The following is a 55,613-nucleotide window of genomic DNA, read 5'->3' on the forward strand; positions in this document are numbered from 1 at the left end:
CCTGTACACCGTGCCGTGCGCGGTCCGTCCACGACTCGGTGTCGGGCTCGTCGACCAACGGGGCCGACGAGAGCGACGCTTCGGCCGACGAGAGCGACGCTTCGGCCGACGTACGTGACGTCTCGGTCGACGGGCCTGACGCTTCGGCCGACGTACGTGACGCCTCGGCACGGAGGGCGCTGTGGGGGTCGGCGGTGGTCGGCGGGCTGAGCTGGGCGTCGGGGGTGGCGCTGACGGCGCTGGCGGGGTGGCTGATCATCAAGGCCTCCTACCACCCGGTGATCATGACGCTGGTGGCGGCGATGGTGGGGGTGCGTACGTTCGGGATCGCGCGGCCGGTGCTGCGCTACCTGGAGCGGTTGTGGTCCCACGACAGTGCCCTGCGGCTGCTCGCCAGGCGGCGGGTGGAGATCTACGACGCGCTGGTGCCGCTCGTGCCCGGCGCACTTCCGGGTCGCCGCGGAGACGTGCTGGCGAGCGTCGTGGACGACGTCGACGCGGTGCTCGACGAGGAGCTGCGGGTGCGACTTCCGATCCGGGAGTACGCGGTGGTGGCGCTGCTCGCGGTCCTCGCGACCGCGCTCATCGACCCGGGCGCCGCAGCCTTCACCGCGGCCTCGGTGGTGGCGGCGGGCGTCGCCTTCGGGATCGCGTACGCAGGAGCAGCACGCGCCGAGAACATCTCGGTCACGGTGCGGGCCAGAGTGTCCGAGCAGGTGGTCGAGGCGACCCAGACGGCGACCGAGCGCCGGATGTGGCAGGCGGGCGAGCCGGTGCTGGACACGCTCGACGACCTGGCCCGGACCGCCACCCGCGCGACCACGACCGCAGCGGCCGCTGCCTCCGTGGCCAAGGCGCTCGTGCTGCTCACCGCCGGTGCCGCCGTCGCCGCGACCGCCGCCTTCACCACCGTCGGCGACGGCCCGATGCTCGCGCTCCTCACCCTGGTCCCGCTGGCACTGGCCGAGCCGGCCGCGACCCTCGCGGACGCCGGTGCCGCCAGGGCCCGCACCCGGGCCGCCCAGCGGCGCCTCGACGACCTCACCACCCGCCGCCCGGCTGTCACCGTCCCGGAAAACCCTCAGCAGCCCACTGATGACACCACCATCACCCTCACAGGAGTCACCGCCCGACCCGGCGGCCCGACGACCGACCAGAGCGTCGACCTCCCCGACCTGCACGTCGAGCCCGGCGCGAGGATCGGCATCGTCGGACCCTCCGGCTCCGGCAAGAGCACTCTCGCCGCGCTGCTGCTGCGCTTCCTCGACCCGGACACCGGCACGATCACGCTCGGCGGCCGCCCGGCGAGCGAACTCGACCCCGGGGACGTACGGAAGATCGTCGGGCTCGTCGACGACGATCCGCACGTCTTCTCCTCCAACCTCGTCGAGAACGTCCGTCTGGCGCGGCCCGAAGCCACCGACGAGGAGGTCGAGCACGCGCTCCGGCGCGCCCATCTCGGTGACTGGCTCGATGCTCTCCCCGACGGGATGCACACCAGGCTCGGCGACGGTGCGGCCCAGGTCTCCGGCGGAGAGCGGGCGAGGCTCGCGGTGGCGAGGTCGCTGCTGGCCGGGCACAAGGTCCTGGTTCTGGATGAACCTTTGGCTCATCTGGACACCTCGACCGCCGCGTCGCTGGCGCGCGAGGTGCTCGCGCGGGAGGATGGCTCGACAGCTGACACAGAGCCCGGCGGAGAACACGGCGGAGAGCCTGGTCCGCATGGCGGCACGAAAACCGTACTGTGGATGACTCACACATCGACCGGACTGGGGTTGACCGATACCGTGGTCTCCCTTCAACGAATGGGGGAAGTGAGACGGTGTTGACCGAGACAAGGACGATCCGGGTCTACCTGCTCGACGACCACGAGGTCGTGCGTCAGGGGTTGACGACGCTGCTCGACAGTCATGACGACATCGCTGTCGTCGGCCAGGGCGGCACCACCGCCCAGGCGCGCGAGGACATCGACCGTCTCCAGCCGGACGTGTGCGTGCTCGACGCCCGCCTTCCCGACGGTTCGGGGATCGAGGTCTGCCGCGAGGTCCGGGCGGCCTACCCGGACATGCTCGCGCTCATCCTGACCTCCTATGACGACGACGAGGCGCTCTTCTCGGCGATCATGGCCGGCGCCAAGGGTTATGTCCTCAAGGACATCCGCGGCAACGACCTGGTCGAGGCGATCCGCACCGTCTCCGGTGGCGGCTCGCTGCTCGACCCGCTGATGACCGCGAAGGTCATGGAGAAGATGCGCAACCCCGACGGCGACTCGCCGCAGATGCAGGCGCTCACGCCTCAGGAGAAGCGCCTGCTCGCGCTCATCGGCGAGGGCCTGACCAACCGTGAGATCGCCGGCCGGATGTTCCTGGCCGAGAAGACGGTCAAGAACTACGTCTCCAGCATCCTCGCCAAGCTCGGCGTGCAGCGGCGCACCCAGGCGGCGCTGATGGCCAAGGAGCTCCTCCACCCCCGCAAGGGAAGCTGAAGTCAGACCCCAGCGGTGATCGGCACCTGCCAGACGAGCTCGGTGCCGCTGGGGGAGCGCGGGCCGATCTCGAGCTGACCGCCGAGTTGGACCGCGCGGCATCGGGCGTTCTTCAGCCCGCTCTCCTCGGCCTCCTCCGGGACGCCGCTGCCGTCGTCGCGTACGACCAGCCTGATCTCGTCGTCCTGGAGGGTGAGCTCGATCTGGGCGCTGTGGGCCTGGGCGTGCCGGGCGAGGTTGGAGACCGCCTCCCGCAGGACCGGCAGCAGGTGGTTGCGGACCGCATCGGGCACCGCGGTGTCGACCGGCCCGGTGATCTTGATCTCCGGAGTGAAGTCCATGACGCCTGCGTACTCCCGGACCACCTCGCGCACCTGCGCCCGCAGCGAGGAGGCGTCGTGGTTGCTGAGGTCGAAGATGGAGCCGCGTACGTCCTTGATGGTCTGGTCCAGCGAGTCGACCTGCTCCGAGAGCCGCTTGGGCAGGTCCTCGACCCGCTCCGGGTTGCGGCCGAGCGTCTCGAGCTGGAGCCCGATAGCGAAGAGACGCTGGATGACCACGTCGTGCAGATCGCGGGCGATCCGGTCGCGGTCGGTGATGACGGCGAGATCGGCCCGGTCCTCGACGGCGCGGAGACGGTCGAGGGCGAGAGCGGCCTGGCCGGCGAAGCCGAAGAAGAGCTCGCGCTCGTGCTCGTCGTGGGCGGCGCGGGCCTTGTCGTAGATGGCCAGCAACGCACCGCGGCCGGCGAGCGAGGAGCGCACCGGAGCGACGACGACGTAGAGCCCGTCGACCTCGAGGTCCAGCGGCTCGACGATGCGGCGGTCGATCAGGAGCGGAACCTTCTCGGTCACCGCACGGACCCGCTCCTCCTGCCCCGGCACCGCCGCGACCCCGGAGACGAGACCGTGCTCGATGCGGGTGCCGGCGCCGACGCCGATCGCGCGCATGAGCGGCAGCGCGGTCTCGCACATCCGCTCGAGGGCGACGGTGTGGTCCAGCGGCGGGGTCAGGGCACGGCTGAGCTCGGCGCTCGCCTCGAGCCACTTGCGGCGCTGCTCGCTGAGCTCGAGCTCGCGTACCTTGTCGATCTGGGCGCCCGCGGCACGGGCCAGGGCGACGACGAGCTGCTCGTCGTGACTGGTGAAGTCGGCGCCGCCGACCTTCTCGGACAGGAGCAGGTGGCCGAAGTCGTGGTCCTTGATCCGCAGCGGCACCTCGATGAACCTGCGCTTGCCGGGATCGCCCGTACGCAGCGCGTGGCTGCCGCCCTCGGCAGCGCGAGAACCGACCAGGAGCAGCGGTTCGGGAGCGGTGATCCCCCGGGGCCGGGTCGTCGACGCCGGCTCGTCGTCATCATCCGCTCCATCATCGGCATAGGCGTCGGCATACGCATCGGCGTCGGCATCGAGCCGCGCACGACGGCCGCGGCTCTTGCCCACGACCTGCAGTGTCGGCTCCTGCTGGTGGCCGTAGGTGATCAGGTCCTGCAGGTTGCCGTCGAGGTCGAGCACGCCGAGCGCGCCGTAGCCGGCTCCGGTCAGCTCGCAGGCGGAGCGGGTGATCCGCTCGAGCATGGCACTCAGGTCGAGCTCGCTCGACATCGCGATGACCGCGTCCAGGAGCGAGCGCGCCGATGGCTCGAGACCGGTCAGGTCCTCGGTCGCGTCGGTGGTCACTTGTCAGAGTCTGTCGTGTCGGACCCGGTTGCGTCCACATAACGGCAACAGTTTCTCCACTGTCTGCCTCAAACTCACGCGAATGTGTGCGTTTGGATCATTCATCCGCTACTTCGCCGTCGACATAGAGCCACCGTCCGGCACGCACCTCGAACCGGCTGCGCTCGGCGAGCACGCCGTCGCCCGACGGAGCCCGGTAGGACGCCCGGAACGCCACCCAGCCGTGGGTGTCGTCATCGAGTCCCGAGCCCTCGATCTCCAGGCCCGTCCACCTCAGCTGCTGGTCATCTCCGGCCACGCCCAGGTCGTCCGGGCGGCTCCGCGGATGCCACGTCCGGAAGATGTAGTCCCAGTCCCCGAGGGCGTACGCCGCATAGCGGCTGCGCATCAGCTCCTCCGGTGTCTGGGCCAGGGCGTCCCCACGGTGCAGCCGGCGGCAGCACTGCTCATAGCGGCGCCCGCTGCCGCACGGGCAGTCCTGGGGCAGGGGTGATCCGGTGGTCGTGCGGCCGAACGGAGACATGGGCCCAGTGTGTATCAGACGGGTCTCTTTTCCTTCCTAGAGCAAGAAGGTCACGCACTATTGTTAAGGCCAGGCTCAACTCAGGAAGGCGGGGATACGTCGGTGACGGATGTGAGCATCTGTCTTCTCGGGCCGCTGCGTGTCACCCGCGCAGGGGAGCCCATCGAGGTCCCGGGGCGACGTCCGCGCACCCTGCTGGCGTTGCTCGCCATGGAGGCCGGCACTCCCGTCTCCGCCGATGTTCTCGCCGACCGGATCTGGGGCGAGGAGCTCCCCGACAACCCGCGCGGCAGCCTGCACACCTACATCGGGCGGCTGCGTCGCGTGCTCGGCAAGGAGGTCGTACGCCGCGCCGCCGGTGGCTACATCCTCGATCTGCCCCGCTCCTCGGTGGACGCGCTCGCCTTCATCGACCTGCTCGACGCGGCGCAGGGTCCGGAGGCCTATGCGCGGCTCGAGGAGGCCATCGAGCTGTGGCGCGCCGAGCCGTTCGAGGAGTCGGCCGGCGGGTCGCTGGCCGAACGCACCCGGCCGTGGCTGGTCGACCGCTACCTCGCCGCGCTGGAGCGGCGCGCCGAGCTCGACATCGCCGCCGCCCGGGCGACCAAGGCGGTCGCCGACGTGCGCCGCGTGGTCGGCGACCACCCGCTGCGGGAGTCCCTGTGGGTGGTGATGCTGGACGCGCTGGGTGCCGCGGGACGTACGGCCGAGGCGCTGGAGGCCTACGAGGAGGTCCGCTCCCGGCTGGCCGACGAGCTCGGCACCGACCCCGGTGCGGAGCTGCGCGCGACGTTCACCCGGCTGCTGGTCGGCTCCTCGCCGGCTGCCCCCGAGGCGGAGGCCGCGCCGGGGCAGGCGACGGTGCCCGCGCAGCGGATCTCCGAGGAGGACCTGATCCCGAGGCAGCTCCCGGCCGACATCCCCAGCTTCTCCGGGCGCGAGGCCGAGCTGCGGCTGCTGGACGCGGTCACCATCTCCCACGACGCCGGCTGGCCGAGCGTGGTCGCCGTGCACGGCATCGGGGCGGTGGGCAAGACCGCGTTCGCGGTGCACTGGGCGCGCACCCGGACCGAGCACTTCCCCGACGGCCAGCTCTTCATCGACCTGCGCGGCTTCGGGCCGGGCGAGCCGCTCTCGCACGCCCAGGCGCTCACGACCCTGCTGATCGGGCTCGGCGTCGACGTCGCCTCGGTGCCGGCCGAGGTGGACGCGGCATCCGCCCTGCTGCGTACGACCCTCGCGCAGCGGCGCATGCTCCTCGTGCTCGACAACGCTCGCGACTCCGCGCACGTGCGGCCGCTGCTGCCGGGTGGTGACTCGCTGGTGCTGGTGACCAGCCGGAGCCAGCTGCGCGGCCTGGCCACCCGGGAGGGGGCCCGGCGGCTCGCGCTGGACACGCTCGCCCCGGAGGAGTCGGTGGCCTTCCTCCGGCAGCGGCTGATCGACCGGCCTGCGGACGAGGAGGACGTACGCGCCCTCGCGGAGCGGTGCGGACACCTGCCGCTCGCGCTCGCCGTCGCGGCCGAGCGGTGCAGTCGCTACCCGGATCTGCCGCTGACCGACCTGCTGGCCGAGCTCGACGGCGAGACCAGCCGGCTGGCCGCGCTCGAGGCGCCGCTCGATCCCATCTCCGACCTGCGCGCGGTCTTCTCCTGGTCCTACGACTCCCTCGACGAGGAGTCGCGGCGCTCCTTCCGGCTCCTCGGCCTCCGTCCGGGCCACGAGATCGGGATGCCCGCGATGGCGGCGCTCTTCGGCGTCGACATCGCCGCGGCCCGGCGTCTGGTCGACAAGCTGGTCGACGCCAACCTGGTCCGGGAGCACCGGCCGGGGCGCTTCGTGCTCCACGACCTGATCCGCGACTACGCCCTGGAGATGGGCTCCGAGGAGGAGTCCGGAGAGGCGCTGCTGCGGCTGGTGAGCTGGTACACCCACTCCCTGGTCGCGGCCTCCGAGGCCGGCGGCCGGTCCTTCCGGCTGATGAGCCTCGACCCCGTGGTCGCCGGGGTCACGCCGCTGAGCTTCGCCACCGCGCAGCAGGCCCGCGCCTGGGGCGACCGGGAGTGGCTGACCATGGGCAGTGCCGTACGCCTGGCTGTGCGCGCCGGACTGCTGGGCCCGGCCTATCAGCTGGTCAACAAGATGTTCACCCTCTCGATGCGGCACCCACCCGCCGAGACGCTGCCGCTCCAGGAGCTCTGCCTCGACGCCGCCCTGCGCGCGGGCGAGCATGTCGACGCGGCCTACATCCGCAACCAGGCCGGGATCAGCCGTGCGCGGGCAGGCGACCTGACCCGGGCGATCTCGGAGTTCCGGGGCGCGGCCGAGGTGTTCCGCGAGGCGGGGACCGCGGCCGGCCTGGAGATGTCGCTGTCGAACTGCGGCCAGGCACTCAGCATGATCGGCTCCCTCGACGAGGCCGTCGCCGTCCTGGAGGAGGCCTACGCCGTCGCGGACGCCGCCGGGATGGACGACCGTGCCCGAGCGAGCCTGATCGGGCTGGCCGAGGTCTATGTCCGGATGGAGCGCTACGAGGACGCCGTGCGGCTGGTCGAGGAGGAGATCGGTTACGCGTCCGTCGACGTCGACTCCACCGCCTCGCCGAGGATGACGCTGATCGATGCCCTCATCGGACTGGGCCACCACGCGGAGGCCGAGACCCACCTGCGCATCGAGCTCGCCCATCACCTCGAGGAGCGCAACCGGTGGGCCGAGGCCAACGTCCTCGTACGCCGCGCCCTGATCGAGCGCGAGACCGACCGCGTCGCCCAGGCCCGGGTGACGCTGCACGAGGTCCTCACGATCCTGGACGAGGTCGGAGAGCTCGACCGCACCGCGCTGACCCGGGAACGGGTCGAGGAGCTCCTCGCCGGCGTCGGATCCGCGGTATCCGCGGGTCGGGACGTCGACGCGACGGCCACCCCGGGGTTGGGCGGCGGCGTAGCGTTGCGTCCGTGACTGCCGCACCCACGATCAGCACCCTCGGCCAGCTTCGCGCGAGTGGCCATGTGTTCAAGTCGCTCCGCGAGGAGATCCGCGACAACCTGCTGGCCAAGCTGGCAGCCGGAGAGGACCCCTGGCCCGGGCTGCACGGGCTCGAGGACACCGTCATCCCCCAGCTCGAGCGTGCCCTGATCGCCGGCCACGACGTCGTCCTGCTGGGCGAGCGCGGCCAGGGCAAGACCAGGCTGCTGCGTACGTTGGTGGGGTTGCTCGACGAGTGGACCCCGGTCATCGACGGCTCCGAGCTCGGCGAGCATCCCTATGAGCCGGTCTCGGTGGGTTCCCTGCGGGCGGCTGCGGAGCAGGGTGACGCGCTGCCGGTCGCGTGGAAGCACCGCTCCGAGCGCTACTCGGAGAAGCTGGCCACGCCCGACACCTCGGTCGCTGACCTGATCGGTGACGTCGACCCGATGAAGGTCGCCGAGGGGCGCTCACTGGGTGACCCGGAGACGATCCACTTCGGGCTGATCCCGCGCTCCCACCGCGGCATCGTCGCGATCAACGAGCTGCCCGATCTGGCCGAGCGGATCCAGGTGGCGATGCTCAATGTGATGGAGGAGCGCGACATCCAGATCCGCGGCTACGTGCTGCGGCTGCCGTTGGATCTCCTCGTGGTGGCCTCCGCCAACCCGGAGGACTACACCAACCGCGGTCGGATCATCACCCCGCTCAAGGACCGCTTCGGCGCCGAGATCCGCACCCACTACCCGCGCGAGCTCGCCGCGGAGATGGCGGTCATCCGGCAGGAGGCCGCCCTGGTCGCCGACGTGCCGGACCACCTTCTCGAGATCCTCGCCGTCTTCACCCGGCACCTGCGCGCATCCTCTGCGGTCGACCAGCGTTCCGGGGTCTCGGCGCGCTTCTCGATCGCCGGCGCCGAGACCGTCGCCGCGGCAGCGCTGCACCGGGCCACCGTGGCCGGGGAGCCCGATGCGGTCGCTCGTCTCGTCGACATCGAGACCGCCGTGGAGGTGCTCTCCGGCAAGATCGAGTTCGAGTCGGGCGAGGAGGGCCGCGAGGCCGACATCCTCACCCATCTGTTGCGTACTGCCGTCGCCGAGACCGTCCGCAAGTCCTTCCGCGGCCTCGACTTCGCGCTGCTCATCGACGCCATCGAGGACGGCCGCATGGTCACCACCGGCACCAAGGTCTCCGCCCGCGCGTTCCTGGAGGGCCTCCCGGTCCTGGGCGAGTCGGACCTCTACGACCAGATCGGCGACCGCGTCTACGAGGCCACCGGCGGCCCCCAGAACGACGGCCAGCTGGCCAGCGCCATCGAGCTGGCCCTGGAGGGTCTCTTCCTGGCCAGAAAGATCGGCAAGGACACCGAGGGCGGCGAGACGATCTATGGCTGATTCGGCGGGCGGCAGGCCATGAGCCGCTACAAGAAGTACGCCGGGGGCGACCCGCTCGCCCCGCCGGTCGACATCGCCGAGGCGCTGGACGCCATCGGCGAGGACGTGATGTCCGGCTACTCGCCCGAGCGCGCGATGCGGGAGTTCCTGCGGCGCGGGGGACAGGATCAGCGCGGCCTCGACGACCTCGCCCGGCAGGTCGCCGAGAGGCGCCGGGAGCTGCTGCAGCGCCACAACCTCGACGGCACGCTCGAGCAGGTGCGCGAACTGCTGGACAAGGCCGTCCTGGAGGAGCGCAAGCAGCTGGCCCGCGACGTCACCATGGACGACGGCGACCGGGCGTTCCGGGAGATGCAGATCGACAACCTCTCGCCGAACACCGCCGCCGCGGTGAGCGAGCTCTCCTCCTACGACTGGACCTCACGTGAGGCCCGCGAGGCCTACGAGGAGATCAAGGACCTGCTCGGCCGCGAGATCCTCGACCAGCGGTTCGCCGGGATGAAGCAGGCGCTCGAGGGGGCCACCGACGAGGACCGCGAGGCGATCGCGGAGATGCTGCGAGACCTCAACCAGCTGCTCGACAAGCACAACCGCGGCGAGGACACCGACGCGGACTTCGACGAGTTCATGGCCAAGCACGGGCAGTACTTCCCGGAGAACCCGCAGAACATCGACGAGCTCCTCGACACCCTCGCGCAGCGCTCCGCGGCCGCCCAGCGGATGCTCAACTCGATGTCGGCAGAGCAGCGACGCGAGCTGATGGAGCTCTCGGCGCAGGCGTTCGGCTCGCCCGCGCTGATGGAGCAGATGGCGCAGCTCGACGCCAACCTGCAGGCGGCGCGGCCGGGCGAGGACTGGTACGGCTCCGAGGAGTTCGGCGGCGGTGAGGGACTCGGCCTCGGCGACGGCACCGGCGTGCTGCAGGACATCGCCGAGCTCGACCAGCTCTCCGAGCAGCTCCAGCAGTCCTACGCCGGCAGCAGGCTCGACGACATCGACCTCGACGCCCTCTCCCGGCAGCTCGGCGACCAGGCCGCGGTCGACGCGCGCACGCTGCAGGAGCTCGAGCAGGCGCTGCGCGACTCCGGCCAGCTCGAGCGCGGCTCCGACGGCGACCTCAGGCTGACCCCGAAGGCGATGCGCCAGCTCGGCAAGGCCCTGCTGCGCGACGTCGCGCAGCGGCTCTCCGGCCGCCATGGCGAACGCGACCTGCAGCGCGCGGGTGCGGCGGGCGATCTGTCCGGCTCCTCGCGGCCGTGGGCCTTCGGCGACACGGAACCATGGGACGTACCTCGCACGATCACGAACGCCGTCATCCGTGAGGTCGGAGAGGGCCGCCGTGGCCCTGGAGTCCGGCTGAGTGTCGACGACATCGAGGTGCAGGAGACCGAGGCACGTACGCAGGCAGCGGTCGCCCTCCTGGTCGACACCAGCTTCTCGATGGCGATGGACGGCCGTTGGGTGCCGATGAAGCGCACCGCGCTGGCCCTGCACACCCTGATCAGGAGCCGTTTCCGCAACGACGACCTGCAGCTGATCTCGTTCGGGCGCTATGCCCAGACGATGGAGATCGAGAAACTGACCGCGCTCGACGCGATCTGGGACAAGGGCACCAACCTGCACCACGCGCTGCTGCTGGCCAACCGGCACTTCCGCAAGCACCCCGGTGCCCAGCCGGTGCTCCTGATCGTGACCGACGGCGAGCCCACCGCCCACCTGGAGCCCGGCGGCGATGTCTGGTTCTCCTACCCGCCGCACCCGGTGACGATCGCGCGGTCCGTCGAGGAGCTGGAGAACTCCCGTCGCCTCGGCGCCCAGACCACCTTCTTCCGCCTCGGCGAGGATCCCGGCCTGGCCCGTTTCATCGACTCCATGGCCCGCCGCGTCGAGGGGCGCGTCGTCGCGCCCGAGCTGGACGACCTCGGCGCCGCCGTTGTCGGGTCGTATCTCGGGGACAGGACGGCGCGGCGTACGTCGAACAGCTACGGCGGCTACCCGGATGCCTTCGGCGACCGCGGCTGGTGGGCCGGCTGAAACCGAGTTGACTCGGTGAGCATCGAGCCGCGTAGCCTGCGCTCGTGACCGAGGAGACGCTGAACGTACTTGCCCTCCTCGCTCTCGCGGCGCTGGCTGCCGGCTACGTGGACGCGGTGGTCGGGGGCGGTGGCCTGATCCAGCTGCCGGCGCTGTTGCTGTTCCTGCCCGGCGCGGCCCCGGTGCAGATCCTGGCGACGAACAAGCTGGCCTCGGTATTCGGCACGTCGGTCAGCGCCGCGACCTACTACCGGCGTGTCGGCCCTGATCCGAAGACCTTCGTGCCCCTGATGATCCTTGCGTTCATCGGCTCGGCCATGGGCGCGGGAGTCGCCTCGTACCTTCCGGAGGAGGTCTTCGAGCCGATCGTCCTGGCGGCCCTCGTCCTGGTCGGCGCGTGGGTGGTCTTCAAGCCGCAGCTCGGCGCGGCGACCAAGCTGAAATTCCAAGACCACCGGCACGTGATCGGAGCGATGGTCGTCGGGTTCGCGGTCGGGTTCTACGACGGTGCGCTCGGCCCCGGGACCGGAAGCTTCCTGGTGATCGGCCTCGTCGGCCTGCTCGGCTACTCGTTCCTGGAGGCGAGCGCGAAGGCGAAGATGGCCAACGTGGCCACCAACCTCGCCGCCCTCGCCGTCTTCATCCCGCAGGGCGCGGTCATGTGGAAGATCGGCCTGATGATGGGCGTGTGCAACCTGATCGGCGGCTACCTCGGGGCGCGGACCGCGGTGGCGAAGGGTGCCGGGTTCGTACGCGTCTTCTTCATCGTCGTGGTCGCCGGGTTCATCATCCGCATCGGCGGCAGCGTCCTGGGGATCTGGTGAGCCCGTGCACTACCTGACGATCGGTCGCGACGGCGCCGCCGAGATCGAGGAGAAGCGGTCACGGTTCCTGTGCACGCTTGTCCGGGGCGAGAGCGAGGGCCAGGCCCGGGAGGTGGTCGAGCGGCTGCGCAAACAGCACTGGGACGCGCGGCACACCTGCTCGACCTTCAGGATCGGCCCGCCACCGCAGCCCGTCGAGCGCTCCAACGACGACGGTGAGCCGGCCGGCACTGCGGGCGCCCCGATGCTCGAGGTGCTCCGTGGCGCCGGGGTGTCCGACACGGTCGCCGTGGTGACCCGCTGGTTCGGCGGGACGCTGCTCGGTGCGGGCGGTCTTGTCCGGGCCTACTCCGACGCCGTCCGCGCCGCGCTGGACGAGGTCGGGACGCTGCGGCGAGAGCTCGTTCGGGAGTATTCGATCGAGGTCCCGTACGACGCCGCCGGCCGCCTCGAGACCGACCTCCGATCCTCCGGTGTGGCGGTCCTCGACACCGCCTACGGGGCCGCGGTGATCCTGCGGATCGGGGCTCCTCCTGCCGAGGAGAAACGCCTCCAGGCACTGGTCGCAGAGCTCACCGCAGGTGCGTCTGTGCTGGTCCCGGCCGCGGACCAGTGGGTCGACCTTCCCTGACGTTTGGGAGAATGGCCGGGTGAGCGACCATAGCGAGACGCCCGTGGAACTCCCTACCGGATGGACGACGAAGGTCCCCGACCTCGACGATCTACCCGCACTTCTGAGGCTCCGAGCAGCCGACAAGACACCCTTCGAGGGGTCCGGAAAGGTCGACGCCGACGCCATCACCGGCGAGATCGCCGGCCCCGCCTCCTGGACCCGCCAGCAGCTCGTCGCGATCGACCCCGAGGGGGACATCCGCGCCTGGGCCATCGCCCATGACCGCGCTGCCGGACGCACCCTCGTCTACCTCTACGTCGACCGCACCATCGCCCTGGCCGCCGAGGTCGCGGCCGGGCTCTACGCCTGGCTCGAGGACCAGGCCCGGTCGATGGCCGAGCTGCGTGGCATCACCGAGTCCCACCTCGATGCCAGCCCGTTCGCCGACGACACCGTGCAGCGCGAGTGGCTGGCGGCGGCGGAGTTCACCAACAAGCGCACCTGGCTGCACATGAGCCGGCCGGTGCTGCCCGACGAGACCGTGCCTCCGCTCCGTGAGGGCGTGACGATCCGGCCGGTCGAGACCCACGAGAACGGCATGCCCGTCGCAGCCGATCTGCAGACCGTCCATCAGACCCTGGAGGAGTCCTTCCAGGACCACTTCAACTCCTATCGGGAGAGCTTTCCCGAGTTCGTACAGCGCCTCCGCGAGGACCCCGGCCACCGCTGGGACCACTGGTGGCTCGCCTACGTCGACACGCCTGAGGGCGAGCTGCCCGCCGGCTCGCTGGTCGCCTCGGTGCTGCCCGCCAACGCGGCCGGGGTCGAGGGGACGTACGTCGAGTACATCGGTGTCAACCGCAACGCCCGCGGCCGCGGGGTGGCCAAGGGGCTGCTTCACGCCGTCATCGGCGACGCGATCGAGCGCGGCCGCGACCGGGTCTCGCTCGAGGTCGACGCCGACAGCCCGACCGGGGCCGACGGGCTCTACAAGTCGATGGGCTGGGTGACCGACTACGTCACCGAGTCGTGGCACAAGGACGTCACCGTCTGACGGTCCGACTGTCTGACGATCAGGCGCCGACGTCGGGGAGCTTGAGGTCCAGCGTCGGCGCCTCGGTGCCACCGTCGACCTCGAGCAGCTTCCCGGTCACGAACTGCCCGGCCCGCGAGGTGAGGTAGACCGCCGCGGCGGCGATGTCCTCGGCCTCGCCGATCCGTCCGAGCGGGGTCTTCGTCTCTATCTCGCCACGCATGGTCTCGTCGCCCGCCACGAACTCGAGCGCGCTGGTCAGGACCGACCCGACGAAGATCCCGTTCACCCGGATCCTCGGCGCCAGGTCGGTCGCGGCCAGCCTGGTCCAGTGCGCCAGCGCCGCCTTCGCGGTCCCGTAGGCCAGATAGCCGCGCCCGGCGGTCCGTCCCATCATCGAGCTGATCGACACCACCGACTGCTGCCCGTCCGGGCTCTTCACCATGTAGGGCACCGCCGCCCGTGTCAGCGCGTGCGCCGTGGTCACGTTGAAGTGGAAGGCCTCTTCCAGGTAGCTCTCGTCGGTGTCGAGGAACGTGTTCGGGATCGTCCCGCCGACGTTGTTGACCACGATGTCGAGTCGGCCGAACTCCTCGTACGCCCGCTCCGCCAGCCCCGCCGTCACAGCCGTGTCAGCAAGATCCGCCGGCACCACCAGCGCCCGCCGCCCCGCCGCCTCGATCTTCTCTGCGACCTCCCGGAGCTGCCGCTCCGTCCTTGAGGCGATCACCACGTCCGCCCCGGCCTCCGCCAGCGCCACCGCCGTAGCCGCCCCGATCCCGCGCCCCGCCCCCGTCACGACCGCCACGTGGTCGGTCAGTCTGAACCGTTCGAGAATGCTCATCTGTTTCCTCCATGTCGAGACGTCCGGCCGGTCGGCCGAGACGTCGCTTGCGCTGGCCGAGGCGTCACGTACGTCGGCCGAGGCGTCGCTCCGGTTGGGCGAGGCGTCGCTTGCGTCGGCCGAGATGGCGTACGTGACGTGTCGATCGACGTACGTGACGCTTCGGCCATCGCGAGTGACGTCTCGGCCAACGCGGCTGACGCCTCGCCCGACGTAGGTGACGTGTCGCCCGACGTAGGTGACGTGTCGCCCGACGTACGTGACGCCTCGGCCGACCGGAGTGACGTCTCGCTCATCGGCTGACGAGGCCGCGGCCGGTGATCAGGGGGAGGTCGAGAGGGGAGACCAGGCCGGGGGAGGCGGCGACGACGGCGGGGATGGCGTTGACCAGGCGCTGGGCGGTGACGATCATCCCGGAGACGTTGTGGTCGCCGTGCTCGCCGTGGTGGCTGAACTCGACGGTCATCGACGGCTCGCCGGTGATCTCGATGCGGTAGCAGCCGTCGCCGGTCGCCGGGACCGGCCAGTCGGGGTCGGACCCGGCGTCGGTGCGGGTGACGTGCTCGAGGGTGATGCGGGGGATCCCGTCGACGTTGCCGGTGACGGTGAAACGTACGGACCCCTGGGTACCCTCGGCGATGTCGACCGACACGGTCTTGGTGTCCTTGACGGCCGGGCGGCGCTCGACGTGCTCGACGAGCGGCTCGTCGAGGGTCACCCCGAGTCCTGCGGCGAGCACCCGGACGACGGGTCCCCAGGCGGTGCTCAGCACGCCCGGCTCCCAGAGGAACGGCTTGTCCTCCAGCGAGCCCCCGAACCCGAAGAGGTCCTTCATCACCACGGGCTGGAAGTACGTCGAGTAGTCCGCGATCTCCGACACTCGGAGGTGGTCGATCCGCTGCGACAGCGAGGTCATCGCGAGCGGCAGGACGTCGTTGGCGAAGCCGGGGTCGATGCCGTTGACGTGCAGCGACGCGCCGCCCTCGCGGCCGGCCTCGTCGATGCCGGCGATCATCTCGTCCGGCAGCGTCCCCTGCGGGTGGACCAGGATCACCGGCCCGGACGAGACGACGTTGACCCCGTCCCGGATCAGGCCGGTCAGGTCCTCGATCGCCTCGAAGACCCGGTCGTCGGTCATCGCGGCGTGGACGACACAGTCCGGCGCCAGCGCGAGCAGCTCGTCGCGCGACGTGGTCGCGGCCACCCCGAGCGTACGTCCCGACCCCGCCAGCTCTCCGGCATCGACCCCGGCCTTCGCCGGTGTCGAGGTCCAGACCCCGACCAGCTCCAGGTCGGGATGGGCATCCACTCCCGCGATGGCATGACGTCCCACCGTCCCGGTGGACCAGACGACGACTCTGAGAGGCTGAGGCATGAGCCAAATCTAGAACGCGTTTCAGTTTCGCGAAAGTGATTCGCCGAGGAAACTCTCCGTCGCTACGTTGGCGTCCATGACCGAGGCACTCTTCGAGGACACCCGTCATCCGACCGGCGCTCCCTACGTCGCGGACGAGTCCACGACCCTGCGTACGTTCCTCGACTTCCATCGGGCGACCCTGCTCAGGCAGGTCGCGGGTCTCGACCACGAGCAGCTCAACCGCCCGTTCCCGCCCACGACCATGACGCTGGCCGGACTCCTCAAGCACATGGCGTTCGTCGAGGACACCTGGTTCGGCGTACGCCTGGCCGGCAACGCCCCGGTCCCGCCGTTCGACACGGCTCCCTGGGACGACGACCAGGAGATCAGCCTGCGCTGGATCCTGGTCCACATGATCGAGGAGTACGCCCGACACTGCGGCCACGCCGACCTCATGCGCGAGGCCATCGACGGAAAGACAGACCTGTGATGCAGATCCGTGAAGCGACGGCCGACGACTGGCCGCACATCTACCCGTTCTGGTCCGACATCGTGGCGGCGGGGGAGACCTACGCCTACCCCGAAGGCCTCACCTCGGAGGAGGCCAGGGAGATGTGGATGTACGACCACGTCGTCGTCGCGGTCGAGGGCGAGCCCGGGGACGAGCGCATCCTGGGCAGCGCGAAGATGGGCCCCAACCGTCCGGGCCGCGGCAGCCACATCGGCACCGCCTCGTTCATGGTCTCCCCGGACGCCCGCGGCAAGGGCGTCGGCCGGGCCCTCGGCGACTACTGCGTGACCTGGCACAAGGACAACGGCTTCCACGGCATCCAGTTCAACGCGGTCGTGGAGACCAACACGACCGCCGTACGTCTGTGGAAGTCCCTCGGCTTCCAGATCATCGGGACCGTCCCGGACGCGTTCGACTCGACGTCGCACGGCCGGGTCGGCCTCCACGTGATGTATCTGCCGCTGACCTGACCTCAGGCGGTCGCGGGGAAGGCGATGCCCGTGTTGGCGTGGCAGCGGTAGCCGTTGGGAACGCGGTCCAGGTACTGCTGGTGCGCGGGCTCGGCGGCGTAGAAGGTCGGCACCTCGCGGATCTCGGTGGTGATCTCGCCATACCCACGACGAGCGATCTCGTCGCCGTAGATCTTGGTCAGCTCCTCGGCGGTCTCCCGCTGCGCGTCGGAGACGTAGTAGAGCGCCGAGCGGTACTGGGTACCGACGTCGTTGCCCTGCCGCATCCCCTGCGTCGGGTCGTGGACCTCGAAGAACTTCTTGACCAGGTCGGCGTAGGAGACCACGGTGGGGTCGAAGACCACACGCACCGCCTCGGTGTGGTTGGTCTGACCGCTGCAGACCTCCTCATAGGTCGGGTTGGCGGTCGTGCCGCCCTGATACCCGACAGCGGTCGAGTAGACCCCCGGCGTCTGCCAGAAGATCTCCTCGGCGCCCCAGAAGCAGCCGAGGCCGAAGTAGGCCACCTCCGACCCTTCCGGGGCGGTCCCGTCCGACGGGGAGGCGAGCAGGGGAGTGCCGAGGACCCGGTGCTTCGCAGGCAGCTCGAAGAGCGCCTGGTCGCGCCCGGCGAGCGTGCGGTCCTCGGGGAAGAGCTGAGTCGGTCGGCCGAACATACGGAACCTCCAGTGGTCGGAATCTCTACCAGTCTCCAACACAGTTCGATGCGCGAACGTTCCCGGATGGGCCGGGAGGCGATTCGGACGTAGGCTCGGTGTGTGAGCGAGCAGCAGCACCTCGGCAAGGCCGGTTTCGAGACCAAGGCGATCCATGCGGGCTACGAGCCCGACCCGACGACGGGTGCGGTGATCCCGCCGATCTACGCCACCACGACCTACAAGCAGGACGGCGTCGGAGGCCTGCGCAACGGCTACGAGTACAGCCGCTCCGCCAACCCGACCCGCACCGCGCTCGAGGGTGCGCTGGCGGCGGTCGAGGAGGGCGAGAAGGGGTTCGCCTTCGCCTCCGGCCTGGCTGCCGAGGACACCCTGATCCGCAGCCTGATGCGGCCCGGTGACCACATGGTCATCCCCGACGACGCCTACGGCGGCACCCACCGGCTGATCGACAAGGTCGAGAGCCAGTGGGGGATCGCGCACACGCCCGCGCAGGTCGCCGACGTCGACGCGGTCGCGGCCGCGATCCAGCCGGGCAAGACCAAGATCATCTGGGTCGAGACGCCGACCAACCCGCTGCTCAACATCGCCGACATCTCGGCCCTGGCCACCGTGGCCCACGAGGCCGGCGCCCGGCTGGTGGTCGACAACACCTTCGCCAGCCCCTACCTGCAGCAGCCGCTCACCCTGGGCGCCGACGTGGTGGTGCACTCCACGACCAAGTACGTCGGTGGCCACTCCGACGTCGTCGGCGGCGCCGTCGTCGTCCGCGACCTCGAGCTCGCCGACAAGATCGGCTACCTCCAGAACGCCGCCGGCGCCATCGCCGACCCGTTCGGCGCCTGGCTGACCCTGCGCGGCCTCAAGACCCTGGCCGTACGCATGGACCGTCATTGCGACAACGCCGAGCGTGTCGCCGACTTCCTGACCTCGCACCCGAAGGTCGGCGAGGTCATCTACCCGGGCCTGGAGACCCACCCCGGCCACACGGTCGCGCAGAAGCAGATGAAGCGCTTCGGCGGCATGGTCTCCTTCCGGGTGACCGGCGGTGAGGCCCAGGCGCTCGCAGTGTGCGAGCGCACCAAGATCTTCACGCTGGGCGAGTCGCTCGGCGGGGTCGAGAGCCTGATCGAGCACCCCGGACGGATGACCCACGCGTCGGTCGCCGGCACCGACCTCGAGGTGCCGGCCGACCTGGTGCGGATCTCCGTCGGGATCGAGTACGCCGAGGACCTCGTCGCCGATCTCGAGCAGGCCCTTGACCAGAGCTGACGCCCCACAGACCGCCGTCTGCGTCGACTTCGGCTCCACCTGGACCAAGGCCCTCCACGTCGACCTCGTCTCTGGCGAGGTCCTCGGCTCAGCGAGCGCGCCGACGTCCCTGCACGAGGTGATGGAGGCGTACGACGCCTGCCTGGCGACCCTCGCCGAGATCGATCCGCGGGCGACGACGGCCGAGATCCTCGCCTGCTCCTCGGCCGGCGGCGGTCTCCGGATCGCCGTGGTCGGCAACGAGGAGCTGGTGACCGCGGAGGCCGGCCGACGCGTGGCGCTGTCCAGCGGTGGCAAGGTCGTCGCGGTGATCGCAACCGCAGGTCGTGAAGCCGAGAGTGACCTAGGGGCCACTCTCAGCTTCACAACCCCTGACCTGGTGCTGCTCACCGGGGGCACCGACGGCGGCAACCGGGACGCCATCGTCGCCGCCGCGCGCGAGCTTGCCGGGGCTGGCTGGCGCGGGCCGGTGGTCGTGGCGGGCAACCGCGAGGCCAACCCCGAGATCGACGAGATCCTGGCCGACGTGCCCCATGTGACCTGCGAGAACGTGGTTCCCAAGATCGGCGTGCTCGCGCCCGAGAGCGCCCGCGCGGCGGTCCGGGAGATGTTCCTCGAGCACGTGATCGGCGGCAAGAACCTCAGCAGCCGGGCCGACTTCCGGCGGATCGTCCAGGGTGCGACCCCCGATGTGGTCCTCCAGGGAGTGGAGACGCTGGCCGAGGTGCTCGGCGAGGACGTGGTCGTCGTCGACGTCGGCGGCGCCACGACCGACGTGCACAGCGTGGTCCGCCCCGACCCCGAGGCCGAGCACGTCCGTGAGGAGGTCGTCGCGGTCACTCCGGTGACCCGAACGGTCGAGGGTGATCTGGGGATGCGCTGGTCGGCCCCGACCACCCTGGACGCCGCCGACCACGGCGACCCCTCGCTCGCCGAGTCCGATCTCTCCGGCGAGGTCGACCACCGGCGCAACCACCCCGGTTGGCTGCCGCGCACGGAGCAGGACAAGGACATCGACGAGCTCCTCGCGAGGATCGCGATCTGCACGGCCCTGCAGCGGCACGCCGGACGGTCCCGGGTCGTGCTGTCGCCGAGCGGCAAGGTCATCGAGCGCACCGGCACCGATCTGCGCCGGGTCGGCGTGGTGATCGGTTCCGGCGGCGTACTCCGGCACGGTCGTCAGCACATCGAGGACCGCGTGATGCGTTGGTCGGCCCGTGGCGGGTGGCAGCTACCCGAGGCGCCTCTGCGGACGGTGGACAGCGACTACGTGCTCGCCGCTGTGGGCCTGCTGGCGCGGGCCCACCCAGCCACCGCACGCCACCTTGCGACCCACCTCACACCCTCCCGGTAGCCTCTGTCAGGTGACGGATCAGGGGGATGCTCCCGGCGGCGAGAAGTCGACCGCCAAGGAGAGCTTCGAGCGGGTGACAGGCGCATTCAGGCGCAGCCGGGAGGCGCGTGTGGCCCAGCGCCACGCGCAGGAGGAGGCCGATGCGCGGGAGTCTGCGGAGGTGGCCAAGGAGGCCGCCGCCGAAGCCCGTGAGTCGGCCGAGAACTTCGCGCTGCGCCTCGTCAACCAGTTCGAGCGCCTGCGCGAGGAGCGTCAGGAGCAGCTGGCCGCTCCCGAGCCGGTGACCGTCCCGACATCCGCGAGCCGGTCGCACGTCCCCTACGGCGTCGAGCTGGCCGCGCAGTGGGGCTGGCGGTTCCTGGTCATCGTCGCGGCCGGCTATCTGATCGTCCGTGCCCTCGGCTTCCTCAGCATCGTCGTCGTGCCGGTGGTCATCGCGCTGCTGATCGCCGCGCTCGTCTCCCCGGTGGTCAACGGCCTGGCTCGGGTCGGCCTGAAGCGCAGCATCTCGGCGCTCTTCGTGGTGATCGGGGTGCTCGCGGCGGTCATCGCCATGCTGAGCTTCGCCGGCACGCAGGTCGCCAACGGCTTCACCGACCTGGCCGGGCAGACCGTCAAGGCGCTCGACGAGATCCGGAACTGGCTGATCAATGGTCCGCTCCACGCGAGCGAGACCCAGATCGACACCTGGCTCAACACGGTGCAGACCACCCTGGAGGACTGGGCGGCGGCCTACGCCGCCAACCCGTTCTCCCGGGTCAGCGAGGTCGGCGGGGTCGCCCTCGACGTCTTCGCCGGCCTGTTCATCGTGCTCTTCTCCACCTACTTCTTCTGTGCCGAGGGCGAGCGGATCTGGGGCTGGCTGGTCCGGCTCGCGCCGCGCGCGGCGCGCAGCCGGATGGACAGCTCGGGCCGGGTCGCGTGGGTCTCGCTGACCCAGTTCACCCGCGCCACGGTCATCGTCGCCGCGGTGGACGCCATCGGCATCATGATCATCGCGGCGGCCCTGCAGGTGCCGTTCGTGGTCGCGATCGGTGTGCTCGTCTTCCTGAGCTCGTTCGTGCCGCTGATCGGCGCCACCGTCGCCGGCGCGGTCGCCGTGCTCGTCGCGCTGGTGTCCCAGGGACCGGTGACCGCGCTGCTGATGCTCGGTGGCGTGATCCTCGTCCAGCAGCTCGAGGCCCACGGCCTGCAGCCGTTCCTGCTCGGTCGCTGGGTCCGGGTCCACCCGCTCGGGGTGATCCTCGCGGTCGCCACCGGCATCGTGCTCGGTGGCGTGGCCGGTGCGCTCGTGGCGGTGCCGCTCGTGGCGGCTCTCAACGCGGTGGCCAACCACCTGACCGCGGTCCCGGCCACCACGCCGGCCACGGCCGCTCCGCCGACGTCGCCACCGCCACCGCCGCCGGTCAACGGCCCGACCTCCCCACCCCCACCGAGCCCAGGAGCAGGCAGTGCCTGAGATGCACGCTCAGCCGACGTACGACGACATCCTCGAGGCCCGCGAGCTGCTGCGCGACCACATCACCGAGACCCCGGTCCAGGGATCTCGCTGGCTGACCGACATCGTCGGCGACAAGGTCGTCCTCAAGTGCGAGAACCTGCAGCGTACGGGCTCCTTCAAGGCTCGTGGAGCATTCGTACGCATCGCCCGGCTGCCCGAGGAGCAGCGGAAGAACGGGGTGGTGGCCGCGAGTGCGGGCAACCACGCCCAGGGGGTCGCGCTGGCGGCGACGACCCTCGGCATCCCGTCCACCGTGTTCATGCCCGAGGGCGCGCCGATCCCGAAGGAGAAGGCCACCCGCGCCTACGGCGCGGAGGTGATCTTCGAGGGCCAGTACGTCGACCAGTGCCTCGATGCCGCGATGGACTTCGCCGCGCGCACCGGTGCGGTGATGATTCACCCCTTCGACCACCCCGACGTGGTCGCGGGCCAGGGCACGATCGGGCTCGAGATCCTCGAGCAGGCCCCTGACGTCAAGACCGTCGTCATCCCGCTGGGCGGTGGAGGCCTCCTCGCCGGGGCGGCGCTCGCGATCAAGGCGAAGCACCCCGACGTGAAGGTGATCGGCGTGCAGGCGGAGACCGCCGCCGCCTACCCGGTCTCGCTGCGCGAGGGCCGTCCGATCCGGCTCGACAAGATGCCGACGATGGCCGACGGCATCGCGGTCGGACTGCCAGGGGAGACCAACTTCCCGATGATCCAGTCCTACGTCGACGAGATCCGCACGGTCTCGGAGGAGTCGATCTCGAGCGCGCTGCTCGCGCTCGTCGAGCGGGCCAAGCTGGTCGTCGAGCCCGCCGGCGCCGTCGGCGTCGCCGCCCTGATGGACGCTCCCGAGGCCTTCGAGGGCCCGGTCGTGGTGGTGCTCTCCGGGGGCAACATCGATCCGCTCCTGCTCGGCAAGGTGATCCAGCACGGCATGACGCTGGCCGGGCGCTACCTGCCGGTCGCGGTCACGATCCCCGATCAGCCGGGCGCGCTGGCCACGCTGCTCTCGGTGATCGGCGACACCGGCGCCAACGTCATGGAGGTCGTGCACTCGCGCACCAATCCCGGGCTGAGGCTCGCCGAGGTCGGGGTGCAGCTCCAGCTGGAGACCCGTGGCCAGAACCATGCCGAGCGCGTTCTCGAACAGCTGCGCAGCAAGGGTTATCCAGCCGTCAGCCCGTGACCCCGTGCCGGGGAACGGTCTCGGAGGCAGATTGGGCAACGTTTCGGTCGCGAACTGTCTCCGGGTGTGGTTGCCTTGTTAAACTGAACCTTCTGACAATCTCCCGCAGAACGTTCCGCTGGGTGAACTACGCCCGCACAGCAGGGAGAAAAGGCGCCGGTTGATGGGGGTTGACCGGCGCCCCTTACCTATTCACTACCCATCAGGAGTAACTCGCTATGACTCAGTCGACCGAGACCACGGCTGCCACGATCTGGCTCAGCAAGGGTGCATTCGACAAGCTCACCGCGGAGTTGGAATACCTGAAGGGCCCCCGGCGCCAGGAGATCCTCGCCGAGATCAGCTCCGCCCGCGACGAAGGTGACCTCAAGGAGAACGGCGGCTACCACGCCGCTCGTGAGGAGCAGGGCAAGCTCGAGGGTCAGATCCAGCAGCTCGAGGCGTTGCTCCGCAAGGCGGACACCACGGTCCCCGAGGACGACGGTGTCGTCTCGGTCGGCAAGCTGGTCACGTTCAAGTTCGAGGGCGATGACGACGACGAGGCCGAGACCCGTCTGATCGCCTCCATCGAGATGAAGGAGTACGCCGGCGGAGTCGAGATCTCCTCCGCCGCCTCGCCGATCGGTGCAGCCCTGATCGGCGCGCGCATCGGTGACACGGTGACCTACGAGGGTCCGCGCGGGCCGCTCAAGGTCGAGATCCTGAAGACCGAGGTTTTCACCGGTCAGTAGGAATACCCGGTTAACCGGTGATTCCTGCACTTCTCTGGCGTTGCACTGCCCGAGAAGTGCAGGAATCACCTGAGAAGTACGGTCACTCGACCGTGCAGTCACCCCACTCGACCCGCAGCGCACGGCGCTCGGTCGGGATCGTGATCGTCTGACGCCCCTCTCCGGCGGTGAACTCGAGGTGGCCGACCTTCTCCTCCTGGTCGTCCTCGGCCTCGACGGTGCAGACCGGCTTCGCGTCCTTGTCGTGGAGACGTACGACGAAGGTCACCTCGACCTCGTTCTCGCTGACCGCCTCCCACTTCTCCAGCCCGGAGGAGACCTCGGGGTGCAGGGCGAGCCACAGCGCCCAGCCGAACCAGCCGATGACGGCGACCAGGGCGAGGACGAGGGCGATCATGAGTACGCCCGGGCGACGGCGCGGGCCGCGGCCGTAGCGGGTCGCGATGCGGGACTCTTCGGCTGAGGGCGTGCTCACCAGGACATGGTCCCATCCCGCGGAAGCAGACCGCACATCCGTCCCTGCGGCCTACCACGAATGTTGTCCGCGGACTGGGAGCGGGTAACCGAACCGTGAGACGGGGCGTGGTTAGGATTGAACCCATGCCAGAGCAGCTCCAGCAGGCCTTCCGCCTGATGCACGTGCACGCGCACCCCGACGACGAGTCGAGCAAGGGCGCCGGGATCACCGCGAAGTATGTCGCCGAAGGTGTCGACGTGCATGTCGCGACGTGTACGGGTGGCGAGCGGGGCGACATCCTCAACCCGAAGATGGAGCGCCCGGGGATCCTGGAGAACATCCACGAGATCCGCCGCGAGGAGATGCACCGCGCCCGCGACATCCTCGGCATCAAGCAGGACTGGCTCGGGTTCGTCGACTCCGGGTGGGTCGAGGAGTTCATGCTGGTCAAGGAGATGGCGGACAAGGACTGGTCGCTGCTTCCCGACGGCTGCTTCGGCCGGATGCCGCTCGAGGTGAGCACGCGCCGGCTCGTCGAGATCATCCGCTCGTTCCGGCCGCACGTGGTCACGACGTACGACGAGAACGGGGGCTACCCGCACCCGGACCACATCATGTGCCATCGGGTCTCGGTGGAGGCGTTCCGGGCGGCCGGCGACCCCGACCTGTTCCCGGACGCGGGCGAGCCCTGGCAGCCGCTGAAGCTCTACTACAGCCACACCTTCAACTACCCGCGCATGGTCGCCCTGCACGAGGCGATGAAGAGCCACGGGCTCAGCTCGCCCTACGAGGAGCGCCTCGAGGAGTGGAAGCCGGACCCGGGCTGGGACGAGCGCGTCACGACGAAGGTGGAGTGCGCCGACTTCTTCGGCGTACGTGACCAGGCGCTGCTCGCGCATGCCACCCAGATCGACCCCGACGGCCCCTGGTTCGCGGTGCCCCGGGAGATCGAGAAGGAGGCGTGGCCGACCGAGGACTACGAGCTGGTGACCTCCTACGTGCCGGTCCCCGAGGCCGAGAAGCGCGAGGAGACCGACCTGTTCGCCGGCCTCGACGTGTCCACCGCCGACGACGAGGGCAAGGCCGCGGTCGGCCGCGAGATCAGCTTCGGCAACGTGATCACCGCCTGAGCCCAGGCTGGGTCGTTCTCAGGCGAAGGTGAGACAATGTCCCCATGTCCGGCCTTCCGATGACGACCCTTGCGACGACGCAGTCGTTCTACACCTCCCAGCCCGCTCCTGAGCCCAACCCGCCCCAGGACGAGGACGTCGTCGCGGGCTGGACCGCCTTCGGCATCTTCATCGCGCTCTGCGTCGCGGTCGCGGTGATCGCCTGGAGCATGCTGCGTCAGTTCAAGAAGGTCGAGAAGGCCAAGGTCGAGGGCGTCTTCGGCGAGGAGGCCCAGGCCGAGGCGATCGCCAAGCAGGCCGCCAAGGACGAGATCAAGAAGCTGAAGCGCTAGCCCGCGCCGAGCGTGCCGCCGAGCTCGGCCGTGAGAGCGGGCGTCGCCTGCGTACGCAGCCTTCTGTCCGTCCGGGCCCGACGCCAGGGTTACGCAGGGTGCAGGTCGGTCAGCTCACCCTGATCCTGGCGGCGTTCGGCGTTCGGCGTCGGCCAGGCGTCAGAGCGTCGGCGCGATCGACGGCAGCAGGTCCTGGAACGTACGACCGTTGCCGATCTCGCCGAGCGCCGTCATCATCCAGCCGCCGTCGTAGCGACTGACCTTGGCCATGATCTCCGCGGTGTGCGGGCCGGTCTGGCTCAGGTCGAAGCGGGCGATCTCGGTGTGGGTCTTCTCGTCGACGAGGCGGCAGAAGGCGTTCTGGATCTGGGCGAAGCTCTGACCCGTGAACGAGTTGATCGTGAACACGATCTGCGCGACCTCGGCGGGCACCCGGTCGAGGTGGACGATGATCGACTCGTTGTCGCCGTCGCCGGCTCCGGTGCGGTTGTCACCGGAGTGGACCACGGAGCCGTTCCTGGACTTCAGCTGCCGGAACCAGGCCTGGTCGAGGTGGCCGCCCGCCGCGTCGTAGAGGATCGCGGAGGCGTCCAGGTCGACGTCGGCGCCGCGGAACCCGCCGAAGAGGCCCTGCCGGACCGCGTCCCAACCGAGCGCGATCCGCACGTGCGTCATGCTGCTGCCGTCACCTGTGGTGAGCGAGACCGACTGTCCCCGAGCGAGCGAGACGGACAAACTGATCCTCCGATGGCTGGGCCGACGCGGGCGGAGCGGGCGGGACACCACCAGCCTAGTCAATGGTGACGGTCACCGGCCCCGTTCCGGTCGGCTCGACCAGGATCCGGTGGTGCTCGGCCTCGCCGACGACTCGGCCGCCCTCGACGGCGATGTCGGGCCCGTCGGGGTAGTGGAGCGGGCTGACGTAGATCTCGGTGGGCTCATCGGTGTCCGCGGACGGCTCGTAGGTGTAGCTGAACTCGCCGGTCCCGGGGTCGAAGGAGAGGTCGACCGGCGTGCCGGCCGTGGCCTGCGGGTAGGTGCGGACCAGCGTACGCAGCTTGTCCTGCTTCACCGTCGACAGATCGGCGTCGTCGGTGAACATGCCCTGGCGGCCGTCGGCGGTGGTCGGGTCGTCCCAGTGCTTGTAGGCCCAGTGCATCCAGGAGGTGAAGTGGTCGTCGGCCGAGGCGGTGTCGATGGCCAGGAGCTCGGTGTTGTCGGTCGCGCCGAACTCCGACATCAGGTTGGTCGCGCCCATCGTCTCGGCCTGCTCGAGCGCCTTCAGGTTGTGGGTCTCGTCGTAGTCCTTGCACCCGCTGACCCCGATCGGGATGCCCTGGGAGTCGAGGTAGCCGTAGGGGCAGTAGCTGTGCCAGGAGTAGCCGACCTGGTCGTCGTTCGCCGGCCCGAAGCTGGAGTTGGGGACCTGGTTGGCGAGCAGCTGCGACTCGTACCAGACGATCCCGTCGGGATCGGACTTCCGGATCGCCGCCGTCGCCCGCTCGTACGCAGGCTGGAACTCGTCCCGGTAGGAGCTCGCGCACCCGGTGATCGGGCAGGAGAGCCACTCCCGGCCCGCCCACGGCTCGTTGATGAGGTCGTAGCCCATCGAGTAGGGCTGATCGCCCCAGCGCTGCGCGACCGCGCCCCAGGCGGCTGCCCAGCCGTCCTGGACGCCGTCCTTGTTGGCCCAGAAGTTGTCGTAGACGGTGGCCAGCTCCGGGGTGATGTAGGTCGCCGGGAACGAGAGCTTGACCGGCGGGTGCAGGTTGTAGGGCGCCGGCCGCTTCGCCGCCCAGTCGGGCACGCCCTCCCCGCCGTAGGTCTCGTGCCACATGTCCTGGTGGAAGTCGTACTGCATCCAGATGCCCTCCTCGGCGAGCAGGTCGATGACCCGCTGCCAGTCGTCGAGGTAGTTCTCGTCGACCTTCCCGGGGGCTTCCGGGGTCACGCCCGCCCACAGAGTGCCGATCCGGGCACCGTTGAACCCGTGCTCCGCCAGCCATTCGGCGTCGGCAGCGGTGAAGCCCTCGGGCGAGTCGGGCGGGACGTACGGGTCGTGCTTCCACGCCAGGTTCTGCCCGTGCACGAGCACGATCCGGCCGTGCTGGTCGACCAGCCAGCGTCCCTCGCGAGAGAGCTGCGGCGACTCCTTCCCGGGGTCGGCGGCCGCGGGCCCAACCGGGGTCAGCAGCGAGGTCCCGAACGCGAGCACAGCCGCCGCGGCGGCAACGATTCCGAAGCTTCCCGAGCGAGGTGACATGAGCGGAACCTAGTGCTCTTCATCACATCCGACAAGAACACGTTCTCATTCTGGACGGAAGATCCGGCACAAGCGATGCTCAGACCGGATCCGCAGTGGACAGGGGCTGCCTCTCTGCGGTTGAGTCAGGTGCGAAACATTGGGGGAGAATGTCACCTGTGAGAGACGAAACGAGCGGCTGGTCGGGGACCTGGGTGGCCGAACGTCTGGGCGTGCGTCTTCGGACGACCGACGCGCCGAGCGGGATGATGATCACCGATCTGGTCGGCCTGGCGGTGCGACGCAACCCCCGCCGGGCGCAGCTGCTCGTCTCCTCCGTCCTCGGCAAGCACGTCCCGACGGACCCGCGGCTGGTGACCGACGCCGGGCTGCGCCTGGGGGCCAAGGCTCGCGCCGCGGTCACGGGTGACGCGGTGGTGCTCGGCTACGCCGAGACGGCGACCGCGCTGGGCCATCTCGTCGCCGATGCGCTCGGGGCGCCCTACCTGCACTCCACCCGACGGGTCGTCGACGGCATCGAGTCTGTCGCCGACTTCTTCGAGGAGCACTCGCACGCGACGGCCCACCGGTTGCTGCCCGCCGACCCGGTCTTCCTCGCTCGCGCCGAGACGCTGGTCCTGGTCGACGACGAGATCATCACCGGCAAGACCGTCGTCAGCACCATCCGGGCGCTGCACAAGCGGTTCCCGCGCAAGCACTACGTCGTGGCCGCGCTCGTCGACCTGCGCTCGGAGGCCGACCGTGGCCGCATGGAGCGCTCGATCAAGCGGCTGCGCGCCACCGTGGACGTCGTCTCCCTCGCCAGCGGCGAGATCGAGCTGCCCGAGGACCTCGCCGACAACGGCAACCGGCTCATCGACACCGTCGAGAACCTTCGCCAGCTGGCCGGCGTCGAGCCGACCCAGCGCCCGCGCGGCGAGGTCGTCCAGGTCGTCGCGACCTGGCCGCGGGCCGTCCCGGAGGGCGGCCGCCACGGCTTCACGACCAGCGCCGCCAGCTCCTACGAGTCGGCGGTCACGGTCACCGCCGCCGCCATCGCCGGCCGCATCCCCGACGGCCCCGTGCACGTCCTGGGCACCGAGGAGCTGATGTACGCACCCCTGCGGATCGCCTCCGCGCTGGCCGACCGGCGGGCGGCCGAGGGGCGGCGCCACGAGATCACCTACTCGACCACCACGCGTTCGCCGGTGCTCGACGTCGACGATCCGGGCTATGCGATCCGCACCGCGATCACCTTCCCCTCCCACGACGCTCCCGCCGACGGCGACGGTCCGAGGTTCGCCTACAACCTGTGGGAAGGGGCGTTCGAGGCGATCGTGCTCGTCGTCGACGAGCCCGCCGACACACCCGCGCTGCACGCCGAGGGCGGCCTGGTCGACCAGCTCGCCCGGATAGCGCCCCGGGTCGTGGTCGTCACCATCCCGGCGTTCACCCCGGAACCGCGCCACGACCAGCCGGCCCGGCAGCTGCCCGCTCCGCTGCACGGACCCGCATTCGGCTCCTACGAGCGAGACGACGTCGCCTGGCTGCTCAAGGACCTCTCCCCGGACGAGGCGGAGACGCCGGCCGAGGAGAGCGCGGAGGCCCATCTCGAGCTCTTCGAGGAGGCGCTGAGCGCGTCGGCGCAGCGCGTGGCGTACGCCGTCGGCCTGGTCACCGAGCACGTCCTGGCGCGGCGCGGGCAGGATGCCGTGCTGGTCTCGCTGGCCCCGTCCGGCACTCCGATCGGTGTGCTGATGCGACGCTGGGCGCAGCGGGTGCACGGCCTCGACCTGCCCCACTACGCGATCTCGCTGACGCACGGTCGCGGCATCGACCAGACCGCGCTCGCCTATCTGGCCGCGCACCACGACCCCGCTCGAGTGATGTTCGTGGACGGCTGGACCGGCACCGGCGCGATCACCCGTGAGCTGGCGGCCTCGGTGGAGAAAGCCAACTCCACGCTCGACGCCCATCTCTCCTCGCCCTTCTCCCCGGAGCTCGCGGCTCTCGCCGACCCGGGCCGGAGCGTGTCGGTCTACGGCACCCGGGAGGACTACCTGATCCCGTCGGCGTGCCTCGACGCCACCGTCTCGGGCCTCGTCTCGCGCCCCGTCGCCGACGACGACCGGGTCGGTCCCAACGACTTCCACGGCGCGGTGTTCCACGCCGAGCTGGCTTCGGCCGACGTGTCCAAGAAGTTCATCGACACGGTCGCGGCCAGGTTCCCGATCGTACGCACCAAGGTGATGCTCGACCTGGAGGCTCACCTCGGCGGTGACCACACCCCCACCTGGGTGGGCTGGGAGGCGGTCGAGGGGGTCGCCGAGCGGTTCGCGGACGGCGACGTCGGCCTGGTCGAGGCAGCCGGTGTCGACGAGACCGTCCGGCTGCTGCTGCACGGCGAGCCCGCCAAGATCCTGGTCAACCCGGCGCGTGACGCCGAGCTGGGTCAGGTCAGGAAGCTCGCCGAGGCGCGAGAAGTCCCGCTGGAGCGGGTCTCCGACCTGCCCTACTCCTGCATCGGCCTGCTGCGTCCCTGATGCCGGTGCGCCCGCCTCAGGACCTGCTCGTCGTCGGGAGCGTCAACGTCGACCTGACGGCGCTCGTCGACCGACTGCCCGGTGCCGGTGAGACCGTCGGAGGAGGACAGCTGCGTCGTGACGTCGGCGGAAAGGGCGCCAACCAGGCGGTCGCGGCGAGCCGGCTCGGCGCGCGGGTGCGGATGATCGGCGCCGTCGGCTCCGACACGGACGGCGCCACGGCGCTCGAGACCATCCGGGCCGCCGGCGTGGACGTCACCGCCGTACGCACCGTCGACGCGCCCACCGGCACCGCGCTGATCGCGGTCGACGCGGCGGGGGAGAACCAGATCGTGGTGTGCGGCGGCGCCAACGCGCTGGTCGACGCCGACGGGATCGCGGTCGGGATGGACGAGGCCGTGCTGATGCAGCTCGAGCTGTCCATGGACGTGGTCCGGGCGGTGGCGGCACGGGCCGCCGGTTTCGTCGCGGTCAACGCGGCCCCCGCGCACCCGCTCCCCGCGGACCTCGTCGAGCGCGTCGACCTGTTCATCGTCAACGAGACCGAGTACGCCGCGATGCCCGAGCTGCGCGGCGCCCGGCGGGTCGCGGTGACCTACGGGGCATCGGGAGCGGCGATGGTCGTCGACGGCGCCGAGGCCGCGCGGGTGCCCACGGCCGCGGTTGCGGATGTCGTCAACACCGTCGGTGCCGGCGACGCCTTCTCCGCGGCCCTCACCCTCGCGATCCTCTCGGGTGCGTCGGACGAGCAGGCGCTGCGTACGGCCTGTGCGGTCGGTGCGGCCGCCGTCGCCCATCCCAGCGCCCAGCCGCCACTGGACCGGCTGGAGACGTACGGCCGTCTCTGACGGGTACGACGGGGAGTTCTGCAGGGATTACCGACGAGTAACCCATGCAGAACTCCCCGTCGTACCCGAGGTTCTCAGAGCTCCTTGCGGAAGAAGTGGGTCGCGTGCGGGTTGTCGTTGTAGCGGTCGATGCGCTCATAGCCGGCCCGCTCGTACATCCCGATCGCCTCGCTGAGGACGTCGCGGGTGTCGAGGCGTACGACCCGATGGCCCAGTCGAACCGCCTCGGCCTCGAGGTGGCGCAGCAGGCGCGAGCCGAGGCCGGCACCGCGCCAGGCGGGGTCGACCCACATCCGCTTGATCTCGCCGGTTCCGTCGAACTCGCGCACCCCGCCGGAGGCGACCGGTGCGCCGTCACTGGCGGCGACGAAGAAGGTGCCGTGGGGCGGCCGCAGCGAGGGGTCGTCGCCGAAGCCCTCGTCGCCGACGGTGAACCCGAACCGTTCGCCGATCTCGGCGAAGTAGTGGCCCATTGCCTCCTGGGCCATCGGGTCGCGCGGGTCGACCGGCTCGATGGTGATCGTGGCGGCCCGCACCAGCAGGTCGGCCGTCGCCAGCGCCTCGTTGAGGCGGTCGCGCTGTCGCTGCGTCAACGGGTCGAGCAGCAGGTGGGCGCGCTCCTCGGAGCGCCGCTCGAGGTCGTCCCACTGCTTGAGGCCGTCCTCGGTGAGCACCACCAGTCGTCGCCGGCCGTCGGACGGGTCGCGTTCCGTCGCGACGTACCCCTTGCTCTCCAGGCTTCGCAGCATCCGGCTGACGTAACCGGAATCCAGGCCGCCGAGGCGGGTACGCAGGTCCTGGACCGTGCGGGCGCCGAGACCGATCTCGTAGAGGATGCGGGCGGTGCCGTAGGGGAGGCCGCTGCCGAGGAAGGACTCCTCGAGGGCTCCGACCCGACGGACGTAGCTCATGTTGAACTTGCGCATCACCGAGGTGTCCACTGTCATGTATCTGACTTTAGTCAGGCATTTCCGTGGATCCAAGAGAATTCTTGGAAATGACGAACGGCCCGTCCTCTCGGACGGGCCGTTTCCATGGGGTGAGCGACGGGGCTTGAACCCGCGACCCTCGCGACCACAACGCGATGCTCTACCAGCTGAGCTACGCCCACCATCGACCCGGACAGCGCATGTCCGAGCCAGCAGAAAGCATAGGGGAATCAGACCGGATCTGTGGAATCGGCGACCTCGTCCGGCTCGATCAGGCCGGTGATCGAGGCGCCGTGCCGGGCGGCGATCTCCTTGGCCGTGTCCGAGTCCGGGCCGGGCATCGGCACGAAGACCGCCTCGCGGTAGTAGCGAAGCTCCTCGATCGACTCCTGGATGTCGGCCAGCGCGCGGTGGTTGCCGCGCTTGGGAGGAGCCGAGAAGTAGGCCCGCGGGAACCAGCGGCGCGACAGCTCCTTGATCGAGGAGACGTCGACGTTGCGGTAGTGCAGGAACCCCTCCAGCTCGGGCATGTCGCGGGCCAGGAAGTTGCGGTCGGTGGCCACCGTGTTGCCACCCAGGGGCGGCCGGGAGTCCTTGCCGCAGTGCTCCCAGACGTACGCCAGGACCTGCTCCTCCGCCTCACGCATCGTCACACCGTTCTCGAGCTCGACCAGCAGGCCGGACTTGGTGTGCATGTCGCGAACGAAGTCGTCCATCTGCTCCAGCGCCTCGGCCGGGGGTTTGATGATGATGTCGACCCCGTCGCCGAGCACGTTGAGATCGAAGTCGGTGACGAGGGCCGCCACCTCGATGAGCGCGTCGTTCTCGAGGGACAACCCGGTCATCTCGCAGTCGATCCAGACCAGACGTTCGTTCAGTGAAGCCACGCAGAGCACCATAACGCCGCTGCTCAACGGCTTCGCGGAGGGATAGGCGACGATGTGATAACGGTTCCCATGGCGTGGTTTCAGCATGCACTCAGGAGACCGACCTATGTTGGCCCCATGAGCACGGATTCAGCCAGCAGCCCCTCGCGCAAGGAGAAGCGTGAGGCCCGCGCTGCCAAGGCCGCCGCGGAGCTGGAGGCTCTGCGCAAGAAGCAGGCCCGCAAGTCGATCCTCACCGTCGTGGCGGTCTGCGCCGCCATCGCCGTGATCGTCGGCGGCCTCGTCTGGTTCAGCCTGAACCGCTCCGGGGACAGCGAGATCGCCGCGCCCGAAGCCGGCAGCAGCGAGCACGGCCTCGTGATCGGCCCCGACGACGCGCCCCACAAGGTCGTCATCTACGAGGACTTCCTCTGCCCCTACTGCGCCGACTTCGAGGCCGCGTCCCGCGAGGATCTCGCCGAGCTCGCTGCCGACGGCAAGGTGCAGGTCGACTACCGCCCGTTCGTGCTCCTCGACCGGATCGGCCCCTACTCCGAGCTCGCCACCTCGGCCTTCGCGGTCGTCCAGGAGGAGGCCGGCGACGAGGTCGCCAAGAAGTTCCACGACCTGCTCTTCGAGAACCAGCCGAGCGAGTCCGGCCCGTTCCCCGAGGCCGCCGACCTCGTCGACCTCGCCGTCGAGGCGGGCGCCGAGGAGGCCGCGGTCAAGGATCGGATCGCCAACCTCGACGGCAAGGCCTGGGCCGACGCCGCCACCCGGGCGGCCGCCGACGACGGCGTGCAGGGGACCCCGACCATCCTGCTCGACGGCGAGCAGTTCCAGGACGGCAACTCCATCGACGACATCGCCGCCAATCTGGTCGAGCAGATCTCCTGACGCCCGTCGTCCGATCCGCGTTGCCAGGGGTTCGGCTCCCGTTTCGGTAGGCACCGTACGGTTCGGCGACAGCCCACGGCGGCTGGCCGAAGACCCCTACGCGAAGGTGCTCGAGATGGCGTACGCGACGACCGAAGAAGGCCATCGGATCTATGTGAAGCCGACCGATCCGCGGGCTCTCGGCCTGATCGCCAACAAGGGACGGATCATCCGTGGCTCGCTCGAGCTGTGGCGGGTGGCGCTCGGGCTGCACGAGTGGCAGACCGTGATCGACATCGGCGTGAACTACGGCGAGATGCTCGTCGGGGTGGAGATCCCGGCGGGCGCCGAGCTGATCGGGTTCGAGCCGAACACCTCGCTCCACAAGGTCCTGCGCAAGACCCTCGAGGCCCGAGGCGTGGCGATCGACCTTCGCTCGCAGGCCGTCGCCGACAGGCCCGGCACGGCGCGGTTCGCGGTCGACCGCACCTGGTCGGGAACGTCGTCGCTCTACGACGAGCGCCACGACGGCTCGGCCCGCTGGCAGCTCCGCGACGTCGAGGTCACCACGCTCGACGAGATCCTCGGCGGATCGGGGCGGTCGTTCTGCGTGAAGGTGGATGTCGAGGGCTTCGAGCGGGAGGTCGTCGACGGCGCGGCCAGGTCGCTGGAGCGCAACACACACTGGGCGCTGATGCTCGAGATCGAGCACATGGACCGTGGCTATCTGGCCGAGCTGGCCCGGACCCGGGACGTGTTCGTCAAGGAGAAGGACTCGACCGTGCTGCGGCGGGTGCCCGGCGAGCGCATCGCCGTCGAGGAGCTTCTCGACGACCCCACCTTGCACCGCCAGGACTGTGTGGTCCTGAGCCCTGCCCTTGCCGGTCGATCGGCGATAGCGTGACGGCATGACCGAGATCCAGATCGTCGAGCAGTTCCTGGCCGCGCTCGAGACCGGAGAGGTCGACGCGGCGCTGGCACTGTGCGCGGACGACGTCACCTACCAGAACGTGCCCCTGCCGCCCGCCCGCGGCCTGTCCGAGGTCGGGCGCCAGCTGCGGGTCATGGGGAAGTACGCCACCGGCTTCGAGGTCCGGATGATCAACATCGCGGCCAACGGCCCGGTGGTGCTCACCGAGCGCATCGACGTGCTCAGTCGCGGCTCGGTCTCCGCCGAGTTCTGGGTGTGCGGCACCTTCGAGGTGCGCGACGGCAAGATCGTGCTCTGGCGCGACTACTTCGACTGGACCACGTTCATCGCGGCGGGCGTCAAGGGCGTCGGCCTCGCCGCGTTCGGCGCGATCCGGAAGGCCGTCGGCCGCTGACCCACCGAGCGCTGTTGTGCGCAGTGCACGAGGCACCTCGTGCGCTGTTCTTGTGACGCCAGTCACAGCGAGCCCTACGCTCGGAGACATGCCTCGTGCGTCAGTCGCTCTCCTCGCCCTGCTCCTGATCGCTTCCGCACTGGTCGCCTCGACCGGCCCGGCCGTCGCCGACCCCGAGCCTCCCGGTGACCAGCCGCTGCCGGGCTACACGATCAGCAACCCGGCGTTGGCACCGATCGTCGTCGGCGGCGAGGAGACCACGGTGCGCCAGGGCGTGCACGAGCACGCGGCGTACATCCTCGAGGTGCCGGCGGACTGGAACGGCGAGCTGGTGATGTGGGCCCACGGCTACCGCGGGCTCAGCTACACGCTGACGCCCGAGACCCCGGGGTTCGGGCTGCGGCGTACGTTCCTCGAGCAGGGCTACGCCTGGGCGGCGTCGAGCTACTCCACCAACGGCTACGACGTGGGTGCCGGGGTGCGCTCGACCCGGGACCTGGCGACGTACGCCTCCGAGCTGCTGCCCCGCCGTGCCAGCCGCACGTATGTGACCGGGGTGTCCATGGGCGGGCACGTGATCGGTCGCTCGCTGGAGCAGTATCCGGGGTTCTACGACGGCGCGATGCCGATGTGCGGGCAGCTCGGGGACGTGGAGCTCTTCGACTTCTTCGTCGACTACAACCTCGGCGCCCAGGCGCTCGCCGGGCACGACGCCTACCCCTACGACGAGAACTACCAGAGTGCCGACGTCCCGGTGATCAAGGAGCGGCTGGGGCTCGACGGCACGCTGACCCCGGAGGGCGAGCAGCTGCGGGCGATGACGATCGAGCGCAGCGGTGGCCCGCGGCCGGGCGCGGTGGCGGCCTTCGGGCAGTGGAAGGACTTCCTGTTCTCGCTGCCCTCGGTCGACGACGGCGGCACCCTGGCCTTCAACATCGCCCGGGTCGCGACCAACCAGGACACCGTCTACACGCCGAGCTCGCCGGTCGATCTCAACAGCCAGATCGAGCGGATCGACCCCGCAGATCCGGCCGGGCGCTACAGCCACCGGCTCAACGCGCCCTCGCGGATCTCCGGCCGTCCGAGCGCACCGGTGGTGAGCCTGCACAACCTCGGCGACATGTTCGTGCCGTTCTCGCTGGAGCAGATCTACCTGCGTGAGGTGAAGCGCCACCACCGCGACGGTCTCGTCGTGCAGCGGGCGATCCGGTCGGCCGGGCACTGCGAGTTCAGTCCCACCGAGGCCGCGACGGCCTGGGGCGACCTCGTCGACTGGGTCGAGCACGGCGACCGCCCGGCCGGCGACGACGTGCTCGACCGGGCAGCGGTCGCCGCGCCCGACTACGGCTGCGCGTTCACCGATCCCGCTGCGTACGGGACCGGCTCACGCCGCCTCTACGCGCGCTGCCCCTGAGCGTCCAGGCCGGCGTCAGCGGACGACGTCGTAGACGAGCTTGAGGATGCCGTTGGCGTAGGTCTCCGACTCGACCAGCTTCAGCATCTGCTTGTCCTTGTCGGTCTCGCTCCACATCGACTTCCCGGCACCGAGGACGACCGGGAAGACGAGCAGGTGGTAGCGGTCGATCAGGCCGGCGTCGGAGAGGTTGCGGGCGAGCTCGGCGCTGCCGGCGATCAGGAGCGGGCCGCCGTCGCCCTGCTTGAGCTGCTCGACCTCGTCCAGCGACCTCACGATGTTCTGCGGGCCCCAGCCCTCGACCAGGGCCTCCTCGCCGAGGGAGGTCGAGACGACGTACTTCGGGATCTCCTTGACCACCGCGAAGTCCTCGATGTCGGGCCAGATCGGGGCGAAGGCCTCGTAGCTGCGGCGGCCGAACATCAGCGCGCCGGCCTCCTCCATCTCGCTGCCCTTGATGGCGTAGGCCTCCGGCAGGAACTCGATGTCCTGGAACGTCCAGCCACCGCTGCGGTGCTGCTCGGACGGCGAGCCGCCGCCGGGGGAGTCGACGACGCCGTCGAGGGACACGAAAGCTGAGTAGATGAGGGTGCGCATGAGCCCGATCCTGCCGTGACGGACTCGGACAGCGCCAGAGGTTTCCGGGCGCTACCGTGAAGGCATGACGGCCCGACGACGTGCTCAGGAGTTCTGCGAGGCGTACGGCCTCTCGATGCCGATCCTTCAGGCGCCGATGGCGGGCGCCTGTCCGCCCGCGGCGGCGGCCGCGGTGGCCGACGCCGGCGGAATGGGTGCGGCCGGGGTGGTGCTCGACCCGCCGCAGCGGATCGCGGAGTGGACCGCCGAGTTCCGGTCGATGTCGACGGGTCCTCTGCAGCTGAACATCTGGATCCCCGACCCCCTCGACGACGACCAGGCCAGGATCTCGGCCGCGGAGGAGTTCCTGGGACGGTTCGGTACGCCGGGACCCGAGCAGCCTCCCGCGCCCTCGTTCGAGGAGCAGTGCGAGGCGATGCTCGCCGCCCGGCCGACGGTCGTCTCCTCGATCATGGGCCTCTTCCCGCCCGACTACGTCGACCGTCTGCACGAGGCCGGGATCGCCTGGTTCGCGTGCGCCACGACCCTGGCCGAGGCTCGGGCCGCCCAGGAGGCCGGCGCCGACGCCATCGTCGCGCAGGGACTCGAGGCCGGCGGGCACCGCGGCGTCTTCGAGGCGGGGACGGCGGAGCGTACGGCCGTCGGGCTGTTCGCCCTGCTCCCGCACATCGTCGACGGCGTGGACCTGCCGGTCATCGCGACCGGCGCGATCGCCGACGGTCGTGCCGTCGCCGCGGCGCTGACCCTCGGTGCGAGCGCCGTGCAGGTCGGCAGCGCGCTGCTGAGGTCGCCCGAGACCGGGATCGCCGACGCCTGGGCCGCGTCGCTCGACGGGCTCGAGCCGGAGGACACGGTCGCCACCCGTGCCTACTCCGGCCGCCTCGGCCGCTCCGCCCCGACGCCCTATGTGCGCTCCTGGGAAGTTCCGGGTGCACCGTCGCCCGCGCCCTACCCTCATCAGCGCCGACTGGTCGCCCGGTGGCGCAAGGGCACGCCGGACGCGGCTGCACCGGTCGCCCTGGACCGCGCCAACCACTGGGCCGGCCAGGCCGCCGGTCGCGCCGTCTCCGAACCCGCCGGCCAGATCATCGCCCGCTTGTGGAGCGAGGCCCAGGAGAACCTGCCGCAGCTGGTCTGATCGTCGTCCGTCGGGTGCGCAGAATCCCGCCATGGCGGGAAAATGCCTGCCGGACCGCGGCACACTCTGCCGAGAGCACGGGCGCCGACCCTGCGAGGTGTAGAACGGAAGGCATGAGCGAAACCTGGTCCCAGCGCCTGCTCGCGGACGGCTTCGGCCGGATCGCGGAGAGCCTCCCCGCGATCGTCGACGGCCTCTCCGTCGAGGACCTGCTGTGGCGGCCGTACGACCGGGCGAACTCGATCGCCTGGACCCTGTGGCACATCGCCCGGATGGAGGACGCTCAGATCGCGCCGCTGGCCAGCACCGACGAGGTGTGGGCGCGGGACGGCTGGGTGGAGCGGTTCGGGCTGCCCTATCGGCCACGAGCGATGGGCTACGGGCAGTCCGCCGAGGAGGTTGCGGCGTTCCGGCTGGAGGACCCGGTGCTGCTGACCGGCTACTACCGGGCCGTCCATGCGGCCACCCTCGAGCTCGTCGGCTCGCTGAGCGATGAGGATCTCGCGCGGGTCATCGACGAGCGCTGGGACCCGCCGGTCACCGCTGCCGTGCGGCTGGTCAGCGTCGTCGACGACGCCGCCCAGCACATCGGCCAGGCGGCGTACGTCAAGGGGCTGCTGGGTCTGCGCTGAGAGCGAGCCTCAGAGAACGGCGGCGATGGCCTCGTCGATCGAGGCGTCGCCGGAGACCAGCTCCCACTGCTTGCCGACGGTGGCGTCGTCGTCGATCACCGCGGCTATGACCGCGGCCACGTCGGCGCGCGGGATGGTGTCGCGGTCGAGCTTCGGGGCCAGCTTCACCCGCCCGGTCGCGGGCTCGTCGGTGAGGCCGCCGGGACGCAGGATCGTCCACTCGAGGTCGCTGTCGCGCAGAGCGATATCGGCGTCACGCTTGGCCTCGACGTAGGCCTTCCAGACCTCACCGGCGTCGGCCGGGACCGGCTCGTCGACGCTGATCGCCGAGACCTGGACGAAGCGCTTGATGCCCGCGGCCCTCGCGCCCGCGATCGACTTCGTCGAGCCCTCCAGGTCGACGGTGCGCTTGCGCTCCTTGTTGCCGTCGGGGCCGCCTCCGGCGGCGAAGACGACCGCGTCGCAGCCCGCGAAGGCGGCAGCGAACCCGTCGGCGTCCTGGTTCTCGATGTCGAGCAGGCCGACCTCGGCCCCGAGCGCCTCGAGCTCGGCCCGGTAGCTCTCGCTGCGTACGAGTGCGACCGGGGTGTGGCCCGCGGCGGCGAGGATCGGATGGAGATGGAGGGCGACCTTGCCGTGGCCGCCGACGATGGCGATGCGCATGCCTCCACCATAGGCAGTACGGAGGGTCAAGCTGGGGACAGCGACCCGAGCGCGTGCACGAGCGGCGCGAGCTCGGGGATCTCGGCGGCCTCGTCCAGTGCCGTACGCAGCACCTCGTCGTGCAGCGGGCGGGCCTTCTTCAGCAGGGCCCGTCCCGTGGGCGTGAGCTCGGTGTAGATCCCGCGCCGGTCGTCGGCGCACAGGATCCGGGTGAGGAGGTTGCGGTTCTCCAGGCGGGTGACCAGGCGGGTCGTGGCCGAGGAGGAGAGAGCCGCGGCGCGGGCCAGCTGCTGCATCCGCATGTGCCAGCCGTCCTGGCGGCTGAGGGCGTCGAGCACGGTGAACTCGACGACGGACAGCCCGTGCTCGCGCTGCAGCGCCTTCTCGAGCGCGGCCTCGATCAGTCCGTGCACGGCCGCCAGCGTGCGCCAGCCCTGAGCGCGGATCTCGACGGCGTCATCAGCGATTCCCATGGGTCCTCCTTCGTGGACACCTCCAGCATACCCGAGTTGCGCGGATAGTGCGCGCGTGCAACTATAAATATCAAGCGTGTGCAACTACTGCGCACGCGGACTATCAACAGACGCAACCCGTCCATGTTCAGGAGTCATCCATGCCCGTCGCACTGCTAGCCCTCGCGATCGGAGGGTTCGGCATCGGCCTCACCGAGTTCGTCATCATGGGCCTGCTGCCCGAGGTCTCCGCCGACTTCGCGGTCAGCGAGACCACCGCCGGCTACCTCATCTCCGGCTACGCCCTCAGCGTCGCGATCGGCGCCATCGCCCTGACCCTCGCGCTCACCCGCGTGCCCCGTAAGTTCGCCCTGCTGGGCCTGATGGTGCTGTTCATCATCGGCAACCTGGTCTCGGCGATCTCGCCCGACTACGCCACGATGATGGTCGGCCGGATCATCGCGGCCCTGTGCCACGGTGCCTTCTTCGGCATCGGTGCCGTCGTCGCCGCGCAGCTGGTCGCCCCGGAGCGCAAGGCCAGCGCGATCGCCTTCATGTTCGGCGGCCTCACCCTCGCCAACGTCCTCGGCGTACCGCTCGGCACCTTGCTCGGCCAGGCCGCCGGCTGGCGCTCGACCTTCTGGGCCATCACCGTGATCGGCATCATCGCCTTCGTCGGCATCGCGCTCCTGGTCCCGGCCCACACCGGCCGCAGCGAGGAGGCCGCCCCGGCCGTACGCACCGAGCTGGCCGCCTTCGCCAGCCCTCAGGTCTGGTTCTCGATCGCCCTGACCGTGCTCGGCTACGGCGGCATGTTCGGCGGGTTCACCTACATCGCCTTCACCCTGACCGAGGTCAGCGGCTTCTCCGCGGGTGCGGTCCCGCTGCTGCTCGTCCTCTTCGGCGTCGGCCTCTTCTTCGGCAACATCGTCGGCGGCCGAGCCGCCGACCGCGATCTGGTCAAGACCCTGGGTGTTCTCCTCGCTGCCCTGACCCTCGTCCTCGCCGCCTTCGCCCTCGTCGCCACCAGCCAGGTGCTGACCGTCGTCGCGCTGGTCCTGATGGGCGCGGTCGGCTTCGGCACGGTGCCGGCCCTGCAGATGCGGGTGATGGGGTACGCCGACCGGGCGCCCACCCTCGCCTCCGGCGCCAACATCGCCGCCTTCAACGTCGGCAACGCGCTCGGCGCGTGGATCGGCGGCCTCACCCTCGCCGCCGGCCTCGGCTACACCTCGCCGCTGTGGGCGGGCGCCGGGGTCACCGCGCTCGGTCTGCTCGTGCTGCTGGTCGCCGTCCGTGCGCCCGGGGGCGAGCGGCGTACGTCCGTTCCTGTCCCTGCCTGAACCTCACCTACCTCGAAGAGAAGGAAGTCATGACCATCCCGAACATCACCTTGAACAACGGCGTCGAGATGCCACAGCTCGGCTTCGGCGTCTTCCAGGTGCCGAACGACGAGACCGAGGCGGCCGTGACCGCGGCGCTCGAGGCCGGCTACCGCAGCATCGACACCGCGGCGGTCTACGGCAACGAGGCCGGCGTCGGCCGCGCGCTCGCGAAGTCGGGCATCGCCCGCGAGGAGCTCTTCATCACCACGAAGCTCTGGAACGCCGACCACGAGCGGCCGGCCGAGGCGTACGAGAAGAGCCTCGAGCTCCTCGGCCTCGACCGGGTCGACCTCTACCTGATCCACTGGCCGACCCCGGCCCGCGATCTCTATCTCGACGCCTGGCAGGGACTCGAGGAGCTGTACGCCGCAGGTCGGACCCGCGCGATCGGCGTCTCGAACTTCCTGCCCGAGCACCTGGACCGGGTCGTCGGTCTCGGCGGCACGGTGCCGGCGGTCAACCAGATCGAGCTCCACCCGGCGCTGCAGCAGCGCGCGACGGCGGTCGCCGACGACCGGCTCGGGATCGCGACCGAGGCGTGGAGCCCGCTCGCCCAGGGCGCCATGCTCGAGAACCCGGTCATCACCGCGATCGCCGACCGCCTCGGCCGCACCACCGCCCAGGTGATCCTGCGCTGGCACCTCCAGCAGGGCCGGATCGTGATCCCCAAGTCGGTGACCCCGTCGCGGATCGCGCAGAACATCGACGTGTTCGGCTTCGATCTCACCGACGCCGACCTCGCCGCGATCGACGCCCTGGAGAGCGACGGCCGCACCGGCCCGGACCCGGCGACGTTCAACGCCGCCTGACGCCTGCGCTTGCCCGGGAAGCAGGTGTTATCGATCGGTGATCAGCCCAGGGCGGACGTCCGGACCGGTTGGGGGCATGCTTGGCGCATGCGATTGACCGAGCACGAGCTCACCGTGGCCCTGACCGGGACGGCGAAGTCCGTCCTGGCCTCCGGCCGGAGGTTCCGCAAGGGCGGTGCAGACATCGACAAGGTCTGGGACGAGACCGACCGGTTCCAGCGCTTCAAGCTCCTGGACAGCATCGGCACCCAGATCTTCCCGGTGCTCACCGACCTTCCCGATGTCGACGTCCCCGTCGGCGGCCGCCCGTCCTTCCCGGAGGAGCAGATCCGCGAGTCCGTCGAGCGCAACATCGGCGACGACGTCGGCCGGCTCCGTCGGGCGGTCACGGTCAAGGCGCGCGTCGCGCTCGTCCAGGCCGCCCTGTCCAACCTGCCGCCCCGGGCCGAGGGCGACCTGCGTCTGACCGACTGAGGTCGCGGATGCTCAGCGGAGGCGCTGGGCGACGTTGTCGCTGAGGTGCTCGAGGGAGTCCTTGAGGGTGGTGAACTCCTCGGTCTGCAGCGCCATCACCTCGGCGATGGTGTCGGGAACGCCTTCGGCGCGGCTGCGCAGATCGGTGCCGGCATCGGTCAGGCGCAGGCGGACGCTGCGCTGGTCCTCGGGGAGCTTCTCGCGGGTGACCAACCCGGCCGCCTCCAAGCGCTTGACCAGCGGCGTGACGGTGCCGTAGTCGAGGCCGAGCCGCTCGCCGAGCTCGCCCATCGTGACGGGGGAGCTCTCCCAGAGCACGAGCATGGCGACGTACTGGGAATAGGTCAGTCCCAGGGCGTCGAGGATCGGTCGGTAGGCCGCGGTCACGAGCCGCTGCGCGGTGTAGAGCGAGAAGCACAGCTGCTCGCTCAGCTCCAGGCTGTGGCGAGTCTCTGTCATGGGCCCACCCTACAACCCTTGCGCGCAAGCCTTTCGAGAGAAGCCTTGCGTGCAAGGTAAGTGCGGCGTAGATTCCTTGTACGCAAGGTAATTCGCCTCGAGGAGTGAACGACATATCCAAGCCCCCGTCCCGTGCCCGCCGCCGCATCGCGTTCCTGCTCTTCGACGGCGTGAAGACGCTCGACTACGTCGGTCCCGCCGAGGTCTTCGTCGAGGCCAACCAGGCGGTGGACGCCTACGACATCCTGCTGCTCTCGCCGGACGGGAAGGACGTGGTGACCTCTCTCGGTAGCCGGGTCTCCGTGCACGGCGCGGCCCACGAGTCGGGCGACTTCGACACGGTGATCGTGCCGGGAAGCGAGCTGCCGCCCCATGAGTTCGTACGCAGCACGGTGACCGAGGCGGCGATCTCGCTGGCCTCGCGTGCCCGGCGGGTGGTCTCGATCTGCAGCGGCGCCTTCGTGCTCGCCGAGATCGGGATGCTCGACGGCCGGCGCGCGACGACGCACTGGAAGTTCGCGCCGGAGCTCCAGCGGCTGTACCCGCGCGTGCGGGTGGAGCCCGACGCGATCTTCGTACGTGACGGCGAGATCCTGACCTCGGCCGGTGTCGCTGCGGGCATCGACCTGGCGCTGGCCCTGGTCGAGGACGACCACGGCGCCGACATCGCGCGACAGGTCGCCCAGCTCCTGCTCGTCTACCTGCAGCGCTCCGGCGGCCAGTCGCAGTACTCGGTCCCGCTGCGGGCCCGGGCACGACCTGCCTCGATCGTCCGCCGCGCGACCGATCTGGTCGACGCCGATCCCACCCGTGCCTGGACCGTGACCGACCTCGCCCGGCTCGTCTCGACCAGCCCGCGCCATCTCGCCCGGCGCTTCCGCGACGAGCTGGGCCAGTCACCGTCCGAGTACGTCACCGCGGTGCGCTTCGACCTCGCCCGGATGCACCTCGAGCTCGGTGCGAGCGTGACCGAGACGGCGGTGCAGTCGGGATACGGCAGCCCGGAGGCGCTGCGGCGGACGTTCGTCGCGCGGCTCGGCATCTCGCCGTCGCAGTACCAGCGCCGGTTCCGGTCCGCGCTCTCCGCCGAACGCGGTCGTGCCCGGGGACGAGCCGAGTTCGAGCTCGCCGACTGAGTCCTCGCCGGCCGATCCTCAGTCGAGCAGCGGCAGTACGTCGGCGATGGACGCGACCACGCGCGTCGGCCGGAACGGGAACGTCTCGACCTGCTCGGGCTTGGTCGACCCGGTCTCGACGAGGATCGTGCGCATGCCGGCCTCGAGGCCGCTGATGATGTCGGTGTCCATCCGGTCGCCGATCATCACCGTGGTCTCGGAGTGGGCCTCGAGCTGGTTGAGCGCGCTGCGCATCATCAGCGGGTTGGGCTTGCCGATGAAGTAGGGCGCCCGGTTGGTCGCGGCGCTGATCAGCGCCGCGACGGAGCCGGTCGCGGGGAGCGTGCCCTGCGGGCTCGGCCCGCTCGGGTCGGGGTTCGTGGCGATGAACCGCGCGCCGCCCTCGATCAGCCGGATCGCCCGGGTGATCGCCTCGAACGAATAGGTGCGAGTCTCACCGAGCACGACGTAGTCGGGATCGTTCTCCGTCATCACGTAGCCGACCGCGTGCAGCGCGGTCGTCAGCCCGGCCTCGCCGACGACGTACGCCGATCCGTCCGGCCGCTGGTCGGCGAGGAACTGCGCGGTGGCCAGCGCCGAGGTCCAGATCGACTTCTCGGGCACGTCCAGGCCGGAGCGGAGCAACCGGACCCGCAGGTCTCTCGGGGTGTAGATGGAGTTGTTGGTCAGCACCATGAACGGCACCGACGCCGCGGTGAGCTTGGCGAGGAACTCGGCCGCGCCGGGGATCGGCTCCTCCTCGCGCACCAGGACACCGTCCATGTCGGTCAGCCAGGTCTTGACGGGGCGCTCGTCGATCACGGGGACATCCTTGCCGATCGTGGCCCAACCGCCAACCGTTGCCGCCGACTCGTACGGCAAGCGTCTCCAGCAGGGGCAGGGACCTGCGCCGCTCCTACTTTCCCCACCCGTCAATAGTTCTTTCGACCGCCCCGGGAATGGTCTTCGGCCGGATGTTCCCATCCTCCGATCCGCGAAGACTGACACCGTCCCAGTCCTGTCCTCGGGAGGAAGAGATGAAACGCATCTCGGTACCGCTCGCCGTCGCCGTCGTCTCGCTGGCGGCAACGCTGGCCCCAGTGGTCTCGCTGGCCGCTCCGGACAAGGCACACGCCGCCCCACCGGACAGCATCACGTGGGGCAAGTGCCCCGCCGAGATCTCTCCGGTGCCGATCCCGGAGCGGATGCAGTGCGGGACCCTGAAGGTCCCCCTGGACTACAGCACCCCCGACGGCAGGACGATCGACATCGCGGTCTCGCGGCTGGCGAGCACGAAGCCCGGCAAGCGGCGCGGCATCCTGGTGACCAACCCCGGTGGCCCCTCCGCGGGTGAGAGCTACCCGGCGATGCTCGTCGCGATGGGGCTCCCGCAGAGCGTCCAGGACAGCTACGACGTGATCGGCTTCGACCCGCGCGGGATCGGCCGCAGCACGCCGGTGACGTGCGACCTCACCGCGGACCAGCAGGTGACCGGGAGCATCCCGCCGTATCCGCTCGACGCCGCCGACGTGACCGCGCACGCAGCCGTGAGCAAGCAGATCGCCCAGCAGTGCAGGGCGTCGACGACGTCCTGGATGCTGCCGCACGTCAGCCCGGCCAACACCGCACGCGACATGGATCGGATCCGGGCCGTGCTCGGCGAGTCGAAGCTGTCCTACGCCGGCGCCTCCTGGGGAACCCACCTGGGCGCGGTCTACACCACCCTGTTCCCGCACCGCAGCGACCGGATCGTGCTCGACAGCAACATGGGGCCGGGCGGCTGGGACTACGTGAGCGACCGGCTGTGGTCCCGGGGCGTCGAGCACACCTTCCCGACCTTCGCGAAGTTCGCTGCCGCGAATCACCGCGAGTTCGGCCTGGGCACGACCCCGGCGCGCGTACGAGCTAAGTACTTCGAGCTCGCCGAGCGGCTGGAGAAGAAGCCGATCCAGACACCGGACGGCCCCTTCGACCACGTCTCGTTCCGGCTGATCAACTTCGGCCTGCTGTACGGCCCGACCCAGTTCCCGCTGCTGGCAGGCATCTGGCAGGCGGCCGATGTGAACCAGCCGCCGCCACCGCTGCCCGGAGGCGACGCCGTGACCGACGTGGACAACCTCATCTCCGGCCGCTACCACATGATCTGCAACGACGCGCGCTGGCCGTCGTCGGTTGCGACCTACCAGCGCAACGTCGCCGTCGACAGGGTCAGGTATCCGCTGTTCGGTGCCGCGGGGGCCAACATCACCCCCTGCGCCTACTGGCCGGATCCCGCCGAACCGCAGGTCCTGATCACCGATCGGGGTCCGGCCGACGTACTGATGGTGCAGAACCTTCGTGACCCGGCGACACCGCTCGCCGGTGCGCGGAAGATGCGGACGGCCCTGGGCGAGCGAGCCACCATGGTGACCGCCGATCAGAGCGGTCACGGCGTCTACCCGGCCGGCAGGAACCGCTGCGCGAACCACGTGGTGACGACCTATCTGACCACGGGTGAGCGACCGGTGCGCGACTACCACTGCTCGGCCGACGCCGCACCCCGCTGACCTGCGCCCGCTTGCGGTCGAAGGTGTCCGGATTCGTGGGGTATCGGGCAGATACGGCGGGGCGCGACGGGGTGCCTGACGCCGAGGATTGAGGTGGCGTCGGGACCGCGACAGCTCCGGCGATGGGGGCGGTGGACCGACGCTGAACCTCGAGGACTCCCACCATGCCAACGTTCACCACCTCTGACGGCACCGAGATCTACTACACCGACTGGGGCACCGGGAAGCCGGTCGTGCTCAGCCACGGCTGGCCGCTGAGCTCGGACGCCTGGGCGGCCGCGGCCAAGCTGCTCGCCGACGCCGGCTACCGCGTCATCTCCCACGACCGTCGGGGTCACGGCCGTTCGACCAACACCGACCTCGGCCACGACATGGACACCTACGCCCGGGACCTGGCCGAGCTCATCGAGCACCTCGATCTGACCGAGCTCGTCGTGATCGGGCACTCGACCGGCGGTGGCGAGGTCGTCCGCTACGCCGCCCAGCACGGCAAGGGCCGGGTCCGCAAGGTCGTCACCGCCGGCGCGGTGCCGCCGGTCATGGTCCAGTCGGAGACCAACCCCGAGGGCACGCCGATCGAGGCCTTCGACGACATCCGTGCCGGCGTGCTCGCCGACCGCTCGCAGTTCTACAAGGACCTGGCGGTGCCGTTCTACGGCTTCAACCGCGACGGCGCCAAGGTCTCCCAGGGCCTCATCGACGACTTCCAGCGTCAGGGCATGCTGGCCGGTCTGGTCGCTGCCTACAACTGCGTCAAGGTCTTCTCCGAGACCGACTTCACCGAGGACCTCAAGGCGCTCGACGTGCCGATCCTGATCGCCCACGGCGGCGACGACCAGATCGTCCCGATCGCGGCCGCCGCCGACAAGGCGGTCAAGCTCGTCTCCGACGGCACGCTGAAGGTCTACGAGGGTGCTCCGCACGGTGTCGCCGGCGACTACCAGGACGCCCTCATCGCCGACATCCTCGAGTTCATCGCCGACTGAGGCTCGGGAATAGCCCGGCGGCTTCCGCGCGCTGGGTGAGGTGTGAACCAGGACAGCCCGGCGTGGGAGATGACGTTCGCGAATCAGGACGTGCTGTCCGCCGGCTCCGCCGGTGAGGACGTACGCTCCGCCACCTGGTTGCTCGTCGACGACGGCACGGTGGTGCTGACCGCCGCCGGGCAGTCGCACCTTCTGCGCGCGGGCGACGCGGCTCTGGTCGGGGGACAGGTCAGCCACCGGGTGGCGACCCACGACGGGGCGGCCCTGATCCGGGCCGACCTGCGGGCGGTCGCGGTGGGCTACCCGCTCGCCAACCCGCTGGTCGTACGCGACTTCGTCGGCAGGCACGGCGGCGTGGCCGAGCTGCTCCGCCGGTGCCCGCTGGCGGGGCCGTGCCGTCCGTCGGCGCTGTTCGCGTCGGGCTACGCGTCGCTGCTCGGCGCGGCGATGACGGCCTCCTGGCTCGAGGACACCGGGCGCGGGACCGATGGTCCCGCGCCCGCCCTGGACCCGTCGGTCGCGCAGGTGCTGTCCGCATTGGTCGAGGAGCCGGGGCGGGCCTGGTCGGTCGAGGCCATGGCGGAGTCGGTGCATCTGTCCAGGTCGGCGCTGGGGGAGCGGTTCCGCCGCAGCCTGGGGCAGAGCCCGAGCGAGGCGCTGCGCGACATCCGGATGCGTGCGGCCCGCCACCTGCTCGCCGGCGGTGACCGTCCGGTCGAACAGGTGGCCTACGCCGTGGGCTACGGATCGGGCGCCGCGTTCAGCCGCGCCTTCACCGCCACCCACGGGATCGGTCCGCAGGCGTGGCGCGAGGACGCCTCAGGAGCGCGGTACGCGGAGCGCGCCGAAGCCAGCCGCGGCGACGGCCGCCGCGATCGCGCCGATGAGGAGCACGCGCCCGACGCCGTACTCGTCGAGGACCGCGCCTCCTAGCGCTGCTCCGAGGGTGATCGCCACCTGGAACGCGGTCACCTGGAGCGCCAGCGCCGCCTCGGTGCGCTCCGGCTCGACGCGGGTGACCCACAGCTGCGTGCCGACCGGCACCATGTTGATCCCGAGCCCCCAGACGAGCATCGCCAGGGCCATCATCGGCGTGCTCTCGGCGAGGACGGTCAGCACCAGTCCACCGGCGAGAAGAAGCGGCGCAATGGTGACGACCGCGCGTAGACGGTGAGAGAACCGGCCGGCCGCCAGGTTGCCGAAGAGCCCGCCGACGCCCCACAGCACCAGCATCCACATGCCGTCGCCGGGGGAGGTCTCGGAGATCGCGATCCGGATGAACGGGTACGCCACGAAGTTCCCGAGCACCACCACGACGACCAGGACGACACCGGCGACCAGCCTGGGGTTACGGAGGACCTGACGCATCATGCTCAACCCTGCCCCTGGGTGAGCGGGCACCGGCGGCAGCGCCCGCGCCAGCGCGGCCGCGGAGACCAGGCCCAGCACCGTGGCCGCGGCGAACCCCCAGCGCCAGCCGGGCCCGTCGGCGAGCAGCGACCCCAGCGGCAGGCCGACGATCGTGGCGCCTGTGACACCGAGCGCGATCGAGGTCGAGATGACGTGGTCACGGCCGGGTGAGGCGTACGTCCCGACGGCGAAGGCGAAGGACCAGTAGCCGGCGATCGCCGCGCCGAGCACCAGCCTGCCGAGGAGCAGGACGACGAAGCCCGGCGCCACCGCGACCGCCAGGTTGGCGACCGCGGCGGCGACGAGCAGGCCGACCAGCAACGTACGCCGGTCCATCCGGGGGAAGACCATGGCGATGCTCGGCGCGGTGGCCGCCCCGGCGATCGCCGTCGCCGCCACCGCGAGCCCGGCAGTCCCCTCGCTGATCCCGAGGTCGCGCGCCATGGTGGGCAGTACGCCTGCGGGCAGGAACTCGCTCGAGACCAGGATCGCGATCCCGGCGGCGAGCGCGACCACCGGCGCGGCGCGGCCGGCGGTCGTGGTCGGTGGGGTGGTCGAGGTGGCCGTCGAAGCCGGCGAAGTCGTTGTCACCCTTCGATCGTCGCCGCGATCCGAGCGCCCGGGTTGATCATCCGTCGCCCGCGCTTGACCGGATGGAGCGGGCTAGTGGACCAGGCGACCGTCCACGCGTCGTGGCAGATGAAGTGGGTTGTCCTCGCGCAGAGCCTCGGGGAGTGCCGGCTCGGGAAGGTCCTGGAAGCAGACCGGCCGCTGGAACCTCCGCACGGCGCTCGCCCCGACGGCCGTGTGCAGCGCCGAGGTGGTCGCGGGGTACGGACCGCCGTGATGCATCGCCCAGGTGACCGCCACGCCGGTGGGCCACCCGTTCCACAGCACGCGGCCGGCCCGGTCTGCCAACGCGGCGAGCAGCGGTGCCAGGCGGTCGGCCTCGTGCTCCTCGGCCTGGATCGTCGCGGTCAGCTGGCCGTCGAGCTCGGCGGCGAAGTCGACCAGCTCGTCCTCGTCGTCGTACTCGACCACGAGCGAGACCGGGCCGAAGCACTCGTCCAGCAGTGTGCGCTCGGCGCGGACCTGGGCGAGCGACGCCGCCAGCAGGGTCGGGCTGGTGCTCGGGGCCGGTCCGTCGGTGCCCGCGTGCAGCACCCGGTCGCTGCTCGCGCTCAGCCGGCGGAGCCGGTCGACGAACCCGTTGTGCAGCGACTCGTTGAGCATCGCGCTGCCCTCGACGGCACCGGTCACGGCGGCCAGCGTCTCGTCCAGCCCGTGGCCGGCCGGCAGCAACAGCAGCCCGGGCTTGGTGCAGAACTGACCGGCCCCGAGGGTGAAGGAGGCGACGTACTGCTCGACGAGCTCGGCTCCTCGCGCGCTCACCGCGTCCCTGGTCACGAACACCGGGTTGGTGCTGCCGAGCTCGCCGTAGAAGGGGATCGGCTCCGGCCGTGCCGCGGCGATGTCGAACAGCATCCGACCGGCGGAGGTGGAGCCGGTGAACGCGGCGGCGCGCAGCAGGGGGTGCTCGAGCGCCCGGATGCCGGCCTCGAGGCCGTGCACCAGCGCGAAGCTGCCCGCGGGCGCGCCGGCAGCGGCGAGCGCGTCCTGGACGAGCTCGGCGGTGCGTACCGACAGCCTCGGGTGTCCGGGATGGGCCTTGACCACCACGGGGCAACCGGCCGCGAGCGCGGAAGCCGTGTCACCGCCCGCCACGCTGAAGGCGAAGGGGAAGTTGCTGGCGCTGAAGACCAGGGTGGGGCCGAGCGGCACCAGCATCCGGCGCAGGTCGGGCTGCGGAGGTGTGGCATCGGGGACGGCATGGTCGACGACCGCCTCGAGGAAGGCGCCGTCGCGGACGACCGCGGCGAACCGGCGCAGCTGCCCCGTGGTGCGGGCGACCTCGCCCGTCAGGCGAGGCAGCGGCAGGTTCGTCTCCTCGTGCGCGAGCGGGACGAGCTCGTCGGCGTGGGCGTCGAGCGTGTCGGCGACTGCGTCGAGCAGCGCGGCCCGGCGTTCGAGAGCCATCGCGGCGAGCGGTGCGGCCGCGTCCGCGGCGCCGGTGACGAGTGCCTCGACCGTGTCTGCGGTCGTGTCGGTCGGGGTGGGGATGGTGATCGTCATCGGACCTTCTCCCGGGTAGAGGGGTCGGTGTCGAGCAGCCAGGACATCTCGTCCTTGCCCTCGACGACGGGATTGGAGAGCGTGCCGACCTCGGCGATCTCGATGGCCACGACATCGCCGGCGAGCAGGGTGACCGTCATCTCCGGCACCAGGCCGGTGCCGGTGGAGAGCACCACGCCCTCGGGGAAGTGCGTCTCGGCGAACAGCCACTCGACGAGCTCCGGCAGCCGCCGGCGCATCGTGGCGGTCGACGTCTCCGCCGACCAGACCGCCTCGGCGCCGCGACGGATCTCCACGCCGATGGCCAGGTCGTGGGCGTCGGCGACCTGCCAGGCCGGCCTGATGCCGGTCGCGAGCGAGCAGCTGCCGGCGTAGATCTTCGCCTGCGGCAGGTAGAGCGGGTTGTCCCCCTCCAGGTCGCGCGAGCTGACGTCGTCGCAGACCGTGTAGCCGACGATCTCGCCGAAGGCGTTGACCACGACGGCGAGCTCGGGCTCGGGTACGTCCAGCCGGGAGTCGCGGCGCACCGCGATCGGCTCGCCGTCGGTCACCAGCCGCCAGGGCACGGCCTTGAGGAACAGCTCGGGCCGCTCCGCGTCGTAGACCAGGTCGTAGACCGACGCCTGGGTGCTCTCCTCCTTACGGGCGGCTCGGGAGCGCTCGTAGGTCACCCCCGATGCCCAGACCTCCATCCGGCCGTCAGCGGGAGGGAGCAGCGTGACCCGCTCGAGCGGGACCGGTTCGGCGGCAGGCGCGTCAACGGCTGGCCGAATGTCGGCCAGCGGCAGCGCCAGCAACGCTCCGAGCGAGGGGACGTCGACCGGTGTGACACCGGTTTCGGTCCGTACGCCCACCCGGACCTGCTCGTCGTTGTGATCGAGGTAGCGAACGATGTGCATGAGAGTCCTTTCGGAAGGGTGGTCAGAGGGTGGTCGCGAGCTGCCAGGGGACGAACTCCTCGTCGCCGTAGCCCAGCTCCTCGCTCGCGGTCCGGCGGCCGGAGGCGACGTCGAGCACGCGGTCGAAGATCAGCTGCCCCATCTCCTCGACGGTGGCGCCGCCGGTCGCGACCGGGCCGCAGTCGAGATCCATGTCATCGCGCATCCGCTCGTAGACCGCGGTGTTGGTGGCCAGCTTGAGGCTGGGCGTCGGCTTGCAGCCGAAGGCCGAGCCGCGGCCGGTCGTGAAGCACAGCACGGTCGCACCGCCGGCGACCATGCCGGTGGCGTTGACCGGGTCGTAGCCGGGGGTGTCCATGAACACCAGGCCTCGGGAGGTGATCCGCTCGGCGTACTTCACGACGTCGCGCAGGGTGGTGGTGCCGCCCTTGGCGACCGCGCCGAGCGACTTCTCGAGGATCGTGGTGAGACCGCCGGCCTTGTTGCCGGGGGAGGGGTTGTTGTCGATCGAGCTGCCGTCGGCCTGGACGTGCTTCTCCCACCAGCGGATCCGCTCGAGCAGCTTCTCGGCGACCTCGGGACCGGCGGCGCGGCGGGTGAGGAGGTGCTCGGCGCCGTATATCTCGGTCGTCTCCCCGAAGACCGCGGTGCCGCCCTGGGCGACCAGGAGGTCGGCGGCGGCGCCGAGCGCCGGGTTGGCGGTGATGCCGGACCATGCGTCCGAGCCACCGCACTCCATCGCCATCACCAGCTCGCTGGCGGGAACGGACTGCCGGCTGATCGCGTCGGCCTCGGGCAGCATCGCTGCCAGTTGCTCGACTCCCGCGGCGACGGTCTTGCGGGTGCCGCCGAGGTCCTGGATCGCCAGCGAGTGCAGGGGTACGCCGACCCCGCTGCGCGCGCCGTCGGCGAGGTCGCGCACCTGGTTGACCTCGCAGCCGAGGCCGAGCATGAGGATGCCGGCGAAGTTGGGGTGCTGGGCGTATCCGGTGAGGGTGCGCCGCAGCACTTCGAAACCCTCGTTGCCGGCGCCGGCCATCCCGCAGCCGAGCCCGTGGGTGAGCGGGAAGACGCCGTCGACGCCGGGGTAGTCGTCGAGGATCCCCGACGACTCGACCTGGCGGGCGATGGCCCGGGCGGCGGTGGCCGAGCAGTTCACCGAGGTGACGATGCCGAGGTAGTTGCGGGTGCCGACGCGTCCGTCGGCCCGGACGTACCCGTCGAAGGTACGAGGCGCCGGAGCAGGTTCCGGCGAGCGCTCGGCCACCGCGGCGACCTCGTGCTCACGCTCGAACTGGCCGAAGGCGAGGTTGTGGCTGTGCACGTGAGAACCGGGCTCGACGTCGCCGACGGCGAAGCCGATCACCTGGCCGTACTTGTGGACCGGGGCCCCCGCGGGGAGGGCGCGCACCGCGACCTTGTGGCCGCCGGGGACATCGTCGACGAGCACGAGCGAGTCCCGGCCGGTGTCGAGCACCGTGCCCGCGGGCAGGGTGTCTCGCGCGATGGCGACGTCGTCGTCGGCGTGGAGCAGCAGGCAGGCCTGGTGGAGGCTGGTGGAAGTCATCGCAGAACTTTCTTGTCAGGCGCGAACGAGGGTGCGGTCCTGGGTCCCGCCGATCGGCGGGACCCAGGACGGCGAAGAGGTCAGCCGCGGACGCGGGCGGGCAGCGGCTCGGCGTTCTTGACGATGAACGCGTAGGAGAACGCGCCGATCAGCGCGAAGCAGGACACGACCAGGAGCGGGACGACGAACGACCCGGTCTTGTCCGCGAGCATGCCGATCAGGATCGGGCTCCCGATGCCGGCCAGGTTGGAGGCGAAGTTCTGGATGCCTCCGACCGAGGCGACGTGGTTGTCGCTCGGGGCGACGTCCGCCGGCAGCGACCAGATGCCCGAGGCGGCGAAGGCGAGGCTCGAGTACGCCGTCGCCAGCAGGACCAGGGCCATCCACGCCGAGGGCACCACGACTGCCAGCCCGATGACGGAGCCGCCCAGCATCCCGCCGATGATCACGGTCTTGCGCACCTTCGTGACATCGGCGCCCCGCTGGATCGCACGATCGGCGAACCAGCCACCGACCCACGCGGCGACCACGGCGCACAGACCGGGCAGGGCACCGAAGACGCCGAGCTTGAGCAGCGAGAACCCGCGCTCCTCGACGAGGTAGGTCGGGAAGAAGGTGATGAAGAAGTAGATGCACATGTTGAGGCAGAAGAAGCCGAGCATCATGCCGCGGACCGTGCGGTAGCCGAACAGGTCGCGCCAGCGGACCTTCAGCGCCGACTCGGAGTCGGCGTCAGCGGTGCGCGCGCCGCCGGCGCGGATGTAGGCAAGCTCCTCGGCGTTCACGCGGCCGTGCTGGTCGGGATCGCGATACGTACGCCACCACGCGACCGTCCACAGCAGTCCGACCGCACCGGTCACGATGAAGGCCATCCGCCATGAGGAGATGGCCACCAGTGCCGTCACCACCGGCAGCGCGAGCACGCCGCCGACACGTGATCCGGAGTCCCAGATCGCCGTGGCGAAGGCGCGCTCCTGACGGGGGAACCACCGCGAGACGACCTTGGCACTTGTCGAGGGAGCCGGGCTCTCGCCGGCGCCGAGGAGCAGGCGGATGCCGAAGAGCGAGGCGAAGCTGGTCGCCGCGCCGGTCAGCATGGTGAAGAGCGACCACCACACGGACGCGGTGGTGAAGGATCGGCGGGGCCCGACCTTGTCGACGTACCAGCCCGCGATGAGCTGGCAGAAGTCGTAGGACCAGAAGAACGCGGCAAGGATGAGTCCCTGCTGGGTCATCGTCAGATGGATGTCCTCGGCGATGAAGGGCAGTGCGACGCCGAGGTTGGCTCGATCGAGGTAGTTGATGGTCAGGCCGCCGAAGGCGAGGGCGATGATGCCCCAGCGGACGCGGGTCGCGCCGGCGGGCGGCCGCGCCGCGACCGCGGCGGGCGCCGCACCGGATCTGGTGTGTTGGGTGGACATAGGACGGTTCCTCCCCGGTCGCGTCGACCGGACGTAGCGAGATTCTGGTGGCTGAGGCCTCACGGATCCAGCGGCGATCGGCTGCCGTCCGTATAAATCAAAGATCCTGTAGGATCTACGATCGGAGAGACTCGCATGTGACAGCAGTCACGTCAAGGGGTGCGTGCAAGAATCTGTGCGACGCCAAGGAGGTGGACGACGATGACGAGCGCTTCGGCCGCGGTGCCGCCGGCCCGCATGCCCTCGCGGCAGACGCTGGGCGACGACGTCTACGAGCTGCTCAAGGCTCGGGTCATGGACCACGAGCTCGAGCCGTCCTCCCGGGTCAACATGGACGCCATCGCGCGCGAGCTCAACGTCTCGCCGACCCCGCTGCGCGAGGCGCTGGCGCGCCTGGAGGCCGACGGGCTGGTCCGCAAGGAGTCGCTGCGCGGCTACTTCGTCGCCCCGCTGATCTCCCAGGACCAGTTCGAGAGTCTCTTCGAATACCGGCTGCTGATCGAGCCCTGGTCCGCGGCTCGCGCGGCGGAGCGGGCGGGGGACGACCAG

General features: G+C 70.5%; 54 protein-coding genes and 1 tRNA gene (1 of these 55 running past the window's edge). 34 read left to right on the forward strand and 21 right to left on the reverse strand.

From position 1 onward, the window contains the following. Nucleotides 1–1,829: thiol reductant ABC exporter subunit CydC (cydC, locus tag ACFVDI_RS16840; protein ID WP_378906974.1), on the forward strand; the 1,829-nt coding region annotated here is incomplete at its 5' end. Beyond that, the gene (locus tag ACFVDI_RS16845; RefSeq protein ID WP_378906976.1) at nucleotides 1,823–2,485 is read left to right on the forward strand and encodes a response regulator; all 663 of its coding nucleotides are present in this window, start codon (nucleotides 1,823–1,825) and stop codon (nucleotides 2,483–2,485) included. The genes cydC and ACFVDI_RS16845, both read left to right, overlap by 7 nt. 2 nt (nucleotides 2,486–2,487) lie before the next feature. On the opposite strand, the gene ACFVDI_RS16850 is transcribed toward ACFVDI_RS16845, so the two are convergent. Then, nucleotides 2,488–4,164, reverse strand: coding sequence for a sensor histidine kinase (locus ACFVDI_RS16850; protein WP_378906978.1), 1,677 nt, complete (start codon nucleotides 4,162–4,164; stop codon nucleotides 2,488–2,490). Between the two features lie 97 nt (nucleotides 4,165–4,261). Continuing rightward, nucleotides 4,262–4,687 (reverse strand): YchJ family protein, encoded by a 426-nt coding sequence (locus ACFVDI_RS16855; protein ID WP_378906980.1) that lies wholly within the window; start codon nucleotides 4,685–4,687, stop codon nucleotides 4,262–4,264. 102 nt (nucleotides 4,688–4,789) lie between these two features. Here ACFVDI_RS16855 and ACFVDI_RS16860 point away from each other — a divergent pair, with 102 nt between their 5' ends. The 6 genes from ACFVDI_RS16860 to ACFVDI_RS16885 are packed head-to-tail and all read left to right on the forward strand — an operon-like array spanning nucleotide 4,790 to nucleotide 13,570. Continuing rightward, nucleotides 4,790–7,645, forward strand: a complete 2,856-nt coding sequence (locus ACFVDI_RS16860) for a BTAD domain-containing putative transcriptional regulator (protein WP_378906982.1) — start codon at nucleotides 4,790–4,792, stop codon at nucleotides 7,643–7,645. Continuing rightward, nucleotides 7,642–9,045: a magnesium chelatase gene (locus ACFVDI_RS16865; RefSeq protein ID WP_378906984.1), complete on the forward strand. Its 1,404-nt coding sequence runs from the start codon at nucleotides 7,642–7,644 to the stop codon at nucleotides 9,043–9,045. The genes ACFVDI_RS16860 and ACFVDI_RS16865 overlap by 4 nt, the downstream gene beginning before the upstream one ends. 18 nt (nucleotides 9,046–9,063) lie before the next feature. Beyond that, nucleotides 9,064–11,079, forward strand: coding sequence for a hypothetical protein (locus tag ACFVDI_RS16870; RefSeq protein WP_378906986.1), 2,016 nt, complete (start codon nucleotides 9,064–9,066; stop codon nucleotides 11,077–11,079). A gap of 44 nt (nucleotides 11,080–11,123) precedes the next feature. Further along, complete coding sequence (locus tag ACFVDI_RS16875) at nucleotides 11,124–11,903, forward strand: sulfite exporter TauE/SafE family protein (RefSeq protein WP_378906988.1); 780 nt, start codon at nucleotides 11,124–11,126, stop codon at nucleotides 11,901–11,903. Between the two features lie 4 nt (nucleotides 11,904–11,907). Next, the gene (locus ACFVDI_RS16880; protein WP_378906990.1) at nucleotides 11,908–12,534 is read left to right on the forward strand and encodes a YigZ family protein; all 627 of its coding nucleotides are present in this window, start codon (nucleotides 11,908–11,910) and stop codon (nucleotides 12,532–12,534) included. Nucleotides 12,535–12,577: 43 nt separating this feature from the next. After that, nucleotides 12,578–13,570 (forward strand): GNAT family N-acetyltransferase, encoded by a 993-nt coding sequence (locus ACFVDI_RS16885; RefSeq protein ID WP_378906992.1) that lies wholly within the window; start codon nucleotides 12,578–12,580, stop codon nucleotides 13,568–13,570. 19 nt (nucleotides 13,571–13,589) lie between these two features. Here ACFVDI_RS16885 and ACFVDI_RS16890 read toward each other — a convergent pair whose 3' ends face one another. Then, complete coding sequence (locus tag ACFVDI_RS16890) at nucleotides 13,590–14,393, reverse strand: SDR family oxidoreductase (RefSeq protein WP_378906994.1); 804 nt, start codon at nucleotides 14,391–14,393, stop codon at nucleotides 13,590–13,592. Nucleotides 14,394–14,531: 138 nt separating this feature from the next. Here ACFVDI_RS16890 and ACFVDI_RS16895 point away from each other — a divergent pair, with 138 nt between their 5' ends. Further along, the gene (locus tag ACFVDI_RS16895; RefSeq protein WP_378906996.1) at nucleotides 14,532–14,696 is read left to right on the forward strand and encodes a hypothetical protein; all 165 of its coding nucleotides are present in this window, start codon (nucleotides 14,532–14,534) and stop codon (nucleotides 14,694–14,696) included. Here the strand turns inward: ACFVDI_RS16895 and ACFVDI_RS16900 are convergent. Then, entirely contained in the window at nucleotides 14,686–15,768 is a 1,083-nt protein-coding gene (locus ACFVDI_RS16900) for a diacylglycerol kinase (RefSeq protein WP_378906998.1), read from the reverse strand. The genes ACFVDI_RS16895 and ACFVDI_RS16900 overlap by 11 nt on opposite strands. A gap of 76 nt (nucleotides 15,769–15,844) precedes the next feature. On the opposite strand from ACFVDI_RS16900, the gene ACFVDI_RS16905 reads away from it, so the two are divergent. Further along, nucleotides 15,845–16,240 (forward strand): DinB family protein, encoded by a 396-nt coding sequence (locus ACFVDI_RS16905; RefSeq protein ID WP_378907000.1) that lies wholly within the window; start codon nucleotides 15,845–15,847, stop codon nucleotides 16,238–16,240. Further along, the gene (locus ACFVDI_RS16910; protein ID WP_378907002.1) at nucleotides 16,240–16,731 is read left to right on the forward strand and encodes a GNAT family N-acetyltransferase; all 492 of its coding nucleotides are present in this window, start codon (nucleotides 16,240–16,242) and stop codon (nucleotides 16,729–16,731) included. Before ACFVDI_RS16905 ends, ACFVDI_RS16910 begins: the two co-directional genes overlap by 1 nt. Nucleotides 16,732–16,733: 2 nt before the next feature. On the opposite strand, the gene msrA is transcribed toward ACFVDI_RS16910, so the two are convergent. Beyond that, nucleotides 16,734–17,387 carry a peptide-methionine (S)-S-oxide reductase MsrA gene (gene msrA / locus ACFVDI_RS16915; protein WP_350714327.1) on the reverse strand — a complete coding sequence of 218 codons (654 nt, stop codon included), beginning with the start codon at nucleotides 17,385–17,387 and terminating at the stop codon, nucleotides 16,734–16,736. Between the two features lie 102 nt (nucleotides 17,388–17,489). On the opposite strand from msrA, the gene ACFVDI_RS16920 reads away from it, so the two are divergent. From ACFVDI_RS16920 to greA, 5 genes are all read left to right on the forward strand, one after another. Further along, nucleotides 17,490–18,659 (forward strand): cystathionine gamma-synthase, encoded by a 1,170-nt coding sequence (locus ACFVDI_RS16920; protein WP_378907005.1) that lies wholly within the window; start codon nucleotides 17,490–17,492, stop codon nucleotides 18,657–18,659. Beyond that, complete coding sequence (locus ACFVDI_RS16925; RefSeq protein ID WP_378907007.1) at nucleotides 18,646–20,013, forward strand: glutamate mutase L; 1,368 nt, start codon at nucleotides 18,646–18,648, stop codon at nucleotides 20,011–20,013. Before ACFVDI_RS16920 ends, ACFVDI_RS16925 begins: the two co-directional genes overlap by 14 nt. A 10-nt stretch (nucleotides 20,014–20,023) precedes the next feature. Further along, nucleotides 20,024–21,472: an AI-2E family transporter gene (locus ACFVDI_RS16930; RefSeq protein ID WP_378907009.1), complete on the forward strand. Its 1,449-nt coding sequence runs from the start codon at nucleotides 20,024–20,026 to the stop codon at nucleotides 21,470–21,472. Nucleotide 21,473: 1 nt separating this feature from the next. Continuing rightward, a complete protein-coding gene (ilvA, locus tag ACFVDI_RS16935; RefSeq protein WP_378907109.1) occupies nucleotides 21,474–22,685 on the forward strand; it encodes a threonine ammonia-lyase in 1,212 nt (403 codons plus the stop codon). Between the two features lie 218 nt (nucleotides 22,686–22,903). After that, nucleotides 22,904–23,416 (forward strand): transcription elongation factor GreA, encoded by a 513-nt coding sequence (gene greA, locus ACFVDI_RS16940; protein WP_378907011.1) that lies wholly within the window; start codon nucleotides 22,904–22,906, stop codon nucleotides 23,414–23,416. A gap of 82 nt (nucleotides 23,417–23,498) precedes the next feature. Here the strand turns inward: greA and ACFVDI_RS16945 are convergent, their stop codons facing one another. Then, nucleotides 23,499–23,891, reverse strand: a complete 393-nt coding sequence (locus tag ACFVDI_RS16945) for a DUF4307 domain-containing protein (RefSeq protein WP_378907013.1) — start codon at nucleotides 23,889–23,891, stop codon at nucleotides 23,499–23,501. A 125-nt stretch (nucleotides 23,892–24,016) separates the two neighbouring features. Here ACFVDI_RS16945 and mca point away from each other — a divergent pair, with 125 nt between their 5' ends. After that, nucleotides 24,017–25,003: a mycothiol conjugate amidase Mca gene (gene mca, locus ACFVDI_RS16950; protein ID WP_378907015.1), complete on the forward strand. Its 987-nt coding sequence runs from the start codon at nucleotides 24,017–24,019 to the stop codon at nucleotides 25,001–25,003. 44 nt (nucleotides 25,004–25,047) lie between these two features. Continuing rightward, nucleotides 25,048–25,335, forward strand: coding sequence for a hypothetical protein (locus ACFVDI_RS16955; protein WP_378907017.1), 288 nt, complete (start codon nucleotides 25,048–25,050; stop codon nucleotides 25,333–25,335). Nucleotides 25,336–25,494: 159 nt separating this feature from the next. Here the strand turns inward: ACFVDI_RS16955 and ACFVDI_RS16960 are convergent, their stop codons facing one another. Both ACFVDI_RS16960 and ACFVDI_RS16965 read right to left on the reverse strand, forming a co-directional pair. After that, nucleotides 25,495–26,121 carry a TerD family protein gene (locus tag ACFVDI_RS16960; protein ID WP_378907019.1) on the reverse strand — a complete coding sequence of 209 codons (627 nt, stop codon included), beginning with the start codon at nucleotides 26,119–26,121 and terminating at the stop codon, nucleotides 25,495–25,497. Between the two features lie 4 nt (nucleotides 26,122–26,125). Next, nucleotides 26,126–27,598, reverse strand: coding sequence for a cellulase family glycosylhydrolase (locus ACFVDI_RS16965; RefSeq protein WP_378907021.1), 1,473 nt, complete (start codon nucleotides 27,596–27,598; stop codon nucleotides 26,126–26,128). Nucleotides 27,599–27,747: 149 nt separating this feature from the next. Here ACFVDI_RS16965 and ACFVDI_RS16970 point away from each other — a divergent pair, with 149 nt between their 5' ends. Beyond that, a complete protein-coding gene (locus ACFVDI_RS16970; protein ID WP_378907023.1) occupies nucleotides 27,748–30,120 on the forward strand; it encodes a phosphoribosyltransferase domain-containing protein in 2,373 nt (790 codons plus the stop codon). A gap of 5 nt (nucleotides 30,121–30,125) precedes the next feature. Then, nucleotides 30,126–30,968: a ribokinase gene (locus ACFVDI_RS16975; protein WP_378907025.1), complete on the forward strand. Its 843-nt coding sequence runs from the start codon at nucleotides 30,126–30,128 to the stop codon at nucleotides 30,966–30,968. A gap of 74 nt (nucleotides 30,969–31,042) precedes the next feature. On the opposite strand, the gene ACFVDI_RS16980 is transcribed toward ACFVDI_RS16975, so the two are convergent. The 3 genes from ACFVDI_RS16980 to orn all read right to left on the reverse strand — a co-directional run bounded on the left by ACFVDI_RS16980 (nucleotide 31,043) and on the right by orn (nucleotide 32,796). Then, nucleotides 31,043–31,915, reverse strand: coding sequence for a GNAT family N-acetyltransferase (locus ACFVDI_RS16980; protein WP_378907027.1), 873 nt, complete (start codon nucleotides 31,913–31,915; stop codon nucleotides 31,043–31,045). A gap of 88 nt (nucleotides 31,916–32,003) precedes the next feature. Next, nucleotides 32,004–32,079, reverse strand: a tRNA-His gene (locus tag ACFVDI_RS16985). Nucleotides 32,080–32,127: 48 nt separating this feature from the next. Beyond that, nucleotides 32,128–32,796, reverse strand: coding sequence for an oligoribonuclease (orn, locus tag ACFVDI_RS16990; protein ID WP_378907111.1), 669 nt, complete (start codon nucleotides 32,794–32,796; stop codon nucleotides 32,128–32,130). A 105-nt stretch (nucleotides 32,797–32,901) separates the two neighbouring features. Here orn and ACFVDI_RS16995 point away from each other — a divergent pair, with 105 nt between their 5' ends. The 4 genes from ACFVDI_RS16995 to ACFVDI_RS17010 all read left to right on the forward strand — a co-directional run bounded on the left by ACFVDI_RS16995 (nucleotide 32,902) and on the right by ACFVDI_RS17010 (nucleotide 36,378). Continuing rightward, a complete protein-coding gene (locus ACFVDI_RS16995) occupies nucleotides 32,902–33,660 on the forward strand; it encodes a DsbA family protein (protein ID WP_378907029.1) in 759 nt (252 codons plus the stop codon). Between the two features lie 115 nt (nucleotides 33,661–33,775). After that, complete coding sequence (locus tag ACFVDI_RS17000; RefSeq protein ID WP_378907031.1) at nucleotides 33,776–34,543, forward strand: FkbM family methyltransferase; 768 nt, start codon at nucleotides 33,776–33,778, stop codon at nucleotides 34,541–34,543. 4 nt (nucleotides 34,544–34,547) lie between these two features. Continuing rightward, nucleotides 34,548–34,964: a limonene-1,2-epoxide hydrolase family protein gene (locus ACFVDI_RS17005; RefSeq protein WP_378907033.1), complete on the forward strand. Its 417-nt coding sequence runs from the start codon at nucleotides 34,548–34,550 to the stop codon at nucleotides 34,962–34,964. Between the two features lie 88 nt (nucleotides 34,965–35,052). After that, entirely contained in the window at nucleotides 35,053–36,378 is a 1,326-nt protein-coding gene (locus ACFVDI_RS17010) for a hypothetical protein (RefSeq protein ID WP_378907035.1), read from the forward strand. Nucleotides 36,379–36,393: 15 nt separating this feature from the next. Here the strand turns inward: ACFVDI_RS17010 and ACFVDI_RS17015 are convergent, their stop codons facing one another. Beyond that, nucleotides 36,394–36,975, reverse strand: coding sequence for a dihydrofolate reductase family protein (locus tag ACFVDI_RS17015; protein WP_378907037.1), 582 nt, complete (start codon nucleotides 36,973–36,975; stop codon nucleotides 36,394–36,396). Nucleotides 36,976–37,039: 64 nt separating this feature from the next. On the opposite strand from ACFVDI_RS17015, the gene ACFVDI_RS17020 reads away from it, so the two are divergent. Together ACFVDI_RS17020 and ACFVDI_RS17025 are read left to right on the forward strand one after the other, a co-directional pair. Then, on the forward strand, nucleotides 37,040–38,113 hold the full coding sequence (locus ACFVDI_RS17020; RefSeq protein ID WP_378907039.1) for an NAD(P)H-dependent flavin oxidoreductase: 1,074 nt from the start codon (nucleotides 37,040–37,042) through the stop codon (nucleotides 38,111–38,113). Between the two features lie 113 nt (nucleotides 38,114–38,226). Next, nucleotides 38,227–38,745 carry a DinB family protein gene (locus ACFVDI_RS17025; RefSeq protein ID WP_378907041.1) on the forward strand — a complete coding sequence of 173 codons (519 nt, stop codon included), beginning with the start codon at nucleotides 38,227–38,229 and terminating at the stop codon, nucleotides 38,743–38,745. 9 nt (nucleotides 38,746–38,754) lie between these two features. Here the strand turns inward: ACFVDI_RS17025 and ACFVDI_RS17030 are convergent, their stop codons facing one another. Then, nucleotides 38,755–39,408 (reverse strand): NAD(P)H-binding protein, encoded by a 654-nt coding sequence (locus ACFVDI_RS17030; protein WP_378907043.1) that lies wholly within the window; start codon nucleotides 39,406–39,408, stop codon nucleotides 38,755–38,757. 26 nt (nucleotides 39,409–39,434) lie between these two features. Next, the gene (locus ACFVDI_RS17035) at nucleotides 39,435–39,881 is read right to left on the reverse strand and encodes a MarR family winged helix-turn-helix transcriptional regulator (RefSeq protein ID WP_378907045.1); all 447 of its coding nucleotides are present in this window, start codon (nucleotides 39,879–39,881) and stop codon (nucleotides 39,435–39,437) included. Between the two features lie 140 nt (nucleotides 39,882–40,021). Here ACFVDI_RS17035 and ACFVDI_RS17040 point away from each other — a divergent pair, with 140 nt between their 5' ends. The 3 genes from ACFVDI_RS17040 to ACFVDI_RS17050 all read left to right on the forward strand — a co-directional run bounded on the left by ACFVDI_RS17040 (nucleotide 40,022) and on the right by ACFVDI_RS17050 (nucleotide 42,528). Further along, complete coding sequence (locus ACFVDI_RS17040; RefSeq protein ID WP_378907048.1) at nucleotides 40,022–41,203, forward strand: MFS transporter; 1,182 nt, start codon at nucleotides 40,022–40,024, stop codon at nucleotides 41,201–41,203. A gap of 29 nt (nucleotides 41,204–41,232) precedes the next feature. After that, nucleotides 41,233–42,054, forward strand: coding sequence for an aldo/keto reductase (locus tag ACFVDI_RS17045; RefSeq protein WP_378907050.1), 822 nt, complete (start codon nucleotides 41,233–41,235; stop codon nucleotides 42,052–42,054). Nucleotides 42,055–42,141: 87 nt separating this feature from the next. Then, nucleotides 42,142–42,528, forward strand: coding sequence for a hypothetical protein (locus ACFVDI_RS17050; RefSeq protein WP_378907052.1), 387 nt, complete (start codon nucleotides 42,142–42,144; stop codon nucleotides 42,526–42,528). Nucleotides 42,529–42,540: 12 nt separating this feature from the next. Here the strand turns inward: ACFVDI_RS17050 and ACFVDI_RS17055 are convergent, their stop codons facing one another. Continuing rightward, on the reverse strand, nucleotides 42,541–42,987 hold the full coding sequence (locus ACFVDI_RS17055) for a MarR family winged helix-turn-helix transcriptional regulator (RefSeq protein WP_378907054.1): 447 nt from the start codon (nucleotides 42,985–42,987) through the stop codon (nucleotides 42,541–42,543). Between the two features lie 104 nt (nucleotides 42,988–43,091). On the opposite strand from ACFVDI_RS17055, the gene ACFVDI_RS17060 reads away from it, so the two are divergent. Next, complete coding sequence (locus ACFVDI_RS17060) at nucleotides 43,092–44,123, forward strand: GlxA family transcriptional regulator (RefSeq protein ID WP_378907056.1); 1,032 nt, start codon at nucleotides 43,092–43,094, stop codon at nucleotides 44,121–44,123. Between the two features lie 18 nt (nucleotides 44,124–44,141). Here ACFVDI_RS17060 and ACFVDI_RS17065 read toward each other — a convergent pair whose 3' ends face one another. Further along, the gene (locus tag ACFVDI_RS17065; protein ID WP_378907058.1) at nucleotides 44,142–44,924 is read right to left on the reverse strand and encodes an HAD-IIA family hydrolase; all 783 of its coding nucleotides are present in this window, start codon (nucleotides 44,922–44,924) and stop codon (nucleotides 44,142–44,144) included. 215 nt (nucleotides 44,925–45,139) lie between these two features. Between ACFVDI_RS17065 and ACFVDI_RS17070 the strand changes: the two genes are divergently transcribed. The 3 genes from ACFVDI_RS17070 to ACFVDI_RS17080 all read left to right on the forward strand — a co-directional run bounded on the left by ACFVDI_RS17070 (nucleotide 45,140) and on the right by ACFVDI_RS17080 (nucleotide 48,567). Further along, a complete protein-coding gene (locus tag ACFVDI_RS17070) occupies nucleotides 45,140–46,648 on the forward strand; it encodes an alpha/beta hydrolase (protein ID WP_378907060.1) in 1,509 nt (502 codons plus the stop codon). Between the two features lie 164 nt (nucleotides 46,649–46,812). Next, nucleotides 46,813–47,634, forward strand: a complete 822-nt coding sequence (locus ACFVDI_RS17075) for an alpha/beta fold hydrolase (RefSeq protein ID WP_378907062.1) — start codon at nucleotides 46,813–46,815, stop codon at nucleotides 47,632–47,634. Nucleotides 47,635–47,703: 69 nt separating this feature from the next. Beyond that, nucleotides 47,704–48,567 (forward strand): helix-turn-helix domain-containing protein, encoded by an 864-nt coding sequence (locus ACFVDI_RS17080; RefSeq protein WP_378907064.1) that lies wholly within the window; start codon nucleotides 47,704–47,706, stop codon nucleotides 48,565–48,567. Here ACFVDI_RS17080 and ACFVDI_RS17085 read toward each other — a convergent pair. The 5 genes from ACFVDI_RS17085 to ACFVDI_RS17105 all read right to left on the reverse strand — a co-directional run bounded on the left by ACFVDI_RS17085 (nucleotide 48,454) and on the right by ACFVDI_RS17105 (nucleotide 55,064). Further along, nucleotides 48,454–49,635: an MFS transporter gene (locus ACFVDI_RS17085; protein WP_378907066.1), complete on the reverse strand. Its 1,182-nt coding sequence runs from the start codon at nucleotides 49,633–49,635 to the stop codon at nucleotides 48,454–48,456. The genes ACFVDI_RS17080 and ACFVDI_RS17085 overlap by 114 nt on opposite strands. A gap of 72 nt (nucleotides 49,636–49,707) precedes the next feature. After that, on the reverse strand, nucleotides 49,708–51,177 hold the full coding sequence (locus ACFVDI_RS17090) for an aldehyde dehydrogenase (NADP(+)) (RefSeq protein WP_378907068.1): 1,470 nt from the start codon (nucleotides 51,175–51,177) through the stop codon (nucleotides 49,708–49,710). Next, nucleotides 51,174–52,076 (reverse strand): fumarylacetoacetate hydrolase family protein, encoded by a 903-nt coding sequence (locus tag ACFVDI_RS17095; RefSeq protein WP_378907070.1) that lies wholly within the window; start codon nucleotides 52,074–52,076, stop codon nucleotides 51,174–51,176. The genes ACFVDI_RS17090 and ACFVDI_RS17095 overlap by 4 nt, the downstream gene beginning before the upstream one ends. Before the next feature lie 22 nt (nucleotides 52,077–52,098). Next, on the reverse strand, nucleotides 52,099–53,643 hold the full coding sequence (locus ACFVDI_RS17100) for a UxaA family hydrolase (RefSeq protein ID WP_378907072.1): 1,545 nt from the start codon (nucleotides 53,641–53,643) through the stop codon (nucleotides 52,099–52,101). Between the two features lie 80 nt (nucleotides 53,644–53,723). Further along, nucleotides 53,724–55,064 carry an MFS transporter gene (locus ACFVDI_RS17105; protein ID WP_378907074.1) on the reverse strand — a complete coding sequence of 447 codons (1,341 nt, stop codon included), beginning with the start codon at nucleotides 55,062–55,064 and terminating at the stop codon, nucleotides 53,724–53,726. Between the two features lie 201 nt (nucleotides 55,065–55,265). Here ACFVDI_RS17105 and ACFVDI_RS17110 point away from each other — a divergent pair, with 201 nt between their 5' ends. Further along, a protein-coding gene (locus ACFVDI_RS17110) for a GntR family transcriptional regulator (RefSeq protein WP_378907076.1) crosses the window boundary here: on the forward strand, nucleotides 55,266–55,613 show its 5' portion. Its footprint extends 345 nt past the window's final position; only the first 348 of its 693 coding nucleotides appear in the window; it begins with the start codon at nucleotides 55,266–55,268; the stop codon falls past the right edge of the window.

Origin of the sequence: Nocardioides sp. NPDC057767 (genome assembly GCF_042798275.1) — a bacterium.
GTDB lineage: Bacteria > Actinomycetota > Actinomycetes > Propionibacteriales > Nocardioidaceae > Nocardioides.

Coding starts and splice junctions, on each gene's coding strand:
- mca (WP_378907015.1), top strand. CDS start 24,017: ATGCCAGAGCAGCTCCAGCAGGCCTTCCGCCTGATGCACGTGCACGCG.
- ACFVDI_RS17000 (WP_378907031.1), top strand. CDS start 33,776: ATGGCGTACGCGACGACCGAAGAAGGCCATCGGATCTATGTGAAGCCG.
- ACFVDI_RS17045 (WP_378907050.1), top strand. CDS start 41,233: ATGACCATCCCGAACATCACCTTGAACAACGGCGTCGAGATGCCACAG.
- ACFVDI_RS16890 (WP_378906994.1), bottom strand. CDS start 14,393: ATGAGCATTCTCGAACGGTTCAGACTGACCGACCACGTGGCGGTCGTG.
- ACFVDI_RS16980 (WP_378907027.1), bottom strand. CDS start 31,915: ATGACAGTGGACACCTCGGTGATGCGCAAGTTCAACATGAGCTACGTC.
- msrA (WP_350714327.1), bottom strand. CDS start 17,387: ATGTTCGGCCGACCGACTCAGCTCTTCCCCGAGGACCGCACGCTCGCC.
- ACFVDI_RS16905 (WP_378907000.1), top strand. CDS start 15,845: ATGACCGAGGCACTCTTCGAGGACACCCGTCATCCGACCGGCGCTCCC.
- ACFVDI_RS17070 (WP_378907060.1), top strand. CDS start 45,140: ATGAAACGCATCTCGGTACCGCTCGCCGTCGCCGTCGTCTCGCTGGCG.
- ACFVDI_RS17080 (WP_378907064.1), top strand. CDS start 47,704: ATGACGTTCGCGAATCAGGACGTGCTGTCCGCCGGCTCCGCCGGTGAG.
- greA (WP_378907011.1), top strand. CDS start 22,904: ATGACTCAGTCGACCGAGACCACGGCTGCCACGATCTGGCTCAGCAAG.
- ACFVDI_RS17095 (WP_378907070.1), bottom strand. CDS start 52,076: ATGCACATCGTTCGCTACCTCGATCACAACGACGAGCAGGTCCGGGTG.
- ACFVDI_RS17035 (WP_378907045.1), bottom strand. CDS start 39,881: ATGGGAATCGCTGATGACGCCGTCGAGATCCGCGCTCAGGGCTGGCGC.
- orn (WP_378907111.1), bottom strand. CDS start 32,796: ATGGTGCTCTGCGTGGCTTCACTGAACGAACGTCTGGTCTGGATCGAC.
- ilvA (WP_378907109.1), top strand. CDS start 21,474: ATGCACGCTCAGCCGACGTACGACGACATCCTCGAGGCCCGCGAGCTG.
- ACFVDI_RS17100 (WP_378907072.1), bottom strand. CDS start 53,643: ATGACTTCCACCAGCCTCCACCAGGCCTGCCTGCTGCTCCACGCCGAC.
- ACFVDI_RS16970 (WP_378907023.1), top strand. CDS start 27,748: ATGTCACCTGTGAGAGACGAAACGAGCGGCTGGTCGGGGACCTGGGTG.
- ACFVDI_RS17050 (WP_378907052.1), top strand. CDS start 42,142: ATGCGATTGACCGAGCACGAGCTCACCGTGGCCCTGACCGGGACGGCG.
- ACFVDI_RS16995 (WP_378907029.1), top strand. CDS start 32,902: ATGAGCACGGATTCAGCCAGCAGCCCCTCGCGCAAGGAGAAGCGTGAG.
- ACFVDI_RS17010 (WP_378907035.1), top strand. CDS start 35,053: ATGCCTCGTGCGTCAGTCGCTCTCCTCGCCCTGCTCCTGATCGCTTCC.
- ACFVDI_RS16870 (WP_378906986.1), top strand. CDS start 9,064: ATGAGCCGCTACAAGAAGTACGCCGGGGGCGACCCGCTCGCCCCGCCG.
- ACFVDI_RS17040 (WP_378907048.1), top strand. CDS start 40,022: ATGCCCGTCGCACTGCTAGCCCTCGCGATCGGAGGGTTCGGCATCGGC.
- ACFVDI_RS16900 (WP_378906998.1), bottom strand. CDS start 15,768: ATGCCTCAGCCTCTCAGAGTCGTCGTCTGGTCCACCGGGACGGTGGGA.
- ACFVDI_RS17055 (WP_378907054.1), bottom strand. CDS start 42,987: ATGACAGAGACTCGCCACAGCCTGGAGCTGAGCGAGCAGCTGTGCTTC.
- ACFVDI_RS16910 (WP_378907002.1), top strand. CDS start 16,240: ATGCAGATCCGTGAAGCGACGGCCGACGACTGGCCGCACATCTACCCG.
- ACFVDI_RS16855 (WP_378906980.1), bottom strand. CDS start 4,687: ATGTCTCCGTTCGGCCGCACGACCACCGGATCACCCCTGCCCCAGGAC.
- ACFVDI_RS17075 (WP_378907062.1), top strand. CDS start 46,813: ATGCCAACGTTCACCACCTCTGACGGCACCGAGATCTACTACACCGAC.
- ACFVDI_RS17090 (WP_378907068.1), bottom strand. CDS start 51,177: ATGACGATCACCATCCCCACCCCGACCGACACGACCGCAGACACGGTC.
- ACFVDI_RS17020 (WP_378907039.1), top strand. CDS start 37,040: ATGACGGCCCGACGACGTGCTCAGGAGTTCTGCGAGGCGTACGGCCTC.
- ACFVDI_RS17030 (WP_378907043.1), bottom strand. CDS start 39,408: ATGCGCATCGCCATCGTCGGCGGCCACGGCAAGGTCGCCCTCCATCTC.
- ACFVDI_RS17025 (WP_378907041.1), top strand. CDS start 38,227: ATGAGCGAAACCTGGTCCCAGCGCCTGCTCGCGGACGGCTTCGGCCGG.
- ACFVDI_RS16965 (WP_378907021.1), bottom strand. CDS start 27,598: ATGTCACCTCGCTCGGGAAGCTTCGGAATCGTTGCCGCCGCGGCGGCT.
- ACFVDI_RS17105 (WP_378907074.1), bottom strand. CDS start 55,064: ATGTCCACCCAACACACCAGATCCGGTGCGGCGCCCGCCGCGGTCGCG.
- ACFVDI_RS17005 (WP_378907033.1), top strand. CDS start 34,548: ATGACCGAGATCCAGATCGTCGAGCAGTTCCTGGCCGCGCTCGAGACC.
- ACFVDI_RS16955 (WP_378907017.1), top strand. CDS start 25,048: ATGTCCGGCCTTCCGATGACGACCCTTGCGACGACGCAGTCGTTCTAC.
- ACFVDI_RS17015 (WP_378907037.1), bottom strand. CDS start 36,975: ATGCGCACCCTCATCTACTCAGCTTTCGTGTCCCTCGACGGCGTCGTC.